At 72.2% G+C, this 56705-nt stretch carries 51 protein-coding genes (1 of these 51 cut by a window edge); 26 read left to right on the top strand and 25 right to left on the bottom strand.

Going from position 1 to position 56705, the window contains the following annotated elements; genetic code table 11:
• Positions 1–186 precede the first annotated feature (186 nt).
• Entirely contained in the window at positions 187–1053 is an 867-nt protein-coding gene (locus ACIQM4_RS01615) for a phosphotransferase enzyme family protein (RefSeq protein WP_401584471.1), read from the top strand.
• A 75-nt stretch (positions 1054–1128) separates the two neighbouring features.
• Here ACIQM4_RS01615 and ACIQM4_RS01610 read toward each other — a convergent pair whose 3' ends face one another.
• Together ACIQM4_RS01610 and ACIQM4_RS01605 are read right to left on the bottom strand one after the other, a co-directional pair.
• Positions 1129–1869, bottom strand: a complete 741-nt coding sequence (locus tag ACIQM4_RS01610; protein ID WP_401584468.1) for a 3'-5' exonuclease — start codon at positions 1867–1869, stop codon at positions 1129–1131.
• 101 nt (positions 1870–1970) lie between these two features.
• Complete coding sequence (locus ACIQM4_RS01605; protein ID WP_401584465.1) at positions 1971–3218, bottom strand: SAV2148 family HEPN domain-containing protein; 1248 nt, start codon at positions 3216–3218, stop codon at positions 1971–1973.
• A gap of 258 nt (positions 3219–3476) precedes the next feature.
• Between ACIQM4_RS01605 and glgX the strand changes: the two genes are divergently transcribed.
• Positions 3477–5609, top strand: a complete 2133-nt coding sequence (gene glgX / locus ACIQM4_RS01600) for a glycogen debranching protein GlgX (protein WP_401584462.1) — start codon at positions 3477–3479, stop codon at positions 5607–5609.
• Here the strand turns inward: glgX and ACIQM4_RS01595 are convergent.
• A complete protein-coding gene (locus ACIQM4_RS01595; protein WP_401584460.1) occupies positions 5563–6867 on the bottom strand; it encodes an MFS transporter in 1305 nt (434 codons plus the stop codon). The two genes, glgX and ACIQM4_RS01595, sit on opposite strands and share 47 nt — an antisense overlap.
• An 81-nt stretch (positions 6868–6948) precedes the next feature.
• Between ACIQM4_RS01595 and treY the strand changes: the two genes are divergently transcribed.
• A complete protein-coding gene (gene treY / locus ACIQM4_RS01590; RefSeq protein WP_401584458.1) occupies positions 6949–9369 on the top strand; it encodes a malto-oligosyltrehalose synthase in 2421 nt (806 codons plus the stop codon).
• Between the two features lie 103 nt (positions 9370–9472).
• Here the strand turns inward: treY and ACIQM4_RS01585 are convergent, their stop codons facing one another.
• Positions 9473–9934, bottom strand: coding sequence for an SSI family serine proteinase inhibitor (locus ACIQM4_RS01585; protein WP_401586024.1), 462 nt, complete (start codon positions 9932–9934; stop codon positions 9473–9475).
• Positions 9935–10144: 210 nt separating this feature from the next.
• Entirely contained in the window at positions 10145–10693 is a 549-nt protein-coding gene (locus ACIQM4_RS01580; RefSeq protein ID WP_401584455.1) for an FHA domain-containing protein, read from the bottom strand.
• 234 nt (positions 10694–10927) lie between these two features.
• Here ACIQM4_RS01580 and treZ point away from each other — a divergent pair, with 234 nt between their 5' ends.
• On the top strand, positions 10928–12691 hold the full coding sequence (gene treZ, locus ACIQM4_RS01575; protein ID WP_401584453.1) for a malto-oligosyltrehalose trehalohydrolase: 1764 nt from the start codon (positions 10928–10930) through the stop codon (positions 12689–12691).
• A gap of 102 nt (positions 12692–12793) precedes the next feature.
• Here treZ and ACIQM4_RS01570 read toward each other — a convergent pair whose 3' ends face one another.
• Positions 12794–13825, bottom strand: a complete 1032-nt coding sequence (locus ACIQM4_RS01570) for a dipeptidase (RefSeq protein ID WP_401584450.1) — start codon at positions 13823–13825, stop codon at positions 12794–12796.
• Positions 13826–14087: 262 nt separating this feature from the next.
• Between ACIQM4_RS01570 and dnaE the strand changes: the two genes are divergently transcribed.
• Both dnaE and ACIQM4_RS01560 read left to right on the top strand, forming a co-directional pair.
• Complete coding sequence (dnaE, locus tag ACIQM4_RS01565) at positions 14088–17627, top strand: DNA polymerase III subunit alpha (protein ID WP_401584447.1); 3540 nt, start codon at positions 14088–14090, stop codon at positions 17625–17627.
• Positions 17628–17930: 303 nt separating this feature from the next.
• Positions 17931–20333: a GTPase-associated protein 1-related protein gene (locus ACIQM4_RS01560; RefSeq protein WP_401584445.1), complete on the top strand. Its 2403-nt coding sequence runs from the start codon at positions 17931–17933 to the stop codon at positions 20331–20333.
• Positions 20334–20468: 135 nt separating this feature from the next.
• On the opposite strand, the gene ACIQM4_RS01555 is transcribed toward ACIQM4_RS01560, so the two are convergent.
• The 5 genes from ACIQM4_RS01555 to ACIQM4_RS01535 all read right to left on the bottom strand — a co-directional run bounded on the left by ACIQM4_RS01555 (position 20469) and on the right by ACIQM4_RS01535 (position 24297).
• Complete coding sequence (locus tag ACIQM4_RS01555; RefSeq protein ID WP_401584442.1) at positions 20469–20972, bottom strand: lamin tail domain-containing protein; 504 nt, start codon at positions 20970–20972, stop codon at positions 20469–20471.
• Between the two features lie 148 nt (positions 20973–21120).
• The gene (locus ACIQM4_RS01550; protein WP_401584440.1) at positions 21121–22044 is read right to left on the bottom strand and encodes a biotin-dependent carboxyltransferase family protein; all 924 of its coding nucleotides are present in this window, start codon (positions 22042–22044) and stop codon (positions 21121–21123) included.
• Positions 22041–22664 carry an allophanate hydrolase subunit 1 gene (locus tag ACIQM4_RS01545; RefSeq protein WP_401586021.1) on the bottom strand — a complete coding sequence of 208 codons (624 nt, stop codon included), beginning with the start codon at positions 22662–22664 and terminating at the stop codon, positions 22041–22043. The genes ACIQM4_RS01550 and ACIQM4_RS01545 overlap by 4 nt, the downstream gene beginning before the upstream one ends.
• Before the next feature lie 104 nt (positions 22665–22768).
• Entirely contained in the window at positions 22769–23614 is an 846-nt protein-coding gene (locus ACIQM4_RS01540) for a LamB/YcsF family protein (RefSeq protein WP_401584437.1), read from the bottom strand.
• On the bottom strand, positions 23611–24297 hold the full coding sequence (locus ACIQM4_RS01535; RefSeq protein ID WP_401584434.1) for a GntR family transcriptional regulator: 687 nt from the start codon (positions 24295–24297) through the stop codon (positions 23611–23613). The genes ACIQM4_RS01540 and ACIQM4_RS01535 overlap by 4 nt, the downstream gene beginning before the upstream one ends.
• Before the next feature lie 166 nt (positions 24298–24463).
• Between ACIQM4_RS01535 and ACIQM4_RS01530 the strand changes: the two genes are divergently transcribed.
• From ACIQM4_RS01530 to ACIQM4_RS01515, 4 genes are read left to right on the top strand one after another with little or no spacing between them, the layout of a single operon-like run.
• Positions 24464–25180 (top strand): DUF969 domain-containing protein, encoded by a 717-nt coding sequence (locus ACIQM4_RS01530; RefSeq protein ID WP_401584432.1) that lies wholly within the window; start codon positions 24464–24466, stop codon positions 25178–25180.
• Positions 25177–26145 carry a DUF979 domain-containing protein gene (locus tag ACIQM4_RS01525; protein ID WP_401584429.1) on the top strand — a complete coding sequence of 323 codons (969 nt, stop codon included), beginning with the start codon at positions 25177–25179 and terminating at the stop codon, positions 26143–26145. Before ACIQM4_RS01530 ends, ACIQM4_RS01525 begins: the two co-directional genes overlap by 4 nt.
• Positions 26146–26187: 42 nt before the next feature.
• A complete protein-coding gene (pcp, locus tag ACIQM4_RS01520; RefSeq protein WP_401584426.1) occupies positions 26188–26841 on the top strand; it encodes a pyroglutamyl-peptidase I in 654 nt (217 codons plus the stop codon).
• A complete protein-coding gene (locus tag ACIQM4_RS01515; RefSeq protein WP_401584423.1) occupies positions 26838–27869 on the top strand; it encodes a DUF2891 domain-containing protein in 1032 nt (343 codons plus the stop codon). Before pcp ends, ACIQM4_RS01515 begins: the two co-directional genes overlap by 4 nt.
• A gap of 16 nt (positions 27870–27885) precedes the next feature.
• Here the strand turns inward: ACIQM4_RS01515 and ACIQM4_RS01510 are convergent, their stop codons facing one another.
• A complete protein-coding gene (locus tag ACIQM4_RS01510) occupies positions 27886–28341 on the bottom strand; it encodes an ATP-binding protein (RefSeq protein ID WP_401586018.1) in 456 nt (151 codons plus the stop codon).
• A gap of 166 nt (positions 28342–28507) precedes the next feature.
• Here ACIQM4_RS01510 and ACIQM4_RS01505 point away from each other — a divergent pair, with 166 nt between their 5' ends.
• Together ACIQM4_RS01505 and ACIQM4_RS01500 are read left to right on the top strand one after the other, a co-directional pair.
• Positions 28508–29353, top strand: coding sequence for a helix-turn-helix domain-containing protein (locus ACIQM4_RS01505; RefSeq protein ID WP_401584420.1), 846 nt, complete (start codon positions 28508–28510; stop codon positions 29351–29353).
• The gene (locus ACIQM4_RS01500; protein WP_401584417.1) at positions 29350–29586 is read left to right on the top strand and encodes a DUF397 domain-containing protein; all 237 of its coding nucleotides are present in this window, start codon (positions 29350–29352) and stop codon (positions 29584–29586) included. The genes ACIQM4_RS01505 and ACIQM4_RS01500 overlap by 4 nt, the downstream gene beginning before the upstream one ends.
• A gap of 75 nt (positions 29587–29661) precedes the next feature.
• Here the strand turns inward: ACIQM4_RS01500 and msrB are convergent, their stop codons facing one another.
• From msrB to ACIQM4_RS01480, 4 genes are all read right to left on the bottom strand, one after another.
• Positions 29662–30069, bottom strand: a complete 408-nt coding sequence (gene msrB, locus ACIQM4_RS01495) for a peptide-methionine (R)-S-oxide reductase MsrB (protein WP_401584414.1) — start codon at positions 30067–30069, stop codon at positions 29662–29664.
• A 39-nt stretch (positions 30070–30108) separates the two neighbouring features.
• The gene (gene murC, locus ACIQM4_RS01490; protein WP_401584411.1) at positions 30109–31506 is read right to left on the bottom strand and encodes a UDP-N-acetylmuramate--L-alanine ligase; all 1398 of its coding nucleotides are present in this window, start codon (positions 31504–31506) and stop codon (positions 30109–30111) included.
• A 40-nt stretch (positions 31507–31546) separates the two neighbouring features.
• Positions 31547–32017, bottom strand: coding sequence for an indole-3-glycerol phosphate synthase (locus ACIQM4_RS01485; RefSeq protein WP_401584409.1), 471 nt, complete (start codon positions 32015–32017; stop codon positions 31547–31549).
• Between the two features lie 171 nt (positions 32018–32188).
• Positions 32189–32989 (bottom strand): pyrimidine reductase family protein, encoded by an 801-nt coding sequence (locus ACIQM4_RS01480; RefSeq protein WP_401584407.1) that lies wholly within the window; start codon positions 32987–32989, stop codon positions 32189–32191.
• 40 nt (positions 32990–33029) lie between these two features.
• On the opposite strand from ACIQM4_RS01480, the gene zapE reads away from it, so the two are divergent.
• From zapE to ACIQM4_RS01465, 3 genes are all read left to right on the top strand, one after another.
• Positions 33030–34151 (top strand): cell division protein ZapE, encoded by a 1122-nt coding sequence (gene zapE, locus ACIQM4_RS01475; RefSeq protein ID WP_401584404.1) that lies wholly within the window; start codon positions 33030–33032, stop codon positions 34149–34151.
• A 45-nt stretch (positions 34152–34196) separates the two neighbouring features.
• Entirely contained in the window at positions 34197–34622 is a 426-nt protein-coding gene (locus ACIQM4_RS01470; protein ID WP_401584401.1) for an OsmC family protein, read from the top strand.
• A gap of 194 nt (positions 34623–34816) precedes the next feature.
• Positions 34817–36259 (top strand): alkaline phosphatase PhoX, encoded by a 1443-nt coding sequence (locus tag ACIQM4_RS01465; RefSeq protein ID WP_401584399.1) that lies wholly within the window; start codon positions 34817–34819, stop codon positions 36257–36259.
• Between the two features lie 265 nt (positions 36260–36524).
• Here the strand turns inward: ACIQM4_RS01465 and ACIQM4_RS01460 are convergent, their stop codons facing one another.
• The gene (locus ACIQM4_RS01460; RefSeq protein ID WP_401584396.1) at positions 36525–37034 is read right to left on the bottom strand and encodes a GNAT family N-acetyltransferase; all 510 of its coding nucleotides are present in this window, start codon (positions 37032–37034) and stop codon (positions 36525–36527) included.
• Between the two features lie 69 nt (positions 37035–37103).
• Between ACIQM4_RS01460 and ACIQM4_RS01455 the strand changes: the two genes are divergently transcribed.
• Positions 37104–37979, top strand: a complete 876-nt coding sequence (locus ACIQM4_RS01455; protein WP_401586015.1) for a polysaccharide deacetylase family protein — start codon at positions 37104–37106, stop codon at positions 37977–37979.
• On the opposite strand, the gene ACIQM4_RS01450 is transcribed toward ACIQM4_RS01455, so the two are convergent.
• Genes ACIQM4_RS01450 through ACIQM4_RS01435 form a run of 4 tightly spaced genes read right to left on the bottom strand, consistent with a single transcriptional unit; the run spans position 37976 to position 40470 of the window.
• Positions 37976–38176, bottom strand: coding sequence for a hypothetical protein (locus ACIQM4_RS01450; protein ID WP_401584393.1), 201 nt, complete (start codon positions 38174–38176; stop codon positions 37976–37978). The genes ACIQM4_RS01455 and ACIQM4_RS01450 overlap by 4 nt on opposite strands.
• A gap of 13 nt (positions 38177–38189) precedes the next feature.
• The gene (locus tag ACIQM4_RS01445; protein ID WP_401584391.1) at positions 38190–38858 is read right to left on the bottom strand and encodes an ABC transporter; all 669 of its coding nucleotides are present in this window, start codon (positions 38856–38858) and stop codon (positions 38190–38192) included.
• On the bottom strand, positions 38855–39733 hold the full coding sequence (locus ACIQM4_RS01440; RefSeq protein ID WP_401584388.1) for an ATP-binding cassette domain-containing protein: 879 nt from the start codon (positions 39731–39733) through the stop codon (positions 38855–38857). Before ACIQM4_RS01440 ends, ACIQM4_RS01445 begins: the two co-directional genes overlap by 4 nt.
• A gap of 59 nt (positions 39734–39792) precedes the next feature.
• Positions 39793–40470, bottom strand: coding sequence for an AIM24 family protein (locus ACIQM4_RS01435; RefSeq protein WP_401584385.1), 678 nt, complete (start codon positions 40468–40470; stop codon positions 39793–39795).
• Between the two features lie 72 nt (positions 40471–40542).
• Between ACIQM4_RS01435 and ACIQM4_RS01430 the strand changes: the two genes are divergently transcribed.
• From ACIQM4_RS01430 to ACIQM4_RS01410, 5 genes are all read left to right on the top strand, one after another.
• Positions 40543–41274, top strand: a complete 732-nt coding sequence (locus tag ACIQM4_RS01430) for a peptidyl-tRNA hydrolase (protein WP_401584382.1) — start codon at positions 40543–40545, stop codon at positions 41272–41274.
• Between the two features lie 288 nt (positions 41275–41562).
• Positions 41563–42327 carry a DUF4142 domain-containing protein gene (locus tag ACIQM4_RS01425; protein WP_401586012.1) on the top strand — a complete coding sequence of 255 codons (765 nt, stop codon included), beginning with the start codon at positions 41563–41565 and terminating at the stop codon, positions 42325–42327.
• Between the two features lie 128 nt (positions 42328–42455).
• Entirely contained in the window at positions 42456–43892 is a 1437-nt protein-coding gene (locus tag ACIQM4_RS01420) for a DUF692 family multinuclear iron-containing protein (protein ID WP_401584380.1), read from the top strand.
• 74 nt (positions 43893–43966) lie between these two features.
• A complete protein-coding gene (locus ACIQM4_RS01415; protein WP_401584377.1) occupies positions 43967–44809 on the top strand; it encodes a TIGR04222 domain-containing membrane protein in 843 nt (280 codons plus the stop codon).
• Between the two features lie 110 nt (positions 44810–44919).
• Positions 44920–46539, top strand: a complete 1620-nt coding sequence (locus ACIQM4_RS01410) for an alpha/beta hydrolase (protein ID WP_401584374.1) — start codon at positions 44920–44922, stop codon at positions 46537–46539.
• 103 nt (positions 46540–46642) lie between these two features.
• Here ACIQM4_RS01410 and hemQ read toward each other — a convergent pair whose 3' ends face one another.
• Positions 46643–47389 carry a hydrogen peroxide-dependent heme synthase gene (gene hemQ / locus ACIQM4_RS01405; protein ID WP_401584372.1) on the bottom strand — a complete coding sequence of 249 codons (747 nt, stop codon included), beginning with the start codon at positions 47387–47389 and terminating at the stop codon, positions 46643–46645.
• 4 nt (positions 47390–47393) lie between these two features.
• Complete coding sequence (gene hemG, locus ACIQM4_RS01400) at positions 47394–48839, bottom strand: protoporphyrinogen oxidase (RefSeq protein ID WP_401584370.1); 1446 nt, start codon at positions 48837–48839, stop codon at positions 47394–47396.
• Positions 48840–49080: 241 nt separating this feature from the next.
• Here hemG and ACIQM4_RS01395 point away from each other — a divergent pair, with 241 nt between their 5' ends.
• Both ACIQM4_RS01395 and ACIQM4_RS01390 read left to right on the top strand, forming a co-directional pair.
• Positions 49081–50127, top strand: a complete 1047-nt coding sequence (locus ACIQM4_RS01395; RefSeq protein ID WP_401584367.1) for a DUF4349 domain-containing protein — start codon at positions 49081–49083, stop codon at positions 50125–50127.
• A 208-nt stretch (positions 50128–50335) separates the two neighbouring features.
• Positions 50336–51721: an FAD-dependent oxidoreductase gene (locus ACIQM4_RS01390; RefSeq protein WP_401584364.1), complete on the top strand. Its 1386-nt coding sequence runs from the start codon at positions 50336–50338 to the stop codon at positions 51719–51721.
• A 186-nt stretch (positions 51722–51907) separates the two neighbouring features.
• Here the strand turns inward: ACIQM4_RS01390 and hemE are convergent, their stop codons facing one another.
• A complete protein-coding gene (hemE, locus tag ACIQM4_RS01385) occupies positions 51908–52975 on the bottom strand; it encodes a uroporphyrinogen decarboxylase (protein WP_401584362.1) in 1068 nt (355 codons plus the stop codon).
• Between the two features lie 91 nt (positions 52976–53066).
• Here hemE and ACIQM4_RS01380 point away from each other — a divergent pair, with 91 nt between their 5' ends.
• The 3 genes from ACIQM4_RS01380 to ACIQM4_RS01370 all read left to right on the top strand — a co-directional run bounded on the left by ACIQM4_RS01380 (position 53067) and on the right by ACIQM4_RS01370 (position 56161).
• Positions 53067–53762, top strand: a complete 696-nt coding sequence (locus tag ACIQM4_RS01380) for a DUF3000 domain-containing protein (protein WP_401584359.1) — start codon at positions 53067–53069, stop codon at positions 53760–53762.
• Between the two features lie 242 nt (positions 53763–54004).
• Positions 54005–54670, top strand: a complete 666-nt coding sequence (locus ACIQM4_RS01375; protein WP_401584356.1) for a LuxR C-terminal-related transcriptional regulator — start codon at positions 54005–54007, stop codon at positions 54668–54670.
• A gap of 207 nt (positions 54671–54877) precedes the next feature.
• A complete protein-coding gene (locus ACIQM4_RS01370) occupies positions 54878–56161 on the top strand; it encodes an HRDC domain-containing protein (RefSeq protein ID WP_401584353.1) in 1284 nt (427 codons plus the stop codon).
• A 28-nt stretch (positions 56162–56189) separates the two neighbouring features.
• On the opposite strand, the gene ACIQM4_RS01365 is transcribed toward ACIQM4_RS01370, so the two are convergent.
• Positions 56190–56705, bottom strand: partial view of an ABC transporter permease gene (locus tag ACIQM4_RS01365; RefSeq protein ID WP_401584350.1) — the 3' portion only. Its footprint extends 360 nt past the window's final position; 516 of the gene's 876 nt are visible here — the last part of the coding sequence; the start codon falls outside the window, past its right edge — the gene reads right to left on this strand; its stop codon occupies positions 56190–56192.

The following is a 56705-nucleotide window of genomic DNA, read 5'->3' as shown; positions in this document are numbered from 1 at the left end:
GGACGGCTTGTGTTGGTCTGGCCGTCCCGGCGGCCCCCGTAATCGTGCTGACGGCCCGTGGGTTCGTCAAGCCAACCTGCACGGATGCGAGACTTTGTCGGATTCACCGCGAATTCGTCGCGGCCGGATCCACCTCGGATCCGCCGCGGGGAGCACACCCACCGGCCACACGGGAGAAGCACGACGATGGACGAGACGCGCGCACGCGAGGTGCTGGAGGCCACCGGTCTCGCCGCCGGGGCGGAACTGGTGTCCCTGGGCGAGAACGCGGTCTTCGCGGTGGCGAACCGGGACGGCTCGTTCGTGGCCAAGGTCGGCCGCGGCTCCCCCGACCTCGCCGCTCGGGCCGCGCGCGAACTGGCCGTCGGAAGGTGGCTGGCGACCGCCGGTGTGCCGGCCGTGCGTCCCGCCACCGACGAGCCGTGGCTGATCGACGGGCACCCCGTGACGCTCTGGCACCGGCTGCCCGATGCCGTACGCCCGGCGCGGCCCAGCGACGTCGCACAGCTGCTGAACCTGGTGCACGCCCTGCCCGCGCCGCCGTTCACGCTGCCACCGCGGGACCTGCTGTCCGGGGTCGAGCGGTGGCTGCGGCTGGCGGGCGACGCGATCGACGCCGAGGACGCGGTCTATCTGCGGGGCCGCCGCGACGGGTTCGCCACCGCTGCCGCCGCGCTCAACCCGCATCTGACTCCGGGGCCCATTCACGGGGACGCGTTGCCCCGCAATGTGATGGTCGGTCCTGACGGACCCGTCCTGGTCGACCTGGAGACCTTCTCCACGGACTTCCGGGAGCACGACCTCGTGGTGATGGCCCTGTCCCGGGACCGGTACGGCCTGCCGGACGACGCCTACGACGCGTTCGTCGCCACCTACGGCTGGGACGTCCGCGAGTGGGACGGCTGTACGGTGCTGCGCGGCGCCCGGGAGACCGCGAGCTGCGCCTGGGTGGCCCAGCACGCGCCGACGAACCCGAAGGCCCTGGCGGAGTTCCGACGTCGGGTGGCCTCGCTGCGGGACAACGACCCCGAGGTGCGCTGGTACCCGTTCTGAGCGCCTGTCAGCGACAGCGGCCCCTGGGCCGCCCCGGGCAGACGAACTCGGCCCGCCGCGGGCAGACCGCCTGCCTCAGCCCGTGGTAGGCACCGGGGCCGGGGCCCGCAGGGGCCACGCCGGGTCGACGATCGCGTCCGCCGTGCCCTTTTCGCGCAGGAGCTCCTGGAATCCGCCTGCCCAGTCCGCGTACCACCGCACCTGTTCCTGGTGCAGCTCGGGCAGGCCCAGGCCCGCGACGGTGGGGTGCCGTTCGGCTATCGCGATCGCCACCCGGACGGCCGCCAGCGCGTCCGCCGAGGCCTCGTGCGCCCCGTCGAGCACCACCGAGTACTCCGCGCAGGCCGCTTCGAGGGTGCGCTTGCCGCGCCGGTAGCGGTCCACCGCGCGGTCGATGGTGAGCGGGTCGACGACCGGACCGATGCCCGGCTCCCCGGTGAGCGCCGCGAGCCGGTCACCGAGCGCGGGCAGTCCGTGCCTGGCCAGTTCGGCGGAGAGCAGGGTCAGGTCGAACGCCGCGTTGTAGGCGACCACCGGGACCCCGCGCGCCCAGTGTCCGACGAGGACCTGGGCCACCTCGTCCGCCACCTCACGGACCGGCCGCCCCTCGGCCGCGGCACGCTCCGTGGTGATGCCGTGTATCGCCGAGGCCTGCTCCGGAATCCTGATCCCCGGGTCGGCCAGCCAGAGCCGCTGCCCGACCACCGCCCCGCCCCGCACCTCGACGACCGCTGCCGTCACGATGCGCGAGTCCAACGGCTCCGTACCCGTGGTCTCCAGGTCGAAGCCGATCAGCGATTCCCCGTGCCATCCCATCCCTGGGCCTCCTTGAGTCTTTCTCCCCCGACGGAGAACCACCCTCGCACGCAGCACTGACAATCAGGACCCGAGGGCCGTCCGGGCCGTCGGGAGGCCGTTCAGGAGACCGGCCTGGAGTCCGTCCACACCGCTTCGAACTCCTCCCGGTAGGTCTCGAAGAGTCCGTGCTCGGTGTCCTCGCCGTGCCGCACCACCCCGCTGCGACCACCACGCCCGCCGCCGCGCAGCACCAGCACCGGTGCCTCCATGCCGCGCGCCCTGCGCAGGTACGACTGGACGACGGCGAGCCCGCCGGGGCCGTCGCCGTCGACGAGGTAAGCGGTGAAGCGCGGCGTCTCGTCGAAGACCTGGATCTGGAAGGCGCCGGGGTCGCGCAGGCTGGCCCGCACCCGGCGCATGTGCAGGATGTTCATCTCCACGGACCGGCTCAACTCGCCCTTGCGCAGCCCAAGTTCCCGTTCGCGCCGTCTGACGGAGCTGCTCGCGGGGTTGAGGAAGAGCAGCCGCACCCGGCAGCCGGCCTCCGCCAGCCGGACCAGCCGGCGGCCGGAGAAGTTCTGCACGAGGAGGTTCAGGCCTATCCCTATCGCGTCGACGCGCCTGGCGCCGCCGAAGAGGTCCTCGGCCGGCAGCTGCCGCTGGAGGCGCACCCGGTCGGGGTGGACGGAGACCACGTCCGCGTACCGGTCGCCGACGAGGTCCTCCACGGCGTCCACCGGCAGCCGGTCCGCCGACGGCGCGCCCGAGTCCGCGCCGAGGATCTCCAGCAGGCGGGCCGAGGCCCGCTCCGCCTGGGCCAGGACGGTGACGGACAGGGCGCGGTTGCGGGAGACGACGTTGCGGGTGACCTCCAGCTCGTCCAGCGCCAGTTCCACGTCGCGCCGGTCGTCGTAGTACGGCTCGAAGCAGGGCCAGTGCTGCACCATCAGCTCGCGCAGCTGCGGCAGCGTCAGGAAGCTCAGCACGTTGTCGTCGGCGGGGTCCAGGAGGTACCCCTTGCGGCGGCTCACCTCGCGCACGGCGACGGCCCGCTGCACCCATTCCTGTCCGGCCGGGCCCGCGGCGGCCACCACCCATTCCTCGCCGTGCACGGGTTCGTACACCGGGCGCAGCACCGCGGCGACGACGGCGCGCATCCGCTGCTCGACGAGGTTGAGCCAGATGTAGGCGCGCCCGGCGCGCTGGGCGCGGGTGCGCACCTCGCTCCAGGCGTCCGTGCCCCAGTCGAGCTCCGCGCCGATCTCCATCGGACGCGCGAGGGAGACCGCGCCGGGCGGGCCGTCGTCCCCCGGGCCGCCCTCGTGCCCCGTCTCCCCCGGGGGTAGCTCCAGCCCTCCCGAGCTCACCCGTGCACCGCCTTCTGAACGCTCGTCCGCCCACCGCCAACGATCAAGGAAGGGTACTCCGCCCGGGGCAACCGGTGCAGCCGTTCCCCGAGACGGCCGGAACAGCTGGGTCGTTGGCCCGCATTGGGGGAAGATTCGGGGGAACATGCGACTACCTCATAGCTGTACCGTGCGGCCGAACCGCACGTCGCTAGGTCCCCGACAGCTCCGTCCCCCTTGCTCCGTACCACCCGGATCAGAAGTGGAAGAGTCGATTCGATGCAGGTCTGGCCGGGAGAGACATATCCCCTGGGCGCCACTTATGACGGCGCCGGCACCAATTTCGCGGTCTTCTCGGAGGCCGCCGAGCGGGTCGAACTGTGCCTGCTGCACGACGACGGTTCGGAGACCGCCGTCGAACTGCGGGAGAGCGACGCCTTCGTGCGGCACGCCTATCTGCCCGGCATCATGCCTGGTCAGCGATATGGCTACCGCGTCCACGGACCGTACGACCCCGCCCAGGGGCTGCGGTCCAACTCGGCGAAGCTGCTGCTCGACCCCTACGCCAAGGCGGTGAGCGGTGAGATCGAGTGGGGCGAGTCGGTGTACGGCTACCACTTCGGCAAGCCGGACTCGCGCAACGACCAGGACTCGGCGCCGCACACGATGTCGTCGGTGGTGGTCAACCCGTACTTCGACTGGGGTGACGACCGCCCGCCCCGAACGGCCTATCACCACACCATTCTTTACGAGGCGCACGTCAAGGGCCTCACGATGCTGCACCCGGACCTGCCGGACGAGCTGCGCGGTTCGTACGCGGCGCTCGCCCACCCCGCGATCATCGACCATCTGGTGGAACTTGGCGTCACCGCGCTGGAGCTGATGCCGGTGCACCAGTTCGTGAACGACCACCGGCTGGTCGACGCGGGGCTGAGCAACTACTGGGGCTACAACACCATCGGTTTCTTCGCCCCGCACAACAGCTACGCGTCCTGGGGCGACCGGGGCGAACAGGTCCTTGAGTTCAAGACCGCGGTGAAGGCGCTGCACGAGGCGGGCATCGAGGTCATCCTCGACGTCGTCTACAACCACACGGCGGAGGGCAACCACCTGGGGCCCACCCTGTCGTTCCGGGGCCTGGACAACCCGTCGTACTACCGGCTGGCCGACGACCCGAAGTACTACATGGACACCACGGGCACCGGGAACTCGCTGCTGATGCGGTCGCCGCACGTCCTCCAGCTGATCATGGACTCACTGCGGTACTGGGTGACCGAGATGCGGGTGGACGGGTTCCGCTTCGACCTCGCGGCCACCCTGGCCCGGCAGTTCCACGAGGTGGACCGGCTCTCGTCCTTCTTCGACCTGGTGCAGCAGGACCCGGTGGTCAGCCAGGTGAAGCTGATCGCCGAGCCCTGGGACGTCGGCGAGGGCGGTTACCAGGTGGGCAACTTCCCGCCGCTGTGGACGGAGTGGAACGGGAAGTACCGCGACACCGTGCGCGACATGTGGCGCGGCGAGCCGCAGACGATCGCGGAGTTCGCGGGGCGCCTCACCGGCTCCTCCGACCTCTACCAGGACGACGGACGGCGCCCGCTCGCCTCCATCAACTTCACCACCTGCCACGACGGCTTCACGCTGCACGACATGGTCGCGTACAACGACAAGCACAACAGCGCGAACGGCGAGGGCAACCGGGACGGCGAGAGCCACAACCGGTCGTGGAACTGCGGCGTCGAGGGCCCCACCGACGACCCCGGGGTGCTGGCCCTGCGCCAGCGCCAGATGCGTAACTTCGTGGCGACGCTGATGCTCTCGCAGGGCGTGCCGATGCTCAGCCACGGGGACGAGTTCGCCCGCAGCCAGGGCGGCAACAATAACGCCTACTGCCAGGACAACGAGCTGGCCTGGGTGCCCTGGCCGGGGCCCGACGCCGAGGGCAACAAGCCGGAGGACGGCACGCTGCTGCGGTTCACGCGCGCGATGGTGGCGCTGCGGCGCGAGCATCCGGTGTTCCGGCGGCGGCGCTTCTTCCACGGGCGGCCGGTGCGCGGCACCCAGGACGAGCTCTCCGACATCGCGTGGTTCACGCCGGAGGGCGAGCCGATGACCCACGAGGACTGGGAGGCGGCGCACGCCAAGGCGCTGACCGTGTTCCTCAACGGCGAGGCGATCTCGGAGCCGGGCACCCGCGGGGAGCGGATCTCCGACGACTCGTTCCTGCTGATGTTCAACGCGAGTGCGGAGACCCTGGAGTTCATGGTCCCGGAGGACCACGGCGAGCAGTGGGAGGTGGTCGTGGACACCGGTCGTGACGACGGGGTGCCGCCGGGCACGGGTGACAAGTTCGACGCGGGCGAGCACCTCACGCTGATCGGCCGGAGCCTGACGGTTCTTCAGCGTCCCGCGTGACCCTGGCCGCACCCACCTGGGCGGTGCGCACCCGCGAGCTGCGGGGGCGTACCGCCCAGGACAGGGCGGCGCACAGCACGGCCGCGCCGGTCGCGACGGCGAAGGCGGCGGGCGGGCCGCTGCTCTCGGCGAGCCGCCCGGAGAGCGCGAGGGCGAGTGCCTGGCCGCCGACGACGCCGCTCATCAGGAAGGCCATCGACTCGGCCAGCCGGCCGGCCGGGACGAGGCGTTCGGTGAGCCCGAAGATCGTGATCATGTGCGGGGCGAGGGCGACGCCGAGGACGATCACCACGAGGTACAGCGCCCACAGCTGCGAGACGAACAGCAGCGGTACCGACAGCACCACCAGGGCCGCGGTGGCGAGGCGCCAGCGGGTACCGAGCCCGACCCGCGCGGGGACGGCGGCCATGGCGAAGCCGGCGACGGCGCTCATCACCCCCATGGCGGCATAGACGAGTCCGGCCTGCTCGGGACGTCCGAGGTCGTCGGTGAGCGCGGTGATGCCCGCCTGGCAGGCGCCGAACATGGCTCCCTGGAGCGCCATCGCGACGCGCAGGGCGTACACCGAACCGGTCAGCCTCGTACGTTCGGCGGACGCGGTGCGGACGGCCGGGCGTAGCAGGGAGGCCGTCGGATGAAGGGCGAACCAGGTACCGCACACGGCGAGCAGGGCGGCAGCCGCGAGCAGGGCCGCGGCCGGGTGCGCGACGGCGACGGCGAGACCCACGAGGGCGGGGCCGAGGACGAAGGTGACCTCGTCCAGGGTGCCCTCGAAGGACAGCACCGTCCCGACAAGGCGTTCACCGGCGCCCTTACGGCGGGCCAGCGCCAGGGTCCTGGTGCGTGACATCGGCCCGATCTGCGGTACGGAGGCACCGGCGACGACCGCGACCAGGGCGAGCGGCAGGGTCTCGACGCGGGCGAGGGCGGCAAGCACGAGAGCGGTCACCGCGACGGCGTTGACGAGCGTGGCGCCGAGCACCACGAGCCGCTGTCCCCGTCTGTCGGCCGCCCGGCCCAGCAGCGGGCCGCCGACGGTCTGTCCGGCCGCCAGCGCGCCGCCCACGAGCCCCGCCGTGCCGAGGCTGCCGCTGGTCTCGGCGACCAGCAGCAGGGTGCCGAGCTGGCACATCGCGAGCGGCAGTCTGCCCAGGAAGGAGACGACAGGCAGCACGGGCCCGGTCAGCGCGATCGCCTCGCGGTAGCTCTCCCGGTACGCCGCCAGGGCGCCTGTGCCTCGTGCGTTCTCTCCGGCCATCAGGTGAAATTAACGCTCCGCGCGGGAGTCGGTGCATGGGTGGATGACACAGAAGCCCCGAATCCGGGTACGTACGTTCGCATGACGCCGACCTCCACCTACCGCCTCCAGCTGCAGCCCGACTTCCCCTTCTCGGCCGCCCGGGAAGCGGTGCCGTACCTGGCCGCTCTCGGGGTCTCCCATCTGCACCTGTCGCCCGTGCTGGAAGCCGTGCCCGGCTCGACGCACGGCTACGACGTCGTGGACCACGCACGCGTGCGTGCGGAGCTGGGCGGCGAGGACGGCCTGCGGGCGCTGTCCCGCGCGGCCCGTGCGCACGGGCTCGGCCTGGTCCTGGACATCGTCCCCAACCACATGGCCGTCCCCGCGCCCGAGCACCTCAACGCCCCCCTGTGGGAGGTCCTGCGGGAGGGGCCCGCCTCGCCGTACGCCGGCTGGTTCGACCTGGACTGGGAGGCGGGCGGTGGCAAGGTGCTGCTGCCGGTGCTCGGCGGGCGGATCGGCGAGGAGCTGGCGCACCTGAGCGTCGAGGACGGGGTGCTGCGCTACTTCGACCACGCCTTCCCGCTGCGCGAGGGCACCGAGAAGCTGCCGCTGCCGGAGCTGCTGGACGCCCAGTGGTACCGGCTCGCCTGGTGGCGGCTGGCCCGCACCGAGCTCAACTACCGCAGGTTCTTCACCATCTCGGACCTGATCGGGGTGCGGGTGGAGGACCCCGAGGTGTTCGCCTCCTCGCACGCGAAGATCCTTGAGCTGGTACGGGACGGGGTCGTCGAGGGGCTGCGGATCGACCACCCGGACGGACTCGCCGCGCCGGGCGACTACCTGCGCCGGCTGGCCGCGGCGACGACCGCGGCGGTGGACGGTTCGGGCCGCACGGTGTGGACGGTCGTGGAGAAGATCCTCACCGGTGACGAGCGGCTGCCCGCCGACTGGCCGGTCGCCGGGACCACCGGCTACGACGCGCTGCACAGGATCGACGGGCTGTTCCACGACCCCACGGGCGCGGACGAGCTCACCGAGCTGTACCGGGCGTTCGCCGATCCGCCGGGCGACCGGGGCGGCTACTGGGCGGCGACCACGCGCAGGGCCGCGTACCGCATCCTCACCCACGAACTGGCCGCCGAGACCGGCTTCCTGGTGCGCGCCGCCGAGCGGATCTGCGCCGCCGACCCGGCCCTGCGCGACCACGCGCCCTGGGCGCTGCGCACCGCGCTGCGCGAACTGCTCGTCCGGATGCCCGTCTACCGGCCCTACGTCGCCGCGGGCGGTCCCACCCCGGAGGAGGCTGAGGCGACGCTGCCGCCGGAGGCCGTACGGGAGGCGAAGGGTGCGTTCTCCGTGGCCGAGGAGGCGGCGGCGGTGGACGTCGTGCGGGAGCTGGCGCTCGGCCGCCTGGGGGACGGGCCCGACCACGCGGCGTTCTGCTCGCGGTTCGCGCAGACCTCCTCCGCGCTGCGGGCCAAGTCGGTGGAGGACACGGCGTTCTACCGGTACGCCCCGCTGCTGTCGGCGGCGGAGGTGGGCGGGGACCCCGGGCGGCCGGCCGTCTCGCCGGACGAGTTCCACGCGTTCTGCGCACGGCTGGCCCGCGACTGGCCGGCCACCGGGACGGTGCTGTCCACGCACGACACCAAGCGCAGTGCGGACGCACGCGCGCGGCTCGCGGTGCTGACCGAGTGCCCGCAGCGGTGGGCCGGGCTGCTGCGGCGGTGGGCCCAGGCGGCGCCCGCACCGGACCCGCACGCGGCGTGGACGGCCTGGCAGACCGCACTCGCCGTGCCCGGCGCGGGGGCGGAGCGGCTGGCGCCCGCGCTCCTCAAGGCCGCCAGGGAGGCCGGCCTGCACACGAGCTGGACGGAGCAGGACGCGGCCTACGAACAGTCCCTGGAGGACTTCGTCCGCTCGGGCCCCGCAGGTCCGGCACGCTACGAGGTCTCGCTCTTCGCCCGTGAGCTGGCGCCGCACGTACGGGCGAACGTCCTGGGCGCCGCGCTGGTGCAGCTGACGATGCCGGGGGTGCCGGAGCTCTACCAGGGCACCGAAGTCGAGTACCTGGCACTCGTCGACCCGGACAACCGGCGCCCCGTCGCGTACGAGCAGGCCGCGCTCGTACGGATGCACGGCGGCGCAGCCGGCGGCGGCACCCTGTCGGACGAGAAGCTGGCCCTGACGACGACGGCCCTGCGGTTGCGCCGCGACCGCCCCGGACTCTTCGGCGAGAGTGCGCCCTACACCCCCCTGACGGCGCGTGGCCCCCAGGCGCGGCACTGCCTGGCGTTCAGCAGGGCGGGTGAGAGCGTCACGGCGGTCACCCGGCTGTCGATGCGGCTGGCCGAGGCGGGCGGCTGGCAGGGGACGGTGCTGGAGCTGCCCGACGGCCGGTGGACGGACGAGCTGGCGGCGGGCCGGGAGTTCGAGGGCACGGTGGAACTGTCGGAACTGTTCGCCGAACGCCCGGTGGCACTCCTGGTGCGGGCGGCGCAGGGCCCGGCGTCCTGAGAGGGGGCCTCCGCGGGAGGAGCGCGGCGGCCGGGGGCGGCATCCTCCCCGGCGCCGCCCCTGGCGCGGCCCGCGTCGCCCCTCGGCGCGGCCCGCGCCGCGGTTACCGTTCGGTGGTCCCGGCGGGCTTGAAGACCGCGCCCGTGGAGGCGTCCAGCACACACGGGTTGGGGAAGTTCTTGGCGAACGCGATCCGCCGGCCGTCCCACACGCCGTACACCACGGCGGTGACCGGCTGGTAGACGAAGGCGCAGTTGACGTCGGCGCGCTTCATCCTCGTGAGGTCGCCGTCGACCGCCGCGAGCCGCGCGCAGGCCTCCGCGCTCTCCGGGTCGTCGGTGTCGGGCGGCTGCGGGCAGCGCAGGACGGTACCCTCCAGGTCGTCCACGGCCTCCTCGTCCTCGCCCTCGATGACCATGGTGTAGAGCCAGTTGCCCGAGCGGGGTTCCCGGTCCGCGTCCGCCGCGGTGGCGCCGCCCGCCCCGGCGCCGGTTCCGGCGAGGAGCGCCGCCGCCACGGCCGCCGCGGCGAGTGCCGTGCGTCCTGCTGTCCGTACCGCCGTCATGGCTGCCACCGTTCCGTTCCTTGCCCCGGGACGTGCGAGCGGCCGCCCGCACCGCTCGGTGCATCGGCAGAACGGGCACCCGCGTTGACCGTGACTGGGCCGAACGGCCGTACGCGGCGCACCAACGCCGGGCCGAACGGCCGTACGCCGAGCACTGCGCCCGGGCCGAACGGCCGTACGCGCTGCACCCGTTCGGCTGAACCCGCGCTGTCAGCCCGCCGACAGCCGGAAGGTCATCCGGCCGAAGCTGACCTGGTCCCCGTCGTTGACCACGGCCGGTCCGGTCACCCGGCGCCCGTTCACACAGGTGCCGTTGGTGGAGCCCAGGTCCCGCAGGATCCAGAGCCCGCCCTGCAGGACCAGTTCCGCGTGCCTGCGCGAGACGGTCTCGTGGCTGAGCCGCAGCCCGTTGTCGGTGCCGCGGCCGATCCGCAGCGGAGCCGGGCCCGGGGCGGGGAACAGCAGCTTGGGCAGCCGCTCCGCCGTCCACGCCCTGCGCAGCCGCACGGTGAACGCGGAGGCACGGCCGACCGCGGAGAACATCCGCCGGGACCAGCGGCCGTCGGTGTCCAGGTCCGCGGTGAGAGCCGCCAGCTCCGCCGACTGCCGGGCCGCGAGGGCGAGTTCCATCCGGTGCAGGAAGGTGTCGTGGGACAGCCGGCCCTGGGCCGCGCCCTCCCGCAGCACCGCCAGCGCACGGTCCCGTTCGGCGTCGGAGAGCCGAGCCGGGTACGTGTGGGGCTCGTAGGGGGGCGTCACAGGAGGATTGTCGGGCCGACACGGCGGGGGTGTCCAGCAACTCCGGTGTTCCCGCCCGGCCGGCCGGCGGCCCGGTGCGGCCCGCCGCACGGGGGGGCGGGCGGCCAAGGCCTTCGCGCGCGCCGGTTGTGTCAACTTCGAACGGGCACTCAATATGACTCGGGGCTGACAGGATGACGTGGGGCTGACAGGTAAGCGGAGCTCACCGAGCTCGCCGACGAGGAGGGGCCGCCAGTGCTGTTCGACGTGTGGGCACCAGAAGCCGAGGAACGGGTCACGCTGCACCTGCCGGACGCGGCGGTTCCCACGTACCCAATGGAGCGGGACCCGGACCGGGCCGGCTGGTGGGTGGTGCGGGCCGAGGCCGCGCACGGCAGCCCGTACGGTTTCGCGCTCGACGGCGGCCCGGTCCGCCCCGATCCGCGGTCCCGCCGCCAGCCGGACGGCCCCGACGGCTCCAGCGCCGTCGTGGACCACGAGGCGTACGTCTGGGGCGAGGAGTGGGCGGGGCGTCCGCTCGCCGGGGCGGTGCTGTACGAACTGCACATCGGCACGTACACCCGTGAGGGCACCTTCGACGCCGCCTCGAAGCGGCTCGGCCACCTGGTGGACCTGGGCATCACCCATGTCGAGCTGATGCCGGTCTGCCCGTTCCCGGGCACGCACGGCTGGGGGTATGAGGGGGTGTCGCTGTGGGCGGTGCACGAGCCGTACGGCGGGCCCGACGGGCTGAAACGCTTCGTCGACGCGGCGCACGCCGCCGGACTCGGCGTGGTCCTCGACGTCGTGCACAACCACCTCGGCCCCTCGGGCAACTACCTCCCCCTGTTCGGCCCCTACTTCACCGACTCGCACCACACCCCGTGGGGCTCCGCCGTCAACCTGGACGCGCCGGGCTCGGACGAGGTGCGGGACTACCTGCGCGAGAGCGCCCTGGCCTGGCTGCGGGACTACCGGCTCGACGGACTGCGCCTCGACGCCGTGCACGCACTCGCGGACACCCGCGCCCTGCACTTCCTGGAGGAGCTGTCGGCCGCGGTCGACGCGCTGGCGGCCGAGCTGGACAGGCCGCTCTTCCTGATCGCCGAGTCGGACCTCGGCGACCCCCGCACCGTCACCGCGCGCGAGGCGGGCGGCCTTGGTCTGCACGCCCAGTGGAACGACGACTTCCACCACGCCCTGCACACCGCTCTCACCGGCGAGTCCCAGGGCTACTACGCGGACTTCGCCCGCGCTCCGCTGGAGGCGCTGACCAAGACCCTCACCCGGGCCTTCTTCCACGACGGCACGTACTCCTCCTTCAGGGGCCGCAGGCACGGCAGGCCCGTCGACCGTACGTCGACGCCCGCGCACCGGTTCCTCGGTTACGCGCAGACACACGACCAGGTGGGCAACCGCGCGCTCGGGGACCGGCTCTCCTCGTCGCTCTCCCCCGGGCTGCTCGCCTGTGCGGCGGCGCTCGTCCTGACGGGCCCGTTCACGCCGATGCTGTTCATGGGCGAGGAGTGGGGGGCGCGCACCCCCTGGCAGTTCTTCACCGACCACACCGATCCGGAACTTGCGGAAGCGGTACGAAACGGACGCCGGCGGGAGTTCGGGGCGCACGGGTGGGCCGAGGAGGACATTCCGGACCCGCAGGACCCGCGCACCAGGGAGCGCTCCTGCCTCGACTGGTCGGAGCCGGACCAGGAGCCGCACGCCCGGCTGCTGGCCTGGCACCGGGAGCTGATCGCGCTGCGCCGTTCCTGCCCGGACCTGCTGGACCCGGACCTGTCCGCGGTGCGCGCCGCCCACGCGACGGGTGGTGCGGGGCGCTGGATCGCCTACCGCAGGGGCGACATCAGGGTGGCGGTGAACCTCTCCGACACCGCGGCGACGATCGGTCTGGGCCGCAACGGGCGCAGCCGGGTGCTGGCGGCGTGGGAGCCGGTTCAGGCGCCGGGGCAGGACGGGGTGCTGACGCTGCCCGCGGAGTCGTGCGTGGTGCTGGGCAGCTGACGCCCGGCCCGGCGTCGCGCGGCGGGGCGTCAGCTGCGCTGCGCCGTCCGGCAGGGAGCCCGCCCAAGCCGGTGCGGGCAGGGAGCCCGCCCCCGCCGGTGCCTACCCCGCCCGCCCCAGCTCCTTGCGGAACAGCTCCAGCACGTTGCCGCCGAGGATCTTGCGCACGGTGTCCTCGGGCACGCCCCGTCCCAGCAGTGCCTCGGTCACCAGGGGCAGCCCGCGCGGCCCCGACAGGCCGGGCAGGGACAGCCGGAAGCCGTCGGGGACCTCTTCCTCGCAGCAGCGCGGCATCGTGTCGTGGTCGACCTCCTCGATGAAGTCGGCGCCGATGCCCACGTGGCCGGGGCCGACCACGTCGAGCACGTGCAGGAAGTGGTCGGCCAGCCGGTTCACGGTCTGCTCCGCCGGGTCGGCCGCGACGAACTCCGGGAAGAAGTTCACACAGACCGTGCCGCCGGTGGCGGCCACCCCGCGCAGCTGGTCGTCGGTGAGGTTGCGGTGGTGGTCGCGCAGCGCGCGGGCCGAGGAGTGGGTGGCCATCACGGGCCGGGTCGCCAGCTCCAGGACGTGGGCGACGCCGGAGGCGCTCAGGTGCGAGACGTCGTAGATCATGCCGAGGCTCTCCATGATCCCGAGCGCCGCCACGCCCGCCTCGGTGAGCCTGCTGCCGGTGGCGTCCTCACCGCTGCCGTCCGCGAGCGGTGTCCGGCTCCAGTGGGCGAGCGAGGCGACCCGTACGCCCAGCCGGAAGAGCGTGGGGAACAGCTCCACGGAGGCGTCCACACCCGGCGCGCTCTCCAGCGCCAGCACGAGCGCGATCTTGCCGGCGGCGTGCGCGGCGTCGATGTCGTCGCCGTCGAGGCACAGCCGTACGGAGTCCTGGTTGCCCTCGGCCAGCACGTGCGCGCACTCGATCATGCGGAGGGTCTGGCGCAGGGCGCCCTCGGGCCGGTACGCGTCGCCGATGAAGACCGGCAGGACCTGGAGATCGACCCCGCCCTCCTGAAGCTGCGGCAGCCAGCGTTCGCGGAAGAAGGCCGCCCAGCGCCGGGGCGGCCGGGCGGTGACGGCCATCAGGAGGTCGTTGTGGGCGTCCGCCACGACGGCGCGGTGGTGCAGTTCGAGGGACATGGGGCGTCAGCCTAAGCGCGTGCGCCGGATTGATCCACAGGGATTTCTCACACCGCGCTGACCTCGCCTTTGTCCTCGATTAGCGCCTCTGACCTGCGAAAACACTCCCAGTGGCAGTCCTGCGAGCAGCCTTGATCAGGTGCTTCGGGGAGGTAGGGTCGGGGTTCTCCGACACCTCGTACGCCTCGGTGGGACAGCTCTGTGCCGCAGGCCCCTTCGGCGTGCCGCACGCCCAGCCGCTCCAAGGAAGAAGGCTCGCCCCGTGGCCGACCAGCCGTTCACGCACCTGCACGTTCACACCCAGTACTCGCTCCTGGACGGCGCGGCCCGGCTCAAGGACATGTTCAAGGCGTGCGGCGAGATGGACATGACGCACATCGCCATGACGGACCACGGCAATCTGCACGGGGCGTACGACTTCTTCCACCAGGCCAAGAAGGCGGAGATCACACCGATCATCGGCATCGAGGCGTATCTCGCGCCGGAGTCGCGCCGGCACAACAAGCCGGTGAAGTGGGGCGCCCCGCACCAGAAGGGCGACGACGTCGCGGGCGCCGGCGCGTACACGCACATGACGATGTGGGCGCGGAACAACACCGGGCTGCACAACCTCTTCCGCGCCCAGTCCCGGGCCAGCCTGGAGGGCTTCTTCCGCAAGCCGCGCATGGACCGCGAGCTGCTCCAGGAGTACGGCGAGGGCCTGATGGCCACCACCGGCTGCCCGTCCGGCGAGATCTCGACCAAGATCCGTCTCGGGCAGCTGGACGAGGCGGTCAAGGCGGCCGGCGAGTTCCAGGACATCTTCGGCAAGGAGAACTTCTTCGTCGAGCTGATGGACCACGACATCGACATCGACCGCCGGGCCCGCGCGGGCCTCCTGGAGGTGGCGAAGAAGATCCAGGCGCCCTTCGTCGTCACCAACGACTCGCACTACACGTACGCCAACGAGGCGGCGGCCCACGACACCCTGCTCTGCATCCAGACCGGCTCGAACATCTCCGACACGGACCGCTTCCGCTTCGACGGGTCCGGCTACCACCTCAAGACCGCCGCCGAGATGTACGCCATCGACTCCTCCGACGCCTGGCTTGAGGGCTGCCGCAACACCCAGCTCCTCATCGCCGACCGGGTCGACACCTCCGGCATGTTCGAGCCGAAGAACCTGATGCCGAAGTTCGACGTGCCCGACGGGTACGACGAGGTGTCGTGGTTCCGCGAAGAGGTGCGCATCGGCATGAACCGGCGCTTCAACGGCCAGGTCCCGCAGGACCGCCAGGAGCTCGCCGACTACGAGATGGGCATCATCATCGAGATGGGCTTCCCGGGGTACTTCCTCGTGGTCGCCGACTTCATCATGTGGGCCAAGAACAACGGCATCGCGGTCGGGCCGGGACGTGGCTCCGCGGCCGGTTCGATCGTCGCGTACGCCATGGGCATCACCGACCTCGACCCCGTCCCGCACGGTCTGATCTTCGAGCGGTTCCTCAACCCCGAGCGCGTCTCGATGCCCGACGTCGACATCGACTTCGACGAGCGCAGGCGCGGCGAGGTGATCCGGTACGTCACCGAGAAGTACGGCGCCGACAAGGTCGCCATGATCGGCACGTACGGCACCATCAAGGCCAAGAACGCGATCAAGGACTCCGCCCGCGTCCTCGGTTACCCGTACGCGATGGGCGACCGCATCACCAAGGCGATGCCCGCCGACGTCATGGGCAAGGGCATCGACCTCAACGGCATCACGGACCCCAAGCACCCCCGCTACAGCGAGGCGGGCGAGGTGCGCGGGATGTACGAGAACGAGCCCGACGTCAAGAAGGTCATCGACACGGCGCGCGGCATCGAGGGCCTGGTCCGCCAGATGGGCGTGCACGCGGCCGGCGTCATCATGTCCAGCGAGCCGGTCATCGACCACGCCCCGGTCTTCTCGCCTAAGAACGACGGCGTGGTCGTCACCCAGTGGGACTACCCGAGCTGTGAGTCGCTCGGCCTCCTCAAGATGGACTTCCTGGGCCTGCGCAACCTGACGATCATGCAGGACGCCCAGAAGGCCATCAAGGCGAACAAGGGCATCGACCTGGAGCTCCTCTCGCTGCCGCTCGACGACGGCCCGACGTACGAACTCCTGGCGCGCGGCGACACGTTGGGCGTGTTCCAGTTCGACGGCGGCCCGATGCGTTCGCTGCTGCGCCTGATGAAGCCCGACAACTTCGAAGACATCTCCGCCGTGTCGGCGCTCTACCGCCCCGGCCCGATGGGCATGAACTCCCACACCAACTACGCGCTGCGCAAGAACAAGCAGCAGGAAATCACCCCGATCCACCCGGAGCTGGAGGAGCCGCTCGCCGAAGTCCTGGGCATCACCTACGGCCTGGTGGTCTATCAGGAGCAGGTGCAGAAGGCGGCCCAGGTCCTCGCCGGCTACTCGCTCGGCCAGGCGGACCTCCTGCGTCGTGCCATGGGCAAGAAGAAGAAGGAAGTACTCGACAAGGAGTTCGTCCCCTTCCAGAGGGGCTGCCGCGAGCGCGGCTACTCGGACGAGGCGATCCAGGCGGTGTGGGACGTCCTGGTCCCCTTCGCGGGCTACGCGTTCAACAAGGCGCACTCGGCGGCGTACGGCCTGGTCTCGTACTGGACGGCCTACCTGAAGGCCAACTACCCCGCCGAGTACATGGCCGGGCTCCTCACGTCCGTCAAGGACGACAAGGACAAGATGGCCCTCTACCTCAACGAGTGCCGCCGCATGGGCATCAAGGTGCTGCCGCCGGACGTGAACGAGTCCGCGGGCAACTTCACCGCGCAGGGCGACGACGTCATCGTCTTCGGGCTCACCGCGGTGCGCAACGTCGGCCAGAACGTCGTCGACTCGATCGTCAAGTGCCGCAAGGCGAAGGGGAAGTACTCCTCCTTCCCCGACTACCTGGACAAGGTCGAGTCGGTCGTCTGCAACAAGCGCACCACGGAATCCCTCATCAAGGCGGGCGCGTTCGACGCGATGGGCCACACCCGCAAGGGTCTGTCCGCGGTCTTCGAGAACATGGTCGACGCGGTCGTCCAGGTGAAGCGCAAGGAGGCCGAGGGCCAGTTCGACCTCTTCGGCGACCTCGGCGCGGAGGGCCCTGACGACTCCCCCGGCTTCGGTTTGGACGCCCCCATCGGCGACATCGAGTGGGACAAGTCGTTCCTCCTCGCCCAGGAACGCGAGATGCTCGGCCTGTACGTCTCCGACCACCCGCTCTTCGGACTGGAGCACGTCCTCTCCGACAAGGCGGACGCGGCGATCGCCTCGCTCACCAGCGGTGACTACTCGGACGGCGCGATCACCACCATCGGCGGCCTGATCACCGGCCTCCAGCGCAAGATGACCAAGCAGGGCAACGCGTGGGCCATCGCCACGGTCGAGGACCTCGCGGGCTCCATCGAGTGCATGTTCTTCCCCGCCACGTACCAGCTGATCTCGACCCAGCTCACCGAGGACACGGTCGTCTTCGTCAAGGGCCGCCTCGACAAGCGCGAGGACATTCCGCGCCTGGTCGCGATGGAGCTCCAGGTCCCCGACATCTCCGACGCGGGCACGAACGCGCCCGTTGTCCTCACCATCCCCACCGTCAAGGTCACCCCGCCGATGGTCGGCAAGCTGGGCGAGATCCTCTCCCACCACCGCGGCGACACGGAGGTGCGCATCAAGCTCCAGGGCCCGCGCAAGACGACGGTGCTGCGCCTGGACAGGCACCGGGTGAAGGCAGACCCGGCACTCTACGGCGACCTGAAGGTACTGCTGGGACCGTCCTGCTTGCAGTAGACGGCGCAGCGGGGCTCCGACGCCGCTCCCGCAGCGGACGGGCGGGCGCGGCGGGCTCCGTCACCGCTCCCGCAGCGGACGGGCGGGCGCGGCGGCGCCCGCCGCACCGTGCTCCGCCCACCCGCTCCTTCGGGCATGAAAATCCCGCAAAGCGCAGCAGGCAGCGCCGGGATCTGCTGGTATAGGCACGTCGCAGGGAGAAGTGATCTTGGAGGTACGCCGGCACGGCAAGGTATGCCGGCACGGCGCCGGGCACCACGTCCCTGTCGTCCCACCCACCGCACCAAGGGAGCGAGCGACCGCATGAGCCTGGCCCAGCTTCACTACACCTCGGCCGCCGGGTTCACGGCGGTCAGCCCCGAGGTTCCGCGCGCGCTGCTCGACGAGGCGGAGGAGGTACTGGCCGCCTTCCCCGCCTCCGCCTTCTCGCTCACCGAACTCTCCGACGGCAGCCGGCTGCTCAGCCGTACGACGACCGACCCGGAGACCGGCGCCGCGCACACCCACGCCGTCCACCTGCCCCCGGGAGAGCGTCTGCCGGGCGGCGCGCTGCCCGTCACCGCCTGGGACTCGCCGCGCTGGGCGCCGGTCGCCCCAGAGCCCGGCGCTTCCCCGGCGCCGCTGGAACTGCTGACCCCGGCCGCAGGCTTCTTCGACCGGGACGGCCTCGCGGACTTCGCGGCCTCCCGCGGGCCGCGCCTGGCCCGAGTGCTGGCGGACGTACGGCGCCTGCGCGAGGACCCGGGCGCGGAGCCGGTGGTGCTGATCGAGGAGGATCCCGCCGACATCGCGCGCTGGGTCGCGGTCCTGGGCGCCGCACTGCCGCGCGAACACGCGCACGGCCTGACCTTCACCACCTACGCGGAACGCCCGGAGCACGCACTCCAGCAGATCGTCGGAACCTCCCCGGACGTCGTGTTCCCCGCGGCGGGGTTCCGGGTGCACGGGGAGGGGCGTGGCGGGACTGCGGTACGGGCCGGCGGGGGCGATGACGGTGGCGGTGGCGGTGGCGGCCGGGCGCGTACCTCGTCGGGGCCGCCGGGGCCTGGCGACGTGGTGGAGCCGCCTCCGTGGGCCTGGCCGGGGGACGCGGCCGGGGCCGTGTCGCAAGATAGCGCCGGGGCCGGAACCGCGTCGCAGCCCGCCGCGGACGTCGCCGCGCCGGAGGACCTGGACCGCACCGGGCAGCACTCCGGCGCCCTCGGTGGCGAGTCGCGGAAGGACACCTGGGCCGCGGTGGCCGCGCAGGTCTGGCTGGCCGGCCGGCCCGAACTCTTCAAGCGGGCCGCCGCCCAGCCCTCCCTCTACGACGGCGAGTTCGAAGCGGGTCCGCTGGCCGCCACCGCGCTCAGCGCCGGGGTCCCGCTCGACTCGGTGGGGCGTACGGCAGCGGCCGTATGGGCCACGGAGTACGCCGACGGACTGTCCGCGAGCGACTGGCCCGCTCTGCTCGGCGCGCTCTGCGCACCCGTTCCCGGGGCCCGCCCCGACGGTGAACTGGCCGCCCTGGAACAGCTCGCCGAGCGCGTCGACGGCAAGGTACCTGCCGAGACGACCGCCCCGCTGGCCGCGCTCGTCGCCTCGGAGGACGACGATCCGGCCGCGGTCCCCGAGCTGGCCCGCCGACTGGCCCACGAACTCCTCGCCGACCCCGAGCGGGCACGCGGCGCAGCCGTCCATGAGGCGCTGACCAGGCATTCGGCCCTGCACGCCCAACTCCTCGTACACCTCGACGCGTTGGCGCCCGACAATCCCTTCACGCTGGTACGGCTGCTGCACACCGCCGACCTGTTGCGCGGCACCCCGGAGGGGCTGCCGCACCTGCGGATGTGCGCCGCGTACCCGCAACCGGGCGCCGAACCGGGGGCGGCGCGCGCGGACGACCGCGAGGCCACCCTGCACACCGTGCTGCGCGCCGCCGGGGTCTCCCCCATGGTCGAGCCGCTGGTGCTGCGTACCGGTTTCCGGCTGGTCTGGCCCGGCGAGCTGCTGCCCACCCCCCAGGAGGCCCGCTGGATCCTGGGTGAGACGGGTTCGGACGCGCACCGCACGGCGGGCACCTACCCGGAGCTGATCCGTGCGGCACTCGAAGGGCCGGCCGACGACCCGGACGTCACTCCGCTCGCCGCCGACCTGATCCGCTGCTTCCCGCACGAGATCGACGCCCGGCAGCTCGGCGCGCTGCGGCTCCTGGAGTTCGCGGAGTCCCTGGCACAGGGGCGCGCGGGGGCGGGACCGGTGGCCACCGCCCTGACGCTGCGCGCGGCGGCGCAACCGGTCGAACCCCCGGTACTCCGGCGGGTGTTCGGCCTGCTCGCCCGAGACCTGCTCTCGGAACAGCGCCCGGTGGGCGAGCTCTCCGCCCTCGCCCGCTCCGGCGACGTCGACCTGTTGGGCGCGTACGCGGCGACGGCCCGGTCGGCCGCCATCCAGGACCGGCTGCGCACCGTGCCTTCCTATGCCGCCGACTGCTTCACCGCGTGGGGCGCACACCCCGGCGCGAGCCCCTTGTGGGACGAAACCCGCAGCGCCCTGCTGGAGGAAGTGCTGCGCCCGGCTCTCCAGCACCTCACCAGCCGTGAGGTGTCCGCCCTGACGGACCAGTTGAGCCGTACGGGAGGGAGTCACGCTGCCGACTTCCGCGCCTGGCACCGCTCGTCGGGCGGCACCCTGGGAAGACTCGCGAGGCGCTTCGGGCGACGCTGACCGATGGGTCGCCCGAAGCGCTCCTGGCACCGCCGGCCGATCGCGCGGGCCGGGTGGTGCGGCGGAGCGGGCGACGGCGCCCCGCACCGGATGCCTCCCGGTGCGGGGCGCCGCAGCTCACCAACCGCAGTCCCGTCAGTGGCAGTTCACGCTCTCGGCCTTGGTGCGCTGCCCCTTGCCCTGCCAGGCGCAGGAGTCGACCTGCTTGCCCTTCGCGTTGAGCAGGGCCGCGTTCTCCTTGCCGCTGTTGTTCCAGACGTAGGCGGCACGACCCCGGTACCGGTGGTCCCAGTACACATTGGCGGCCGTGTTCCCCCCGCTGCCTGTCCGGACCGTCACCGTCCTGCCCGCCTTGAGCGTGAGCGAGCGGAAGGTGTAGGTCCAACCTGCCTTGTCGCGCACCTTGTAGCCCTTGAGCTGCACCGCGTACCCGGTGGCGTTGTGGATCTGGACCCACTCGGAGTTCCGGCTCGCGTTCGATCCGCTGTCCGCGCCCGCCCCGTTGTACTGGATCCAGCCGAAGTGGACACCGCCCTGGTGCTTCGGCGCAGCCTGCGCCGGCGCCACCGCACAGGCGAGCAGCCCTACGACTCCGACCGCGGCCGGTACGGCCGTCCGTATGCCGTTCCCTCGAAACATGTAGCCCCCCTTTTGCACGAGACCCACATGGTGTGAACCTCGGAAGAGAAGCCCATCACAACTTTTCTGCACTCGGTGACTGTTCAACAAAGTTCGAATCCAGCGCACCCTTGGGGCTTGCCACCGCGAACCGATCACCGCGAACCGATCACCGCGAACCGATCACCGCGAACCGGATCGGGGTTCCCGGCACCGCCTGGGCCGCCGCCGGAAGGTGCTCCTCGGGGACCACGCCGATCACCGGGTAGCCGCCGGTCACCGGGTGGTCGGCGAGGAAGACCACCGGGCGGCCGTCGGGAGGCACCTGGACGGCACCCAACACCATTCCCTCACTGGGCAGTTCGCCGTCCCGGGCGCGCGGGAGAGCAGGTCCCTCGGTACGCAGGCCGATGCGGTTGGCGGCCGGGGAGACTCGGTAGCCGGGGGCGGCGAGCACCACCAGTGCCTCCGCCGTGAACCAGTCGTGCCGGGGGCCGAGCAGCAGGGGCAGCACCAGCTCGGCGGGTGGGGCGTGCCAGGGCACGGTGTCCACCGCCGGCACCGCGGCGACCGGGGGCCCGAGCGGAAGCAGCAGACCTTCGGCCAGCGGCTCCGGGCCGAGCCCGGAGAGGAGGTCGGTCGAGCGGCTGCCGAGGACCGGCTCGACACAGACTCCGCCCGCGAAGGCGAGATACGTACGGAGGCCGGAGGTCGGCCGGCCGACGTCGAGCAGCGCACCGGCCGGGACCCGCACCTGGGCGCCCCAGGCGGCGGGCACCCCGTCGACCCGCACCGGGCAGGGGGCGCCGGTGACGGCGACGGTCACCGGGACGCGGGTACGGAGTGCGACGCCGTCCGCGGTGGTCTCCAGGGTGGCGGCGGCCGGGGGGTTGCCCACCAGGCGGTTGGCCAGCCTGTGGGCATGCGCGTCCAGCGCGCCGGACCGGGGGACACCCAGATGGGCGTGGCCGGGGCGGCCCTCGTCCTGGACGGTGGTGAGGGCGCCGGGCCGTACGACCTCCAGAGCTGCCGGGGTGGCCTTGAGGGCGCCGGGGCGTACGACCTCCTGCGCTGCCGGGGTGGCCTCGGTCATCGGGTACGGGTCTCCTCGGTGAAACGCACCCTGGTACCGGGGGCGAGCAGTGCGGCGGGTTCACGGCGGGGGTCCCACAGGGTGGCGTCGGTGGAGCCGACGAGCTGCCAGCCACCGGGGGACGAGCGCGGGTAGACGCCCGCGTACTCGCCGGCCAGGGCCACCGACCCGGCGGGCACGGCGGTACGCGGGCTGGACCTGCGCGGCAGGTGAAGGGCGGTGGGCAGCCCGGTGAGGTACCCGAAACCTGGCGCGAACCCGCAGAAGGCGACGCGGAGTTCGAGCCCGCCGAGCACTTCCGGGACACGCTCGGCGGGCATTTCCCACAGGGCGGCCACGTCGGCGAGGTCGGGCCCGTCGTAGCGCACCGGAATCTCGACGAGCGGGCCTTCGTCGGCGACGAGCGGCGGGATGTGCCAGGTCCGGAGGGTCGCGGCGAAGGCCTGCGGTGCGTCGAGGCCGTCGATGAGGACGGTCCTGGCGGCCGGTACGAGGGCGCGCACGGAAGGCATCTGACCTGCGGCCCGGCGCCGGCGGAGCTCGGCGTGGAGCGCCTGGGCGCGCGCGAGGTCGGGCATCTCGACGAGAAGGGCGTGCGCCCCCATGGGGAGGACACGCATGAGGCCGTCCGCCTCGGCACGACTCTCCCCGACGCTGCCGCTGTTCGCGTCGGCCACGTCACCCCCACTGCCGCCCGCGCAGCGGTCCGCGCCACCCACGCCCCTCATACGAACGGCTCCAACTCGACGCCAGCGCCCACCAGTTCAGCACGTACACGAGCGGCGAGCTCCGATGCTCCTGGGGTGTCGCCGTGCAGGCACAGTGAGCGGGCGCGGACCTGGATGCGTTCGCCGGTCAGGGCGGTGGTCTCGCCCTCGGTGGCCATCGTCACCGCCCGGGTGACCACCGCGTCCGCGTCGTGGATCACCGCTCCCGGCTCCCGGCGGGAGACCAGCGTTCCCCGGGCGGTGTAGGCACGGTCAGCGAACGCCTCCGGTACGGAGGGGAGTTCGGCGAGCTCGGCGGCTGCCAGGAGTTCCGAGCCGGGAAGCCCCAGGACGGGAAGGCCGCCGCCCGCCAGCCGTACCCCGGCGACGACCGCCGTCGCCTGCTCCGCGTCGTGGACGGTCCGGTTGTAGAGCGCGCCGTGCGGCTTCACATAGGCGACGCGAGAGCCCGCCGCACGGGCGAAGACCTCCAACGCGCCGATCTGGTACGCGACTTCCGCCGCGAGCTCGTCCGGCGGCACATCCATCGCGCGCCGTCCGAAGCCGGCCAGGTCACGGTAGGAGACCTGGGCACCGATCCGTACCCCCCGCTCGGCGGCCAGCTCGCACACCCGGCGCATCGTCACCGGGTCCCCCGCGTGGAAGCCGCAGGCGACATTGGCACTGGTGACGACCGACAGCAGTGCCTCGTCGTCGGTGAGCGTCCAGCGGCCGAAGCCCTCCCCCAGGTCGGCGTTGAGGTCGATCACTTTGGGCGGGGCACCGGCCGGCACGCTCTCCGTCGCACCCGGCACCTCGGACCCCTCGGACTCCTCGGGCCGGCGCCCGTCTGCCGTCGTCATTCTCCTGCCTCCGTCTGCCCGTCCAGCGTGTCGAGGATCAGTTGCCGCGAGTCGACGAGATAGCTCCGCAACTCGCTTTCGGCCAGTTCCAGTTCACCGTCCGCCAGCGGTCCCGCGATGGCGCGGTTGCGGCCCACGAAGGGTTCGTGGAGGTGCGCGGCGGAGGGCATCGCCTGGAACACCAGGCGCAGTTCCGCGAGGATCGCACTCATGTAGGCGTCGGTGCGCGGGCTGCCCGCCAGGGCGGCGAGCGCACGGTGGAAGCGGATGCCCGCGTCGGCGACGTGCGGCCAGTCGCCCGCGACCGCGGCGCTCTCCCCGTCCTCCACCGCGCGGAGCACATCCGCCACCAGCCGCGGCGACGCCGCGCCGCCCGCCCGTACCCCCGCGGTCTCCAGCGCGAACCGCACCGCGTAGATGTCGGCGATGTCCGCCACGCCCGGGACCCGGACGAAGACTCCTCGGTTGAACTCGTGCACCACCAGCCGCTCGTGCACCAGCAGCCGGAACGCCTCGCGCACCGTGTTGCGCGACACGCCGTACGCGTGGGCCAGCGCCGCCTCGGGCAGCTGCGCCCCCGGCTTCAGACCGCCCTCCGCGATGCGGTCCCGCAGGGACGAGGCAACCCGCTGAGCGGTACCGGCGCCCTCGCCGAGCCCCACGCTTCGTCCTGGATCACTCACCGTTGCCCACTTCCCTTGCCCAGTCGTCCCCGTTGCCTTCCCCAGCCACCAGAAAATCCGTATGCCGGAAACCATTGTGGGATTGTTGAGCAATACCTTACTGTCACCGGACTCCGCTAGTCCGCTCTTGCGGAATGAGACCGACCGACTGGAAGGCGGGCGACGCATGATCGTCCTTCTCGGCGTCGCCGTGGTGATCGCAGGCTTCGCCACCCGACGCAACCCCCTGCTGGTGGTCGGCGTCGCCGGCATAGCCACCGGCCTGCTCGGAGGGTTGTCGCCGCGCGAGGTGCTCGCCTCGTTCGGCGAGGGCTTCGCCTCCAGCCGGTCCGTGACGATCTTCGTGATCACCCTGCCGGTGATCGGCCTGCTGGAGCGCTACGGCCTCCAGGAGCAGGCCCGCCGGCTGATCTCCCGCTTCACCAAGCTCACCACCGGCCGCTTCCTCACCCTGTACCTCGGTCTGCGCCAGCTCACCTCGGCCCTCGGCCTCACCAGCCTCGGCGGCCCCGCCCAGACCGTGCGCCCGCTCGTGGCGCCGATGGCGGAGGCCGCGGCGGAGAAGAAGTACGGACCGCTCCCCGAGAAGTGGCGCGAGAAGGTGCGTTCGCACTCCTCCGGCGCCGACACCGTCGGTCTGTTCTTCGGCGAGGACTGCTTCCTGGCCATCGGCTCGATCCTGCTGATCACCGGCTTCGTCAACACCACGTACAACCAGCACCTCGAACCCCTGCACCTGGCCCTGTGGGCGATCCCGACCGCCGTCTGCGCCTTCCTCATCCACGGCGCACGCCTGCTGCGCCTCGACCGCCAGATGGCCCGCGAGCTGACGGCAGGTCCGGCCGGTGACGCCTCCGCAGCTGACAAGGAGACGGCCAAGTGATCAAGGCAGAGTGGTTCTACTGGCTCATCGGCGCCATCTTCCTGCTGATGGCGGCCCAGATGTTCCTGGACCGTACGAATCCCAAGCGGCTCGGCACCGCCGCCTTCTGGGGCCTGCTCGGCATCGGCTTCGTCTACAGCACCTGGGTGGTCGACAAGTCGGCTCCCGCCGAGCCCCTCGGCGTACTCGTCCTGATCATGATCGTCCTGGCGGGCTGCGGCTTCACCGGGCGCGGCAAGGTGGACACCACCACCCCCGAGCAGCGCGCCGCCTCCGCCGTCCGCTTCGGCAGCAGGCTGTTCATCCCGGCGCTGACGATTCCCGTCGTGGCGATGCTGTGCGCGACCCTGCTGAAGAAGATCCACATCGGCGGCGAGCCGATCTTCCAGGAGGGCAGCGAGACCATCCTGGGTCTCGGCATCGGCGCACTGGTCGCGCTCGCCGTCGGGATGGTCCTGCTCCGCGAGAAGAGCATCACCGTTCCCGTGCACGCGGGACGCAACATGGTCGAGGCCATGGGCTGGGCCATGCTGCTGCCCCAACTCCTCGCCGTACTCGGCTCGATCTTCCAGAAGACGGGCGTCGGCGAGCAGGTCGGAAAGATCACCGAGGCCGTGCTGCCGAGCGGCATGATCTACGTCTCGGTCCTCGTCTACTGCCTGGGCATGGCCCTCTTCACGATCATCATGGGCAACGCGTTCGCCGCGTTCCCCGTGATGACGGCGGCGATCGGCTGGCCGGTGCTGATCCAGTCGGGTGGCGGTGATCCGGCCGTCGTGCTCGCGGTCGGCATGCTGTCGGGCTTCTGCGGCACGCTCTGCACCCCGATGGCGGCCAACTTCAACCTGGTGCCCGCGGCGCTGTTGGAGCTCAAGGACCAGTACGGGCCGATCAAGGCGCAGATCCCGACGGCGAGCGCGCTGCTGGTCTGCAACATCGCGGTCATCTCCCTCTTCGCCTTCTGACCCCGTGACCCGGGCCGGAACCAGCCGCACAAGGAACCCCCCATGTCTCAGCTCCCCCGCGTCCTGCTCACCGGCTTCGAGCCGTTCGGCGGCGAGGACGTGAACCCGTCCTGGCAGGCGGTGTCCCTGGTACGGGACGCACCGCCCGAGAACATCACCCTGCACACCGTCCGGCTCAGCTGCGTCTTCGGCCGCGCCAACGACGAACTCCGGGCCGCCGTCGCCGACTTCGCCCCCGACCTGGTCCTGTGCGTCGGCCAGGCGGGCGGCCGTCCCGACCTCACCGTCGAGCGCGTGGCCGTCAACGTCGACGACGCCCGCATCCCCGACAACGCGGGCAACCAGCCCGTCGACGAACCGGTCGTAGCAGGCGGTCCCGCCGCGTACTTCGCCCCGCTCCCGGTCAAGGCGTGCGTGGCCGCGGTACGGGAGGCGGGCCTGCCCGCGTCGGTCTCGCAGACCGCGGGAACCTTCGTCTGCAACCACGTCTTCTACGGCCTGGCCCACCTCGCCGCCACCGAGTTCCCGGCCCTGCGCGGCGGCTTCGTCCACGTGCCGTACGCCCCGGAGCAGGTCAGCGCCCGCGCGCTCCCCTCCCTCCCCGTCCCCGCCATGGCGGACGGCCTGCGCGCGATCATCACGGCCGCGCTGACCACGGAGACGGACCTGCGCGTCGCGGAAGGAGCAACACATTGAGCACTCACCCGGCACCGAGGACCGCCCCGCCCGACCGGCGCCCGCTCGCCACCCACGCCCGTACCTTCTCCCAGGTCGCGGCGGCCAACGTCACCCGCCCCTACCCCTACGCCCCGATGCACCTGATCGCCGGCCCGGACGACGTCCTCGCCCCGCGCGAACAGCACCCCGCGTTCTACGGGGCGTACGACTGGCACTCGTCCGTCCACATGCACTGGCTGCTCGTACGGTTGCTGCGCCGGTACGCGGACGAGATCGACGCCGAGGCCGTCACCGCCGTACTGGACCGACACCTGACGACGGCTCACCTCCGCGCCGAGGCACACTACTTGGCGGCCCACCCCACCTTCGAGCGGCCCTACGGCTGGGCCTGGCTGCTCCTGCTCGAAGCGGAGTGCCGCGCACTGGGCGGTGCGGCCGGTACCCGGTGGGCGGATGCGCTCGCGCCGGCCGTCCGGACCGTCGCCGCTCTCGTACGGGCCTGGCTGCCCAAGGCCACCTACCCGGTACGGCACGGCACGCACGCCAACAGCGCCTTCGCCCTAGGCCTGGTCCTGGACAGCGGCCACCCCGAGCTGACGGCTCCCGTGAGCGAGACCCTCCTCCGCTGGTTCGCGGACGACCACGACGCCCCCGCCCACTGGGAACCCTCCGGCCAGGACTTCCTCTCGCCCGCGCTGACCGAGGCGGACGCGGTACGCAGGGTGCTGGCGCCGGAGGCGTTCGCCGTCTGGCTCGACCGCTTCCTCCCGGCCCTCGGCACCGGCTCCCCGATCCTCGTCCCGCCCACCGTCGCGGACCCGGCCGACCCGCAGATCGGCCACCTCATCGGGCTCTCCCTGAGCCGCGCGTACGCCCTGCGCAACCTGGCCGCCGCCCTCCCCTCGACGGACCCCCGCACCGCCCTCCTCCGTACCTCCGCCAAGGCCCACCTGGCTGCGGCCCTTCCGCACACCGGCTCCGGGGACTTCACCACGGACCACTGGCTGGCCACCTTCGCGGCGCTGGCACTGGAGTCCCCGGCCTGACCCCGCACCCTCCCCCTCACCGCAGGTCGATCTCCGCGCGTACGGTCTTCCCGCCGGGCTCCCGGTCGTGCACGGACCACCGGTCGGCCAGCGCCTCCACCAGGAGGAGCCCGCGCCCGGCGTCCGCGTCGGGACCGGGCTCGCACAAGGCTCCCGGCTGCGGAGGGCGCCGCTCGCCGCGCGCGTCCGACACCTCGATGCGCAGGAGCGCGTCCGTGGAGTGGTCGAGCTGTACGAGCCGCAACTCGAAGCACCGCCCCTGCACCCGGCCGTGGGTCACGGCGTTCGCGGCCAGCTCGGCCACGATGTGCGCGACGGCGTCGGAGGCCTCGCTGCCGTACGGAATGCCCCAGGCGTGGCACTGGTGCAGGGCGAGCTGCCGGGCGAGGCGGGCACCGCGCCCGGTCGGGCTGAGCAGCTGCGCGAACGTACGTACGGTGACCGCGACTTGCTGGGTCGAGAGTGGCGTCATGTGCGTCATGGGCCCAATGTGGCGCTGAGCAGGCGCTGTTCACCAGATCAGCAACCCGTACGCTGCGGCAGCGTACGGGTACGCACCGTAGACGCGACTAGTAACAGGCCGTAACCATGGCTCTGTTGATGGCGCGGGGAGACGTGCGGCGCGAGAGGTGAGCGGGATGACGTACGACACGGACGGTGCGGAGAACGGCGGCGAACCGGAGAGCACGGACAGCCTCAAGGCGTTCGGCGAGGTCGTCAAGGCGTTCAGGAAACGGGCGGGCCTCACACAGGAACAGTTCGCGCCACTGGTCAGGTACTCGCTACCGACCGTCGCCTCGGTCGAACAGGGCCGCCGCTTCCCGCCGGGGCCGTTCGTGGAGCGGTCGGAGGACGTACTGGACGCGTTCGGGGCGATCAAGGGTGCGGCAAAGCATCTGGCGCGGAAGCCGGGGCTGGCGAAGTGGTTCCGGCAGTGGGCGGAGTTCGAGAGGAGGGCGATCACCCTCTACACGTACGAATGCCGGGTCGTCCCGGGCCTGTTGCAGACGGAGAAGTACAGCAAGGCGCTGCACTCGGAACACCTTCCGCCGCTGAGCGACGAGCAGATCGAGTCACAGCAGGACGCCCGCACGGAGCGGCAACAACTGCTCCAGGAGCGGCCGAACACGACGTTCGGGTTCATCCTGGAGGAGCACTTGTTCCGTCGGGGCCTGGGCGGCTCGGAAGCGACGGAAGAGCTCCTTGCTCACCTCGTCAAGTTGGTTCAGCGGCGGAACATCACCATCCAGATCATGCCGCTGGCGCAAGGCGAACACGCAGGCCTGCACGGGTCTTTACACCTTCTGGAGACACCTGACAACAGGTGGCTCGGATATGTCGAAGGTCAAGAGAGCGGCCTCATTTTCACCGACCTGAAAGTGGTCAGCACCCTCAAGTTACGGTATGCCAGGATGACCTCTCAGGCTCTGACTGCCAAGGACTCTCTGAGCTTGATGCAGCGGATGATGCGAGGAGAAACATGAGCACAACCGAGCTGGCATGGTTCAAGAGCAGCTACAGCAGCAGCTCAGGCGACAGCTGCGTAGAAGTAGCCCTCTCCTGGCACAAGTCCAGCTACAGCAGCAGCTCCGGCGACGACTGCGTAGAAGTAGCCACCTCCCCCACCACCGTCCACGTCCGTGACTCCAAGCTCGCCGACAGCCCCGAGCTGGCCCTCTCCCCCGCCGCCTGGACCGCCTTCCTCGCGCAGGCCTGAACGGCGGGATCCCGCCCGGCGTCGTCCGAAGGACGGCCGAGCGGGATCAGGACGCGCCGGGGCAACGCTCCCGGGTTACTCGCCGTCCGGCGTCAGCCGCAGCGAGATCGAGTTGATGCAGTACCGCTGGTCCGTCGGGGTCGCGTACCCCTCGCCCTCGAAGACGTGGCCCAGGTGGGAGCCGCAGCGGGCGCAGCGGACCTCGGTGCGGACCATGCCGTGGGAGGTGTCGGAGATCAGCTCGACCGCGTCGGTGTCCTTCGGGTCGTAGAAGGACGGCCAGCCGCAGTGCGACTCGAACTTGGTGTCCGAGCGGAACAGCTCGGCGTCACAGGCGCGGCAGGAGTAGACACCGGCCGTCTTGGTGTCGGTGTACTCGCCGACGCCTGCGGGTTCGGTGCCGGCCTGGCGGAGCACCGCGTACTCCGCCGGGCTCAGTTCCGCGCGCCACTGCTCGTCGGGCTTCTCGATGTCGTACGCCATGGTGCGTCCGTCCCCTTCTCGTCTTGCTTCGTGCTTCGGCTACTTCTGAGCGAGCCGGGCCAGGATCTCGGGGCCCAGGTCCGTCACGTCGCCCGCGCCCATGGTGAGAACGAGATCGCCGGGGCGGGACATTCCCGCGACCACCTCGGGGATCGTGGTCTTGTCGGAGACCGCCGTCACCTCGGCGCCCGCCTCTTTCGCGGCGTCCACGATCAGGGCGCTGGTGACGCCCTCGATCGGGTCCTCGCGGGCGGGGTAGATGTCGAGGACGACGGAGGCGTCCGCGAGGGCGAGCGCCTCGCCCATCTCCTTGCCGAGCTCCTGGGTGCGGGAGAAGAGGTGCGGCTGGAAGACGACCAGCAGTCGCGAGTCGGCGGCGGCTCCGCGCATCGCCTCCAGGTCGGCGGTCATCTCGGTGGGGTGGTGCGCGTAGGAGTCGATCACCTGCACGCCGGCCTCCTCCCCCTTGAGCTGGAGGCGGCGCTTGACGCCGGTGTACTTGCCGAGCGCGGAGGCCAGGTTGTGCGCGGGCAGACCGAGGGCGACGCCTGCCGCGAGGGCGGCGACGGCGTTGTGCGCGTAGTGCGCGCCGGGGACCGAGACCGTGAAGGTGAGGAACTTGCCGTCCATCAGGACGGTGACCTCGCTGGTCAGACCGCGCGGGGTGACCTTGTGGACCCGTACGTCGGCCTGCGCGGAGTCGCCGTACGTGACGATGTTGAGCATGGAGAGGTCGCGGAGGCGGGCGACAAGCTCGACGGCGCCCGACTGGTCCGCGTTGACGACCAGGGTGCCGCCGGGGACGATCTTGCCGGCGAACGTCTCGAAGGACTCGTAGATCTCGTCCATCGAGGCGTAGTTGGCGTGGTGGTCGAGCTCGACGTTGAGGACGATGGCGACCTGGGGGTCGTACTTGTGGAAGCTGCGGTCGCTCTCGTCCGCCTCGGCGACGAAGATGTCGCCCTCGCCGTGCGTGGCGTTGGTGCCGGGGCCCGCCAGGTCGCCGCCGATGGCGTAGGACGGGTCGAGACCCAGTTCCTTGAGCGCCACGGCCAGCATCGAGGTGGTCGTGGTCTTGCCGTGGGTGCCGGCGACCGCGATCGAGCGCATGCCGTCCATGACGGAGGCCAGTGCGTCGGAGCGGTGCACCACCGGGATGCCGAGCTCGGCGGCGCGGACCAGTTCCGGGTTGTCCTCGCGGATCGCGGACGACACCACGACGGAGGTGGCGTCGTCCGCCAGGTTGCCCGCCGCGTGCCCGATGTGCACCGTGGCGCCCAGTGCGCGCAGTGCCTCGGCGGTGGCGGACTCCTTGGCGTCGCTGCCCGCGACCTTCGCGCCCCGCTGGGCGAGGATCTTGGCGATGCCCGACATTCCGGCGCCGCCGATGCCGATGAAGTGCGGTCGGTCCAGAGCGGTCGGGATGCCGGGTGCCATGCGGTTCTCCAGTGGTTCTTGGCGGAAGAGAAGCCCCAGCCTATTCGCTGTGCGAGAAGAGCTTGAGCACCGGTACGCCGACCTTGTGGCGTGCCCGGGACGCCCAGTCGCGGTGGAAGAACTCCTCCACGTAGTGCGGCGCCGTCAGGACGATGACCTCGTCCGCGCCCGTCTCGTCGACCACCGACTTCAGCAGGTCCAGGGGGTGCTCCTCGACCACCCGGCCGACCGCCTCGCTGCCGGACTGGCGCAGCGCCGTCAGGGAGACCGCCAGGGCCTGGTCGGCGACGGGCCTGGCGTCGGCGCCCTCGGGCTCCTCGCCCTCGCGGACGGCTTCGTCCAGTTCGCCCAGCGCCACGTCGTCGATGGCTCTCAGCAGTACGTCGGCCTGGTCGCCGCGTGGCTGCATCAGAACCACGAACGAGACGGCCTCGTCGCCGTGCAGGGTCGTGACGAACTCGACGTCGGCCGCAGTGAGGGGCTTCTCGATCATCAATACGCTCGTGAACATGTCGGGCGCCCTTTCTCCTTCTCTGGCCCGTACGCCTGTGCGCACCTGCCGCCGCGAAACCTTGCGGAAACCATCCTTCCCCGTGCACGCACGGGGACCGCGAGGTAAGTGTGCCCGCCGATGGCTAACCGGAACGACAAATTCCGTCGTTTGTCGACCCTAGACCAATGATCACTTTTCGACTGGATTCCGACGGTACCGGGTGTACAGGAACCCGTCCTCCTCCAGGATCGACGCCAGTGCGAAGCGGTCCGGAACCTCGGGTCCCGGTCCGTCGGCGATCCGCTGGGCGCGGCCCGCCGTGAGCATCGGGGACACCGTCAGACAGAGCTCGTCCAGCACGCCGGCCGCGACGAACTGGGCCAGCAGCCGGGGCCCGCCCTCGGTGAGCTGCCTGGTCAGGCCGCGCTCGGCGAGGGCCTGGACCGCCTTGGCCGGTTCCACCCGCCCGCCGTCCCCCGCGACCAGCACCTCGGCCCCGGCCTCGCGGGCCGCGCGGACACGCTCCAGGGGCGCGGTCGCCCCGGTCAGGACCAGCGTCGGTACGAGCGGGGAGACGAAAAGCGGAAGCGAGAAGTCCAGGTCGAGGCTCGCGCTGACGACGGCGATCGCCGCGGCGGGTCCCTGACCGGCCGCCTTGCGGCGTTCCGCGAAGGCGTCCCGGGCGCGGGCGGGCCGGTAGCCCTCCAGGCGTACCGTTTCCGCACCCACCACGACCACGTCCGCCAGGGCCCGCAGGGTGCCGAAGATCCGCATGTCGGTCTCCGAGGAGATCGGCCGGGACCGGCCGTCGTGCTGGGCAGCGCCGTCCAGCGAGCTGACCATGTTGGCGCGCAGCCACACCTTCTGGTCCTGCGGATACGCGTAGGCGTCCGCCAGCGCGTCCAGGCTCCACCCGCCGTCGGCGGTGAGCGCTGTCCGGTCGGTCACTTCGTCGGTCACTTCGTCGGTCACGGGGAACAGGCGTCGCATGGCATGCAGTCTGGCACGGTGCCCGCGGAGCTTAGAGTGGATGGTTGTGTCGTCCTCTCAGCCGTCTCCGCAGCAGTCGCCGTCCGTGTCCGAGCCGGGGCCAGACCCCATATCCGACGCGGCACCCCTCTCCCTGTGCGCCCGCGAGCCCCGCGTCCCCGCCGACCGGCTCGTGGCCGAGATGGTGCCGCCGCCGCGCTTCGACTCCGTACGGTTCGACACCTACGTCCCCGACCCGAAGCAGCCGAGCCAGACCGAGGCGGTCACCGTGCTGAGCGCCTTCGCCGCGGGTCTCGGGTCCGCGCCGGAGAGCGGGAAGCGGCGCTGGTTCGCGAAGAAGCCCGCGGCGCGGCCGGCCGGACCGCGCGGGGTGTACCTCGACGGCGGGTACGGCGTGGGCAAGACCCACCTGCTGGCCTCCCTCTGGCACGCGACGCCCGCCGAGCCGTCGCTGAAGGCCTTCGGCACCTTCGTGGAGCTGACGAACCTGGTCGGCGCGCTCGGCTTCCAGCAGACCGTGGCGACCCTCAGCGGGCACCGGCTGCTGTGCATCGACGAGTTCGAGCTGGACGACCCGGGCGACACGGTCCTGGTGTCCTCGCTGCTCAGCAGGCTGGTCGAGGCGGGCGTGGCACTGGCGGCGACCTCCAACACGCTGCCGGGCAAGCTCGGCGAGGGCCGGTTCGCCGCCGCCGACTTCCTGCGCGAGATCCAGGGGCTCTCGGCGCACTTCAGGCCGCTGCGCATCGACGGCGAGGACTACCGGCACCGTGGCCTGCCCGAGGCCCCGCCGCCGTACACCGACGAGCAGGTCACCCGGGCCGCGCACGCGACCGGGGGCGCGAGCCTGGACGCCTTTCCCGCGCTGCTCGACCATCTCGCGAAGGTGCATCCGAGCCGGTACGGCGCGCTGACCGACGGCCTCGCGGCGGTCTGCCTGACCGGGGTCACCCCGGTGCCCGACCAGTCGACGGCGCTGCGGCTCGTGGTGCTGGCGGACCGGCTGTACGACCGCGAGGTGCCGGTGCTCGCCTCCGGGCTGCCGTTCGACCGGCTGTTCAGTGACGAAATGCTGAACGGCGGCTACCGGAAGAAGTACTTCCGGGCGATCTCCCGGCTCACGGCGCTGGCACGGGACGCCAAGGGGCTCGTCGCACAGTAGGTTCGGGGACGTTGATTCTTTTGTCCGTTCTCGAAGGGATTCACCATGGCCACCATCCGTAACGCGCACACCGTCTGGACCGGCAACCTCACGGACGGCGAGGGCACCGTCTCGCTCGACTCCTCGCACGCCGGCGAGTACGCCGTGTCCTGGCCGTCGCGCGCCGAGGAGGCGAACGGCAAGACGAGCCCCGAGGAGCTCATCGCCGCCGCGCACTCCTCCTGCTTCTCGATGGCCCTCTCGCACGGTCTGTCCGGCGCGGGTCACACCCCGACCCGGATCACCACGGCCGCCGCGGTGACCTTCCAGCCGGGCACCGGCATCACCGGCATCCACCTCACCGTGGAGGGCGAGGTGCCGGGTCTCGACGAGGCCGGTTTCACCAAGGCGGCCGAGGACGCGAAGGCCAACTGCCCGGTAAGCCAGGCGCTTTCGGGCACGAAGATCACGCTGAGCGCCACGCTCGTCTGATCCGACGTGGTCCGGGGGTGCTCCGGCGTGGCACGCCGCGCCGGAGCACCCCCGGCGGCCGGCGAAGGCGGCGTCGGTGCTGGGCCGTCAGGTGTACCGGTGAGGTCGATTGTGGCTCGTACGGTTCACGTGTCACCAGTTGCGTGGTACACACGTGCGGGTCACATTCCTGTCCGCCAGCAGGGAGTTGCCTCATGTCTGATTCGCCCGTCAGCTCGTCCTCGCCCGTCACGCGGGCTTCCGCCGACGCCCCGCCCGGCGGTGCCTCGCGGCGCCAAGTCCTCGCCCGTGCAGGTTCGGTGGGCGCCGGTATCGCCTTCACCGGCGCCCTCTCCGAAGTCTTCGCGGGTACAGCACTTGCCGGGCCGCGCGGCGGTGGGCACGGCCGTGCGGGGTACGGCCCGCTGGTGACCGACCCCAAGGGCCTGCTCGACCTCCCCAAGGGCTTCCGCTACAAGGTCCTCTCCCGCGAGGGCGACCCGCTGCGCTCCGGCGAGGGGCCGGTGCCGAGCAACCACGACGGCATGACGGCCCTCAGAGGCCGGCGCGGCCGGGTCCATCTGGTGCGCAACCACGAGAACCGGGTCACGGCCACGGTCCCCGTCCCCACCGTCAAGGGCCTCACCTACGACCCGGCGGGCAAGGGCGGCTGCACGGTCCTCACCCTCGACGGCCGCAACAACGTCCTCGACGAGCGCGTCGGCATCGCCGGGACCGCCGTCAACTGCGCGGGCGGACCCACCCCTTGGGGGACCTGGCTGACCTGCGAGGAGACCGAGGACAAGGCCGGCACCAACGGCTACACCAAGGACCACGGCTTCATCTTCGAGGTCGACCCGTCCGACCCGCACCGCTCGGGCGCGGTCCCGCTGACCGCGATGGGCCGCTTCCAGCACGAGGCGATCGCCGTCGACCCCAGGAGCGGCATCGTCTACGAGACCGAGGACGCCTTCGAGCGCCCCTTCGGCCTCTTCTACCGGTTCCTGCCGAAGAAACCGTGCGGCGGGGTCGGTTCGCTGCGGGCCGGGGGCACGCTGGAGGCCATGCGGGTCCCGGGCGTACCGGACCTGTCCGCCGTGCACGAGACGGGCAGGAGCTTCGGCGGGGTGGAGTGGGTGCCGGTCCCCGATCCGCTCGCGGCCGGGACCCCGATCCGCTTCCAGGACTTCGGCCCCAAGGGCATCACGCACGCCCAGAAGCTGGAGGGCTGTTACTGGGGTGACGGTGTCGTCTACTTCGTCTCCAGCTTCGCCCGTACGAAGGAGGGCTCGGCCCGCGACCACTTCGGGCAGATCTGGAAGTACGAGCCGAAGCGGCGGCGGCTGACGCTGGTCGTGGTCTTCGGCCCCTCGACGGACGTCCAGCTGCCCGGGGAGTCCCCCGACAACATCTGTCTGGCGCCGAGCGGCGGGCTGATGGTCTGCGAGGACGGCGAGGGCGCGCAGCACGTCTTCGGTCTGAGCAGGAAGGGTCAGGTGTACGCGATGGCCCGCGGCCGGCAGAACATCGGCACGCCGCAGAAGCCGGAGTGGGGCGAGTTCGCGGGGGTCACGTTCTCCCCCGACCAGTCGACGATGTACGTCAACTGCTACACCCCCGGCACCACCTTCGCCGTAACCGGCCCCTGGGAAAACTAGACCCCCCCCCCCGAGGCCGCCCCCTCCCACCCCACCCCTCCGAGCCCCCTTGGGCAGCGGGCCGCCCCCTCCCACCCCACCCCCGCCCCCTTGGGCACCGGGGCCGCCCCCCGGGGGCGGAACGGGTGGGCAAGGGGGCGGCCCCCACGCGGAGCGCACCCCTACCGCGCCCGCCCGCCCCCGCGCCCTCCCGCACCCCCGCCCACGCCTACGTCCCCGCCCCCGCCCCCGCCCCCGCCCCGCACCCACTGCATCCGCGACGCAGTCACAACCGCATGACCATCTCCGGCCGATCCCAAAGCACCACCGGCGGGTTCGCCGCAACAACCCCCACCCGCTCCGCCCCCACGCTCCGGTAGAAACCCTCCGCCGGCGGGTGCGAGACGATCCGCACCTCCGCCAGCCCCTCCTCCCGCGCACGCCCGCAAAGATGGGCGATCAGCACGCGGCCGATGCCCAGACCCTGGGCCGCGTCCGCGACGAACATCAGATCCAGCTCCGGCGGCTCCAGGACCAGTGCGTAGAAGCCGAGGACGACGCCCTGCTCCGACTCGGCCACGTACACCTCGTGGTGCTCGACGTAGTCGGGACCGACCCGGTATCCCGCCACCATCGACTCGTACGGTCCCTCGTAGGCCCGTGAGGTGCGGACGAGCCGGGTGAGGCGCTTGGCATCGCGGGCGGTGGCCCGCCGGACGCGGACGCCGCCTCGGTCCGGTCCGGAGTTCGGCGTAAGAAGTGCAGTCACCCAGAGAGTATTACTGATCGTATGCATGCCGTGCCGCTGACGTACCGAACGGAAATGATCGGCTACTTTCCGTGAGTGACCATTTTTGTACGAAGAATGCTCGCGGTGGCGATTGTCGGTGCGGTTCTGACCGGTTGTGGGAGCGAGGGGGCCGGCCGGGCCGGTGATCCCGGGAGTACCCCGGACGCACGCCGGTCGTCCTCCGCCTCCGGGTCCCCGTCCCCCGCTCCCCCGTCCCCGACCGCACCACCGACCGTCGCGGCAGGCCCCGGCGGACTCACGCCCGTCTTCGAGCGGGCCCGCGGGCTCGGCCGGGACAAGGTCGTCGCGCTCACCTTCGACGCGGACATGACCGCCGACCAGGGCCCGCGCGCGGGCCGCGGCGAGCACTTCGACAACCCGGCGCTGATCTCCTCGCTGCGCCGCTGGAAGGTGCCGTCGACGGTGTTCATGACGGGGCGGTGGGCCGAGGAGTACCCGGACCAGGCACGCTCGATCGGCACCGACCCGCTCTTCGAGATCGCGAACCACTCGTATAGCCACCACGCCTTCAAGTCGCCCTGCTACGGACTGCCGACCGTCGAGCCGGGCGCGATGAAGGCGGACGTGGACCGGGCGTTCGCCGCGTTCCGCAAGGCGGGCGCGCGCAACGTGGTGCCGTACTTCCGCTTCCCCGGCGGCTGCTACGACGACCGGGCGCTGCGCAGCCTCGGGCCCGCGAAGGTGACGGCGGTGCAGTGGGACGTGGTCAGCGGCGACGCCTTCGCGACGGACGCGGACGCGGTGACGGAGCAGGTGCTGGCCGGCGTGAAGCCCGGGTCGCTGGTGGTGATGCACTGCACGCGCAGCGCGGCCCCGGTGACCGAGAAGGCGCTGCGACGGATCGTGCCCGAGCTCCGGAAGAAGGGATACCGCTTCGTGAAGGTGTCCTCGCTGATCGGCGCGGGAGCCCGCCAGCAGAAGAACACCTAGCCGGAACAGGCCGTGCGCTGTCCCTCCTGCCACTCGCAGACGGGACAGTGCACGACGCCCCGGACCGTCTCCGGATAATCGGTGGGCTTCCCGCACAGCACACAGTCCGCCATCGGGACCCGACCCGGCCCGCCCGGCCGTTCGTCCTTCTGCTCGACCTTCTGCTCGACCTTCTGTTCGTCCTTCTGTTCGCGCATGGGGCGAGATTACTCAGCTGCGCCGAGCGGACAGGCGGCAGGCCACCGCGCCCACCCCCGCCGCGAGCAGCGCCGCCGCCGTGAACGGCAGCAGCGGGACCGCGGCCGTCCCGGTGTGCGAGCCGCTGACCAGGCCTGTCACCGCCGTCCGCGCGGGCGAGCCGACCATGACCAACGCCAACAGTGCGCCGAGCGCGGTGAGTGCGATGCCCCAGCCGGTGCCCCGCAGCAGTGGCCAGTTGCACAGCGCCCCGACGGCCGTGCCGAGCAGCGCACAGGTGAAGGCCGCCAGGAGACCGGCCGTAGCGGCGGGCAGCGGGGAGACGCGGACACCGCCGCCGGTGTCCGCCCAGTTGCTGACCAGCACCACGAACCCGGTGCCCAGCGAGCCGAGTGCCGCCGTGCAGCCGGCGGCGGTGAGCAGCGTGGCCAGGTGCACGCGGGCCGGGGTGGTGGCCGCGGCGGCGCAGTGCCGGGCTGCCGGAGGTTCGTTCGTGACGCAGACCCGGACGAGCCAGGCGGCGACGGGCAGCAGGACGGCCGCACCGTAACCGAGTGAGTCGAGGACGGGCTGGCCGCCCTGGACGCCGATGGCGAGGAAGGCGGCGTAGAGGAGGACGGGGGCGAGCCATCGCTGCGACCTTGCGAGGAGGGCGAGTTGGTACCCCAGCAGTGCGTTCACGCCTGTTCCCGTTCCCATTCCCGTTCCTGTTCCCGTTCCTGTTCCCGTTCCCTGGCCGGCCGGTCGGGCTCGGCCTGTGCCGTGTCCGGTGCGGACACCTCCCGTACGTGCCACGGCGGCCGGGCACCCAGAAGTGCCCGCAGGGCCCCGTCCGAGTGCGCCGCCGCCACGGTCAGCTCCGTACTCCCGTCGGCCCGCTGCCCGGCCGAGAGCACCCCGGGCAGGCCCGACGGCAGAGCCGCCCCGCGCGGACCGGTCGCGAGGATCCGCACCCGCGGCCCCGACGCCGAACCCTCCTCACCCGCACAGGGGTTGACGAGCTCCAGGCCGGTCCCCGCCACCCGGTAGGCCACGTCGACGGCCCCCGCCAGCCGTCGCGGGTCGTGGTCGACGAACACGGCCGTCGCGCCTGCGGCGACCCGCTCCGCCACCGCCCGGTCCAGCTCGCCCCTGGCCGTCTCGTCGAGGCCGGTCCACGCCTCGTCGAGCACCAGCAACTCCGGTGCGGCGAGGAGCGCCTGAGCGACGGCGACCTTCTGTGCGGTGCCCTTGGAGAGTTCGGACAGCGGTGTACGGGAGTGCCCGGCCGCCCCGAACCGCTCCAGCCACTCCCCCGCCCGCGCCCTCGCCTCGGCGCGGCCGAGACCGTGAACGCGGCCGAGGTGGACCAGATAGCCGAGCGCGGTCAGCGGCAGCGCGCCGGGGAAGCGCTCGGGGACGTAACCCACCCTGCCGGGGCGGCCCCCGATCCGGCCCTCGGTGGGCGCGTCGATCCCGGCGAGCATCCTCAACAGGGTCGACTTTCCGGTGCCGTTGGCGCCCTGGAAGCGCGCCAGGACGCCGGGGGCGAGCTCCAGGTCGATCCCACGGAGCACCCATGCGCCGCCCGGCCCGTAACGGCGCCCCGCGTTGACCAGGGTCAGGTTCGCGCGGTTCAGTTCGCCGTCGCCTTCGGCTGGGTGAGTTCGCTCGGCCGTACGATGACGAACCCCTCGCCCTGCAGCATGAGTTGCACCGCCTCGCCCGATCCGCCGCGGATCATCGAGCCGACGGACTGCGAGCGGTGCAGCGAGGTGTTGAGCTGGGCGCTCCAGCCGACCACGGCGTCCGTGTCCACGTACACCGGGAGTTGGCCGGTGACCGGGATGACCAGCGGGGTGCCGTCGCAGACGACGGCGAGCTTGCCGTACCCGGTGAAGAGGCTGTTGAAGAGGCCGCCACCGGTCATGCCCGCGCCCTTCACCATCTTGATCTCGTAGGAGAGCGTCGAGTCGAAGCACAGCACGTTGCGGCCATTCACGGTGAGGGCGTCGCCCTGCTCGATGTCGACGATGAAACAGTTCTGCGCCTCGTGCGCGAACCACGCCTCGCCCTGTCCGCGCACCGCCATCAGCGGGAGGCCCTCGCCGGTGACGGCCCGCTTGAGCATGCCGCCGATGCCCTGGCCCTTGCGTTCGAACTGGAGGTTGCCGCGGTAGGCGATCATCGCGCCCTGCCGGGCCTGCATCTCGCCGTTGACGACGTACTTCACCGACTTGGCGTTCTGCAGGGTCATGCCGGCGACGGAGGCCGGCTGGGCCATGTTCTCTGACGCAAAAAGATCACTCTTCATGGCCCCCATCCTCCCGCGTCCGGATTTGGTCCCACAAGGAGCCCGCCATCACACCCTGGCAAACTTGGCCGCATGAGCAGCAACGACACCCCGGATCGCGACCGCGCCGCGGATCCGCGCGACGACGCGCCCCAGTACGTACTCCCCCTCGTCGTGCACATCGAGAAGACCGACCCCCCGGCGCGCACGGACGCGCTGGAGACGGCGGCGCGCGCGGTGCTGGTGATGCTGTCCGACGCGCGGGCGACGGGGACCGGCGAGGACGCCGGTGAGTGGGCGCAGGCGGTACGGGACTGGCAGGACGCCCGGATCCGCAAGGTGGTGCGGCGGGCGCGTGGCGCCGAGTGGCGCAAGGCGTCGGAACTGCCGGGGATCACCGTGACCGGGAAGGCGGCCGAGGTGCGCGTCTTCCCGCCGGTGCCGCTGGACGGCTGGCCGAAGGAGCTGGCCAAGCTCCAGGTGTCCGGGACCGATCTGGACGACCCGCGGGAGCCGGACGCCCCGGACCCGGGCGTGCCCGTGCTGTGGATGAGCCCCGATCTGGACATGTCGGCGGGCAAGGCCATGGCGCAGGCGGGCCACGGCGCGCAGCTCGCCTGGTGGGAGCTGGGCGGGGAGGACCGCGCCGCCTGGCGCGACGCGGGCTTCCCGCTGGCCGTCCGTACGGCGCCTGCGGCCCGGTGGCGCGAACTGTCCGGCTCGGGACTGCCGGTGGTCCGCGACGCGGGCTTCACGGAGATCGCCCCCGGCTCGTGCACGGTGGTCGCCGACCACCCGGCGCTGCGCCCGGCCCGGCACGGCTGACCCGTAACCGGACAACCGGACGCGGCCACCCGCGAGGGCGGCGGGAACTCGCGGCGGCACAGACGGGAGCCCCCGCGGCGGGCACACACCGGATCCCCCGCGGTGGGCCACCGCGGTCGGCACTCGTTCACCTGAACGTGTCGCGTGTCTCACACGTATCCACGAATGCCGCCAAGTGACTGAAGGATCAAGGCACTTGGCGGTTGATTCGACGGCGTACCCGAGTACCGCAGCACACCACGCACCGCGTTCGGAGACCCGCACATGCCCACCGCCCTCTTCGCCCTGCTGCGCCGCGTCAACGGCACCGCGCTCGTCGTCGCCGCCCTGCTCGCCACCCTCGCCGCGCTCGCGTTCCCCGTCTGGTCGTACGCCGACCGCTCGGGCACCGGCCAGGCCAATCTGGCGGCGTCGACGGTGAGCACCAGATGGGGTCCGCTGACCGCCGTCGACCGCGACCTGCTGGTGAAGGTGCGCCTGGCCGGGCTGTGGGAGCTGCCCGCCGGACAGCAGGCGATCGAGCGGGCGCCCAGCCAGTCGGTCAAGGCAGCCGGGGACCACCTCGTCGTCGGTCACACCGACCTGGACGCGCGGGCCCGCTCCGTGGCCTCCCAGCTCGGCGTGGAACTGCCCAACCAGCCGACCCCGGAACAACAGGGCTGGCTGCGCGAACTGACGGCCTCGACCGGGCCGACGTACGAACGCCTCTTCGCGAACCTGCTCCGGCGCGCCCACGGCAAGGTCTTCGCCGTGATCGCCCAGGTCCGCAACAGCACCCGCAACGCGCTGATCCGGCAGCTCGCGGACGCCTCCAACCAGACCGTCCTCGATCACATCACCATGCTGGAGGCGACCGGCCTGGTCGACTTCGATGCCATCGCCAACGAGGCGGCGGGCGACGCGACCGCCAGCCCCACCGGACCGCCCCCACCCGTGCCCGGCAGCCGGATCCCGGCGCCCGCCCCTGCCGTACCGACGGGCACCCAGAGCTTCACCTCCCTGCCCTCGGGCCCCCCGGCGGGCGAGATCGGTGACCCGGCGGCACGGCAGTGACTCCTGGGGCCCGAGTCGGCCCGGAACCTCAAATCAACCTCTGAACGTCCTCCCCCTTGGATTCGGCGCGGTGACACGGGGCCATGACCCCTGCACAGGGCACGGCGGGGACCGCATGAGGGGGACACATGGACAGGCGGACACATCTGGGGGTCGGCATCGGCTGGCGCCCGGAGATCGCCGACACGGTCGAGGCGCTGCCCGGCATCGACTGGGTGGAGGTGGTGGCGGAGAACATCTGCCCCGGCCACCTCCCCGACTCCCTGCGCCGGCTGCGTGCGCGGGGTACGAAGGTGATCCCGCACGGTGTCGCGCTCGGCATCGGCGGCGCGGACCGTCCGGACCCGGCGAGGCTCGCGGACCTGGCGGCGCGTGCGGAGGCGCTGGGGGCACCGCTGGTGACGGAGCACATCGCGTTCGTACGGGCAGGAGGCGCGCAGACCGCCTCGCAACTGCTGGAGGCGGGCCACCTGCTGCCCGTGCCGCGCACCTGGGACGCGCTGCGCGTGCTGTGCGAGAACGTCCGAATCGCACAGGACCAGCTGCCGGTGCCGCTCGCACTGGAGAACATCGCGGCGCTGATCGCCTGGCCGGGCGAGGAGTTGACGGAGGGCCAGTTCCTGGCGGAGCTGGTGGAGCGGACCGGGGTGGGCCTGCTCATCGACGTCGCCAACCTGCACACGAACCACGTCAACCGGGGCGAGGACCCGCAAAGCGCGCTGGACGAGCTGCCACTGGACGCGATCGCGTACGTCCATGTGGCGGGCGGCACGGAACGGGACGGCGTCTGGCACGACACGCACGCCCATCCGGTGACCGAACCCGTCCTGAACGTCCTGGCCGCCCTGCGCTCCCGGGCCACCCCGCCGGGCGTCCTGCTGGAACGGGACGAGAACTTCCCGGCGGCGCACGAACTCGCCGCGGAACTGGAACTGATCAGGGGGACCGTCAGTCCCGTGCGAGCCGCCCCCGAGGGGTCGGAGGAAGCCACCGGGCCCGTGGGGGCGAAGGCAGCCACCGGGCCCGTGGGGGGGCAGGCAGCCGGCGGGCCCGTGGAGAGGCAGGCAGCGACCGGGTCCGAGGCCGCCTCCACCGCCACCGACCCCGCCCGCCAGCGGCTCGCCCTCTCCCAGGCCGCCCTGCTCGAAGCCCTCGTCGCCGCGGGGCCTGTCCCCGAGGGGTTCGACGGCCCCCGCCTGCGCGTCCAGGCCCGCGCCCTGACCGCCAAGCGTGCCGACATCGTCGCCAAGGTCGCCCCCGAACTGCCGCAGATCCTCGGCGCCGGCCACGGCAGCGGCCTGAGCTCAGGCAGTACGGGCAGCACGAGCAGCGCAGGCAGCACCGGCTTCCGGCCGGCCTTCTTCTCGTACGCGGCCGGCCGCCCGCTCCGGTCCGGCTACCGACGCGACGCACTCGACTTCGCGGAGCACGCCCTCGCGCACGCGACCCTCACCCCGGCCGCCCGCCGCGCCCTCACCCACTGGTGGCAGGACCGCACCGACGCCCGCCCGCCGACCCGCGCCACCCGCCTCGTACGGGCCGCCGCCGCCCTCGTCGGAAGGTGACGGAACCACCACACCCTGCCCACATCATGGACACGCCATAGCGCAAGGCCCCGCGCCTCGCATAGAAATCCGGCATGTTCTGGGTCGCCCTCCTGCTCGTCTCCTGGCTCGCCGCGCTCGCCGCCTGCGCCCGCCTGTGCATCGCCGCCACGGTGGTCGCCGCCGCCGACAGCCCGGTGCCCGACGTCCCGCCCCAGGAGGGCGCGTTGACGCTTCCCGAGACGGCGTTCCTCAGCGGCGGGCCGGAGCGGGTCGCCGATCTGACCCTGGTGACCATGCACGCCGGCCGCCGCCTGATGCTCGCGCACACCGGCTGGACGACCGTCGTCGCCCCGCGCGGGACGAACGCCCTGGAGTGTGCGGCGATCGGTGCGGCGGGTCCCGGCGGGCAGGCACGTACGACCGCGGTACGGGCGGGGGTGGCGGCGGCAGACCCGGTGCGGGAGCTCTCCGATCGGCTGGTCGCCTCGGGCCTCGCCGTCCCCGAGCACGCCCGGCACGCGGTGGCCGCCGGGGTGGGGGCGGTGCGCCGGTCCTTCGTCCTGGTCCTGGCGCTGGCCGTGGTGTCGGTGCTCGTCCTGCCGCAGGAACCGGCGGAGCGGGGCGAGGCCGCACTGTGGTTCTCGCTGCCGCTGGTCCTCACCCTGGGCTGTCTGGCCATCGCCCGCCTGGAGGTCCACCCGTACGTCCGCTGGGCCTCCGCCGCCGGACTGGCCCGTCTGCGGGAGCTGCCGCGCCCCACCGACGGCCACGGCCCGGACGGCCACGACGGCCTCGGGAATGGCGCTCTCCCCGGCGGACAGGCACTTCTCGTGTCCGTCGCCCTCGGCGGGATAGGGGCGATACCCGATCCGCAACTGCGCACCGCGCTCGCCGGGCCCGTGGAGCGTCCGCGTCCCGCGCATCGGGGTCAATGACCCCGACACCGCACACAGGTGCTTTACATCGTCAACTACCTTGCCAAGTATCCCTTTTGTCCATCACGGCAGTCGGCGCACGACGCTTCGGCACAGAACAAGGGATCGCGATGAGAGCACTAGCGCTGTACGGAGCCGCCACCACCCTCGGTTCCCTGGTCCTGACCGCCCTCGCCGCGGCCCCCGCCGGGAGCGTCAACACACCGCTGACCCCCGCCCTCCACGGCTCCCCCGAGGCGCACGGCACGCAGCTGGCCGCGGAGCGCGCGCGGAAGTCCGGAGTGAGGTTCGGCCCGTGCCCGGCGTCCGAGTCGCTGCCCGCCCCGATCCGGTGCGGCACGGTCAAGGTCCCGCTCGACTACGCGGCGCCCGACGGCAAGCAGATCGACCTCACCGTCAGCCGTCTGACGACCACCCAGCGCGCGGGACGCCAGGGCGCGCTGGTGTACAACCCCGGCGGCCCCGGCGCCTCCAGCATGTACTTCCCGCTGGTCGCCGGGCTGGCGGAGTGGAAGAAGATCGCGGCGGCCTACGACCTGGTGGGCTACTCACCGCGCGGGGTGGGCCGCTCCGCCCCGCTCTCCTGCATGGACCCCGAGGACTTCGCCCAGGCGCCCACCCAGTCGCCGGTGCACCCCTCCGACTCGTACAAGAAGGAGCGGATCGCCCGCGCGAAGACCTACGCGCAGGGCTGCGCCCGCAACGCGGGACCCGCCCTGCGGCACTACACCTCCCTCAACAACGTCCGCGACCTGGAGGTCCTGCGCGCCGCCCTCGCGGAGCCGAAGCTCAACTTCGTGGGCGCCTCCTACGGCACCTACTTCGGCGGGGTGTACGCCACGCTCTTCCCCTCGCACGTACGCCGGATGGTCTTCGACTCGGTGGTCAACCCGGACCCGTCCCGCATCTGGTACCGCAACAACCTCGACCAGTCGGCCGCCTTCGAGAGCCGCTGGGCCGACTTCCGCACCTGGGTCGCCAAGCACGACAAGACGTACGGCCTCGGCGACACCGCGGACGCCGTCGCGCACAGCTACGCCAAGGTGCGCGCCGAACTCTCGGTCAGGCCCGCAGGCGGCAAGGTCGGGCCCGGCCAGCTCCAGGCCGCCTATCTGCAGACCGGCTACTACGACGAGGTGTGGGCGACGCGCGCGAGCGCCCTGTCCGCGTACGTGAAGGGCAATCCCGCCCCGCTGATCGAGCAGGCCGCCCCCCGGCCCGAGAACGCCAGGGCCAACGAGAACGGCAACGCCGTCTACACCGCCGTCGAGTGCAACGACGCCACCTGGCCGACCGACTTCAGGACCTGGGACCGCGACAACTCGCAGCTCGCCGAGCGCGCGCCGTTCGAGACCTGGGACAACGCGTGGATGAATCTGCCCTGCGCGTACTGGCCGGCGCCCCGGCAGCAGCCGGTGGACGTGCGCGCCGAGCGCGGCGCACTGCCGCCCACACTGATCCTGGCCGCCGAGCGTGACGCGGCGACGCCGTACCAGGGGGCCCTGGAGCTGCAGGAGCGGCTGCCGGGCGCGGCGCTGGTCACCGAGCGGGACGCCGGTACGCACGGCATCGGCGGCGGTCCCAACGCCTGTGTCAACAAGCACCTGGAGACGTACCTGCTGACCGGAAAGACACCGGTGCGGCGCGCATCGTGCGCGCCGCACCAGGAGCCGAACCCGGTGTCGCTGGACGGGCGCGCCCTCCCCAAGAGGATTCCGGCGGCCGTCTGATCTTCCGGGCTGGGGTGGCGTTCCTGGCGAATACGCGCCAGGAACGTCACCAAGTCAAGGTTGGCGTACGGGAATCGTACGCACGGGGTACAGGACCACGGAGTTACGCGAGCCCCGCCACCAGGTCGGCGACGTCCTTGCGGCGCCCGGTGTAGAAGGGCACCTCCTCGCGGACGTGCATACGGGCCTCGGAGCCCCGCAGGTGGCGCATCAGGTCGACGATCCGGTGCAGCTCGTCGGCCTCGAAGGCCAGGATCCACTCGTAGTCGCCGAGCGAGAACGAGGCGACCGTGTTGGCGCGCACGTCGGGGAAGCCGCGGGCCATCTTGCCGTGGTCGGCGAGCATACGGCGGCGGTCCTCGTCGGGCAGCAGGTACCAGTCGTAGGAACGCACGAAGGGGTAGACCGAGACGTAGTCGCGCGGGGTCTCGTCCGCGATGAAGGCCGGGACGTGCGACTTGTTGAACTCGGCGGGGCGGTGCAGCGCCATGTTCGACCACACCGGTTCGAGCGCACGCCCGAGCTTGGTGCGGCGGAAGAGGTTGTACGCGCTCTGGAGCTCGTCGGCCGTCTCGGCGTGCCACCAGATCATGAGGTCGGCGTCGGCGCGCAGGCCCGAGACGTCGTAGGTGCCGCGGACGGTGACGTCCTCGGCGGCGAGCTTGTCGAAGAGCGCCTGGACCTCGTCGGCGTAGCCGTCGCGGTCCTCCGGCAGCACGTCGCGCAGCTTGAAGACGGACCACAGGGTGTAGCGGACGACCTCGTTGAGGTCCTTGGCCTTCTTGCCGGCGTTCGGGGCCTTGCCGTGGGCGGCGGCGGCCCCGTTCGCGGCGTTCTCCTGAGCAGTCATGTGGCTATTGTCCCGCGCCGCCTGCCGTGCCTTCCACCAGGGTGGGCGTGGCCAAGATCTCTTCCGCGATCTCCGTGGCCGCCCGCTGCCCGCTGCCGACGCAGGCGGGGATGCCGACACCGTCGTACGCGGCGCCGCAGACCCGCAGTCCCGGCAGCTTCGCGACGGCGGCGCGGATGCGGGCGACCCGGGAGAGATGGCCGACGGGGTACTGGGGCAGCCCGCCGATCCAACGGGTGACCAGGGTCTCGACGGGCCTCGCGGCCAGCCCGGTGGCGGCCGACAGGTCGCGCAGCGAGACGTCGACGAGTTCGTGGTCGTCGCGGTGCAGATGCTCCTCCTCGCCGTACCTGCCCACCGACGTACGCAGTACGAACAGGTCGGGGGCGTGCTCGCTCACCCATCCCCACTTGCGGGACGAGAAGGTGGAGGCCTTGATGGTGTGCCCGTCGACGGGCGGCACCAGGAAGCCGGACCCCTCCGGCAGCACGGCGTCGACCTCCTTGCGGGAGAAGGCCATGGTGACGAGCGCCATCGACGCGTACTCGACGGCGCGCAGTTCGGCCGCGGCGGCCGGGGACTCGTCGGCGAGCAGCGCGGCGGCGGACCAGGCGGGGGCGGCGAGGACGACGCCGTCCGCCTGAAGGGTCTCCTTGTCGGTACGGACGAGCCAGTGCGAGGGGGTGCGGGTCAGCTCCACCACGGGCGTCTCGGTGCGGATCCGGCCGCCCTCGGCGCGCACCGCGTCGGCGACGGCGCCGGGCAGGGTGCCGATGCCGCCGTCGATGCCCATGAAGACCGGCCCGGTGGCCGGGTTGGCCCCGGCGCGCCGCTGGAGTTCCCGCACACCCTCCAGCAGGGAGTCGTACGAGGTGGCCGCGTCGTACAGGGTGGGCACGGCGGCGCGCATCGACGTCCGGTAGACGTCGCCGGCGTAGACCCCGCCGAGCAGCGGTTCGACGAGCCGGTCGACGACCTCGCGGCCGAGCCTGGCGGCGACGTACTCACCGATCGCGATGTCGTCGCCCACCTCGGTACGGGGCAGGGAGCGGTCCTCCTCGATGCGGGCCAGGCCCTCGGCCGAGAGCACCGCGCCCAGTGCGGCCGGGTCGCCCGGCACGCCCATCACATGGCCCTTGGGCATCGGGGTCAGCGTGCCGCGGTTCCACAGCGAGGCGGTGGCGGTCGACGGCGGCTGGAGGCGGTCGCCGAGCCCGACCGCACGGACGAGGTCGACGGCCTCGGGCCTTCTGGCCAGCATCGATTCGGCGCCGAGGTCGACGGGGGCGCCCGCGATCTCGCCCGCCGCCAGCTTGCCGCCGAGCCGGTCGGTGGCCTCCAGCACCGTCACCCGGGCGCCGTCGGCGACCAGCCGGTGCGCGGCGGCGAGTCCGGAGACACCGCCGCCGACGACGACCACATGAGCCTGTTTCCCGTCCGTACCGTTCATGCCTCCACTCTCTCAAACCCCGTGGTGGGGACCGCTCGTGGTCGTGCCGTGACCGCGTCGTGACCGCCGAGTCCCGTCCGTGACCGGTTCGGGGCCGCTTCGGGACCGGCAGAGGGCAACCCGTACGCACGCCTCGTACGTCGAACCTGCAACACCCATCACCGTCTTCGGGGGGACCGCAATGCGTGCAGAGTTGCGTACGACAGCTCGTGGTGCAGGACGTCACAGGCGCCTGTCCTGGGTGGGCGCCGCGGTGGTCGCGGCGACACTCGCGGCCGGGGGCTGCTCGGCCGGCGGCGACGCGGGCGGTGCCAGCAAGGCGGACGGGCCCGTCCAGGCGCCGCAGAACCGGCAGCCGGCGGAGCGTGGGACTGGCGCGGGCGGCGGGGCCGCGGACCAGTCGAAGCCGGGCCCGGGGGCGGCCGGGCCCAAGGCCCCGCCTGCGGTGCAGGCCCATGTCATCCGTACCGCCGAACTCCACATCCAGGTGCCCAGTGCGACGGCGGCGCTCGCCAGGGCCCGTACGACGGCCGAGTCGGCGGGCGGTCTGGTCGGCAGCGAGTCCACCGAACGCGACGCCTCGGGACACGTCTACTCGCGCGTCTCGCTGCGCGTCCCGCAGGACAAGTACTCCGAGACGCTGACCACGCTGGAGAACAGCGGCGGCAAGCTGCTGGCCCGCAAGGCGGAGGCGAAGGACGTCACCGACCAGGTGGTCGACGTCACCAGCCGGATCAAGTCGCAGCGGGTGAGTGTGGCGAGGGTCCAGGACTTCATGGACCGGGCGGTGAAGCTGAGCGACGTGGTCTCGCTGGAGGCGGAACTCTCCACCCGCCAGGCCGAGTTGGAGTCCCTGCTCGCCCAGCAGTCCGCCCTGCGGGACAGTACGGGCATGGCGACGATCACTCTGGTCATCTCGGAGCCCGCGCCGAAGAAGAAACCGGTGGTGGTGGCGCAGGAGGACGAGCCGGGCTTCCTGGACGCCCTGGACGGCGGCTGGCAGGCGTTCCTGACGACGGTGCGGTGGATCGCGATGGTGGTGGGGGCGGTGGCGCCGTTCGCGGTGGCGCTGGTGCTGGTGTATCTGGTGTGGCGGCGGGTGGTGATGCCGGTGCGGGCGCGGCTGGCGCCGGGTGGAGGGGGGCCGGGGGGTGGCTCGGGGTTCCCGTCCCCGGACGGGAACCGGGCGGCGGGCGGCTCGGATCTTCCGCCCTCGGACGGCGAGCGGGCGGGCGACGGCTCGGGCCTCCCGTCCCCGAGGGAGGGGCGGTCGCGGAGCGAGGGGTAACGGGTGGGGCGGGGCGGTCGCGGGGCCGCCCCCTTGCCCACCCGTCCCGCCCCCGGGGGGCGGCCCCGCTGCCCAAGGAGGCTGGGGGTGGACCAGGGGGGCGGACCCGCTGCCCAAGGAGGCTGGGGGGCGGGGTGGGGGGGGTTGGGGAAATGGGTGGTGGGGAGGCCCTGGGGCGTGGGGTTGGGGGAGGCCATAGCGTGTGCGCATGACCAGTACCCCGCAGACCCTCATCGTGATCGGCGGCGACGCGGCAGGCATGTCCGCCGCCTCGCAGGCCCGCAGACTCAAGGGCCCCGACGAGCTCAAGATCATCGCGTTCGAGCGCGGCCACTTCACCTCGTACTCCGCCTGCGGGATCCCGTACTGGGTGGGCGGTGACGTCAAGTCGCCCGACGACCTCGTGGCCCGTACGCCCGACGAGCACCGCGCCCGCGAGATCGACCTGCGGATGCAGACGGAGGTCACCGAGATCGACGTCGAGGGCCGCCGGGTGAAGTCCCGCAACCTCAAGACCGGCAACGACGTCTGGACCGGCTACGACAAGCTCGTCATCGCCACCGGCGCCCGCCCGGTCCGCCCGCCGATCCCCGGTATCGACGCCCCGGGCGTGCACGGCGTGCAGAACCTGGACGACGGCCAGGCGCTGATCGACACCCTGGCGAAGACCGAGGGCCGGCGCGCGGTCGTCGTCGGCGCCGGGTACATCGGCGTGGAGATGGCCGAGGCGATGATCAAGCGCGGGTACGAGGTCACCGTCCTCAACCGCGGCGAGCAGCCGATGGCCACCCTCGACCCGGACATGGGCGCCCTCGTCAACGAGGCGATGAACGGGATGGGCATCACCAACGTCTCCAGCGCCGAGGTCACCGAGATCCTCACCGACTCCGACGGCCGGGCCTGCGGAGTCGCCACGAAGGAGTCCACCTACCCGGCGGACGTGGTGGTCCTGGGCATCGGTGTCGCCCCCGAGACCACCCTCGCGAAGGCGGCCGGCCTGCCGCTCGGTGACTCCGGCGGCCTGGTCACCGACATGTCCATGCGGGTTCGCGGGCACGAGGACATCTGGGCCGGCGGTGACTGCGTCGAGGTTCTCGACCTGGTGTCAGGGCGGCTGCGGCACATCGCCCTGGGCACGCACGCCAACAAGCACGGCCAGATCATCGGCCACAACGTCGGCGGCGACTACGCCACCTTCCCCGGCGTCGTGGGCACGGCCGTGAGCAAGGTCTGCGACCTGGAGATCGCCAGGACCGGCCTGCGCGAGAAGGACGCCCGCGCGGAGGGCTTCCAGTTCGTGACGGCGCGCATCGAGTCGACGAGCCGCGCGGGCTACTACCCGGGCGCCTCCACGATGACGGTCAAGATGACCGCCGAGCGCCGCACCGGCCGCCTTCTCGGTGTCCAGATCGTCGGCCGCGAGGGCGCCGCCAAGCGCGTCGACATCGCGGCGGTCGCCCTCACCGCGAACATGACGGTCGACCAGATGACCGCCCTGGACCTGGGCTACGCCCCGCCGTTCTCGCCGGTCTGGGACCCGGTCCTGGTCGCGGCCCGCAAGGCGGTCACGGCGGTACGCAAGGCAGGTTCCTAGCCCCACCCGGCAACGCCCGGCCCGCGAGACCCGGGCCGGGCCCGGAGACCGCGCCGCCCGGGCCGAGCCGGGCCGGAGTCCGCGGCACGGCCGGCCTGGGCTCCGCCGCACAGGCCGGCCCGCCACCTCGGCCGTGGCCGGGGCCCGTACGCCCGCGTACCGCGCCGGCCCCGCCCGCCCTGCGGCCTACTTCGCCGTCCGCGTGTGGACGTACTCAACCAGCCGCGACAGCGCGTCCGGGTCCATCGACGGCAGTACGCCGTGCCCGAGGTTGAAGATGTGTCCCTCCAGGCCCTTCGCCGCCTCCAGCACCTCGTCCGTCTTCGCCATCAGCGCCTCGGGGGTGGCGAAGAGGACGGCGGGGTCGAGGTTGCCCTGCAGCGCCTTGCCGGGGCCGACCCTGCGGGCCGCCTCGTCCAGCGGGACCCGCCAGTCGACGCCGACGACGTCCGCGCCCGCCTCGCCCATCAGCCCGAGCAGTTCGCCCGTACCCACGCCGAAGTGGATGCGCGGGACGTCGTAGGACGCGACCGCGTCGAAGACCTTCGCCGAGGCGGGCATCACCGAGCTGACGTAGTCGGCGGGGGCCAGGGCGCCCACCCACGAGTCGAAGAGCTGGACGGCCGACGCCCCGGCCTCGATCTGCACCTTGAGGAAGTCGCCCGTGATGGAGGCGAGCCGGTCCACGAGGTCGGCCCACAGCTGCGGGTCGCCGTACATCATGGCCTTGGTGTTCTCGTGGTTGCGGGACGGACCGCCCTCCACGAGGTAGCTCGCGAGGGTGAAGGGCGCGCCCGCGAAGCCGATCAGCGGGGTCTCGCCGAGCTCCTCCACCAGCATCCCGATCGCCTCCGTGACGTACCAGACGTCCTCGGGGGTCAGGTCGCGCAACCGGTCCAGGTCGGCCCTGGTGCGGATCGGGTCGGCGACGACCGGCCCGACGCCCGGCTTGATGTCCAGGTCGATGCCGATGGCCTTGAGCGGGACGACGATGTCGCTGAAGTAGATCGCCGCGTCGACCTTGTGGCGGCGCACCGGCTGGAGGGTGATCTCCTTGACCAACTCGGGCCGCATGCACGACTCCAGCATCGGAATGCCTTCGCGCACCTTGAGGTACTCCGGCAGCGAGCGCCCCGCCTGCCGCATGAACCACACCGGCGTGTGCGGCACCGCCTCGCGCCTGCACGCCTTCAGGAAGGCGGAGTCGTACGTCTTGCTCTGCGGACGGCCCGTGGGGCTTTCGTTGGCACTCACGCCCAGAATCTTCGCACGCGCGCGGAAGCACTCGTCCCGGGCCGGGTGTCTCTCCCGCTCCAGGGGCCCCCTTCCGCCTACCCTTCCCCGCATGGCTCCGGCTCAGGGACGATTTTCAGATGACGCGCACGGTCACTCGCACGGCAGGGACACCAGGGACGGTACGGAGGAGAACACTGCCCCGCTCCCCTTCCGGCAGGCGGTGGACGCGCTGGCGGCCGCCCGGCTGCGCCCCGAGGTGGAGGTCGACCCGACCAAGCCCCCCAAGCGGCTCGCTCCGTACGCCTACGCGCTGGAGGCGGCGGCGGTCGACGGCGACGAGGACCTGGCCGACGGCCGCCTCGTGCTGCTGCACGACCCGGCGGGTCACGACGCCTGGCAGGGCACCTTCCGGCTGGTGACGCTCGTACGGGCGGAGCTGGAGCCCGAGATGGCCGCCGACCCGCTCCTGCCGGAGGTCTGCTGGTCGTGGCTGACCGGCGCGATGGAGGCACGGGGGCTCTCGTACGGAGAGGCGAGCGGCACCGTGACCCGGGCGGGTTCGCACTACTTCGGCGGGCTCGCCGACCGGCGGCCCGCCACCCAGATCGAGATCCGCGCCTCCTGGACCCCGCGCGAGGGTCTCGGCGGCGTGCCGGACACGGCGTCCTACCTGGCGGCCTGGTGCGACCTGCTGTGCCAGGTCGCCGGGCTGCCGCCGGCCACGGCGGGCGGCCTCGAAACGGGGGTCCAGGGGCTGTCCGGCGTGGTCTCGCTGCCGCAGCGGCGCGGCCCGCAGTCACTCTGACGGGTCGTCGACGGGGGGCGCAGGTTGTCGGGGCCTCCCTGACGGATCATCGAACCGGTGCTCTGATCAGGGAATTCATCGATCGTCTATCCGAATTGCCCGAATTGTTACTCATCAATTCGTGATCTTTCCCTAAAGCCGGGCGGGATTGCTGCCGAAGAGGACATTGACCCTTCCAGCACGGTTCGCCCCGGCTTGACCCCCCTCGGCCGGAGCCTTCCCGCTACTCCCCCGGAGGCCTGGTGTCCGTTCTCCTTGAGCAGCCCGCAAGCATTGGCGCCTACCGGCCGAACAAGCCGACCGCCATGGTCGTCGTGGCCGATCCGCGCGTCCGCTCCACCGTCACCCGCCACCTGTGGGCACTTGGGGTACGTGACGTCATCGAAGCGTCCTCCATCGCCGAGGCCCGCCCCAGGGTCGGCAGCCCGCGCGACATCTGCGTGGCCGACGTCCACCTCCCCGACGGTTCCGGACTGACCCTGCTGTCCGAGACCCGCGCGGCGGGCTGGCCCAACGGTCTCGCCCTGTCCGCCGCCGACGACATCGGCGCCGTACGCAACGCCCTCGCGGGCGGTGTGAAGGGCTATGTCGTCACCGGCACCCGCAACAACATCGGCCAGCACCCCGGCCGCCCCGGCATGGCCCCCATCGGTGCCGCCGCCGCCCGCATGCAGCGCCGCCCCCCGGGTTCCCCGAGCCACCCGGGCGGCTACCGCGAGCTCTCCGGCCGTGAGGTCGAAGTCCTCAGACTCGTCGCCGAGGGGCAGTCCAACAAGGCCATCGGAGTCTCGATGGGCCTGTCCGCCCTGACCGTCAAGAGCCACCTGGCACGCATCGCCCGCAAGCTGGGCACGGGCGACCGGGCCGGCATGGTCGCGGTGGCCCTGCGCACCGGCATCATCCACTGAGCGGCGGGCACGGGTCCCGGCCCGGGTGAGCCTCCAGGCACCCGGCGGGCCGGCCCCGCGCACGCCTCGCAGACACCCGGGGGCCCGGCGGCGGAACGATTCGCCGCAGGGCCCCCGGGTGGTGTCCGGGCGGCGCTCGTGGCACCCCGGGCGCGCGCCCCGGTGCTCGGTCGTCGTGCCGCTGTCATACACAGATACCCTTGACGGGTGACCGACGCCCAAGAGACCGCAGCAGAAGCAGACCTGCGAACCACCGGGGGCGGCCCCCCGGACGACGTCGAACCGGCGCCGATCCCGCTGTTGGAGCCACGCGAGGGCATTCCCCCCGTCGTGGCGACGCAGGAGGCCCTCGACGAAGTGATCGCGGCGTTCGCCGCCGGAACCGGCCCCGTGGCCGTCGACGCCGAGCGCGCGTCCGGCTACCGGTACGGACAGAAGGCATATCTCGTACAGCTGCGCCGCGAGGGCGCGGGCAGTGCTCTGATCGACCCGGTCGGCTGCCCCGACCTGTCCGGCCTCGGCGAAGTGATCGCGGACGCGGAGTGGGTGCTGCACGCGGCCACCCAGGACCTCCCCTGCCTGCGCGAAATAGGCATGATCCCGACCCGGATCTTCGACACGGAGCTGGCCGGACGCCTTGCGGGCATCCCGCGCGTGGGCCTCGGCGCCATCGTCGAGAACCTCCTCGGGTACGCGCTGGAGAAGGGCCACTCCGCCGTCGACTGGTCGACCCGCCCGCTCCCGGAGCCCTGGCTGCGGTACGCGGCGCTCGACGTCGAACTGCTGGTGGACCTGCGCGACGCGCTGGAGAAGGAGCTGGACCGGCAGGGCAAGCTCGACTGGGCGCTCCAGGAGTTCCGTGCGATCGCCGAGGCGCCGCCCGCGCAGCCGCGCAAGGACCCCTGGCGGCGCACCTCCGGGATGCACAAGGTGCGCGGCCGGCGCAGGCTCGCGGTCGTACGGGAGCTGTGGAACGCCAGGGACGCCATCGCGCAGCGCCGCGACGTCTCCCCCGGCAAGGTGCTGAGCGACTCCGCGATCGTCGAGGCGTCCCTGGCGGTGCCGCTGAACGCGACCGCGCTGGCCGCCCTGCCCGGCTTCGGGCACCGGATGGGACGGCGTCAGCTGGAGCAGTGGCAGACCGCGATCGACCGGGCGAAGGCGCTGCCCGACATCGAGCTGCCGCAGCCCGGGCAGGCGGTCGCGGGCCCTCCGCCGCCCCGCTCCTGGGCCGACAAGGACCCGGTGGCGGCGGCCAGGCTGTCCGCCGCACGCGCGGCGGTCTCGGCGAAGGCCGAGGAGATCACCATGCCGCAGGAGAACCTGATCACCCCGGACACGGTGCGCCGGCTGTGCTGGGAGCCGCCGAAGCCCGCGACCGCGGAGACCGTGGCCGGGGCGCTGGCCGCCTACGGGGCGAGGCAGTGGCAGATCGAGCTGGTCACCCCGCTGCTGGTGACGGCGCTGGCGGCGCAGGCCCCGGAGGCCTGAGCCCCCGCAGGCCGCGCCGCCGACGCCGTCAGGAGTAGCGGGTCACCAGGCCCTTGCGGCGGAAGGTACGCAGCATCCGGCGCAGGGCCAGCAGGCTCAGCAGCGTCAGTACCGCGGTGCCACCTGCGGCGAGGGCGAGCTCGCCCCACGGCATCGGCGCGCCCGAGGCCAGGGTGCGGCCGACCGCGAAGACGTGGGTGGTGGGCAGCGCCTGGGCGACGGGCTGGAGGACCGTGGGCAGCGTGGTGACCGGGTAGAAGACGCCGGAGAGCGGCATCACCACCGACAGCGCGCCCCACACCAGGGCCTCCGCCCCGCTGCCGTACCGCAGCACCAGCCCGACGACCAGGAGCGCCACCGCCCAGCCGGAGGCCAGCAGCAGGGCGGCCACCGGGATCAGGCCGAGGCCGAGACGGGTGACGTCGAAGGCGTAGGCGGCGAGGGCGAGTGCGGCGACCGCGACGGTGCTCGCCGCCGTGCGCACGAGGGCGAAGAGTCCGACACCCGCGAGGTACTCCCAGTCGCGCATCGGGGTGGCCAGCAG

Origin of the sequence: Streptomyces sp. NPDC091272, assembly GCF_044757485.1 — a bacterium.
Classification (GTDB): domain Bacteria; phylum Actinomycetota; class Actinomycetes; order Streptomycetales; family Streptomycetaceae; genus Streptomyces.
This window is presented reverse-complemented; position numbering and strand designations above follow the sequence as displayed.

Coding starts and splice junctions, on each gene's coding strand:
- ACIQM4_RS01615 (WP_401584471.1), top strand. CDS start 187: ATGGACGAGACGCGCGCACGCGAGGTGCTGGAGGCCACCGGTCTCGCC.
- ACIQM4_RS01610 (WP_401584468.1), bottom strand. CDS start 1,869: ATGGGATGGCACGGGGAATCGCTGATCGGCTTCGACCTGGAGACCACG.
- glgX (WP_401584462.1), top strand. CDS start 3,477: ATGCAGGTCTGGCCGGGAGAGACATATCCCCTGGGCGCCACTTATGAC.
- ACIQM4_RS01595 (WP_401584460.1), bottom strand. CDS start 6,867: ATGGCCGGAGAGAACGCACGAGGCACAGGCGCCCTGGCGGCGTACCGG.
- treY (WP_401584458.1), top strand. CDS start 6,949: ATGACGCCGACCTCCACCTACCGCCTCCAGCTGCAGCCCGACTTCCCC.
- ACIQM4_RS01585 (WP_401586024.1), bottom strand. CDS start 9,934: ATGACGGCGGTACGGACAGCAGGACGCACGGCACTCGCCGCGGCGGCC.
- ACIQM4_RS01570 (WP_401584450.1), bottom strand. CDS start 13,825: ATGTCCCTCGAACTGCACCACCGCGCCGTCGTGGCGGACGCCCACAAC.
- ACIQM4_RS01560 (WP_401584445.1), top strand. CDS start 17,931: ATGAGCCTGGCCCAGCTTCACTACACCTCGGCCGCCGGGTTCACGGCG.
- ACIQM4_RS01555 (WP_401584442.1), bottom strand. CDS start 20,972: ATGTTTCGAGGGAACGGCATACGGACGGCCGTACCGGCCGCGGTCGGA.
- ACIQM4_RS01550 (WP_401584440.1), bottom strand. CDS start 22,044: ATGACCGAGGCCACCCCGGCAGCGCAGGAGGTCGTACGCCCCGGCGCC.
- ACIQM4_RS01545 (WP_401586021.1), bottom strand. CDS start 22,664: ATGCGTGTCCTCCCCATGGGGGCGCACGCCCTTCTCGTCGAGATGCCC.
- ACIQM4_RS01540 (WP_401584437.1), bottom strand. CDS start 23,614: ATGACGACGGCAGACGGGCGCCGGCCCGAGGAGTCCGAGGGGTCCGAG.
- ACIQM4_RS01530 (WP_401584432.1), top strand. CDS start 24,464: ATGATCGTCCTTCTCGGCGTCGCCGTGGTGATCGCAGGCTTCGCCACC.
- pcp (WP_401584426.1), top strand. CDS start 26,188: ATGTCTCAGCTCCCCCGCGTCCTGCTCACCGGCTTCGAGCCGTTCGGC.
- ACIQM4_RS01510 (WP_401586018.1), bottom strand. CDS start 28,341: ATGACGCCACTCTCGACCCAGCAAGTCGCGGTCACCGTACGTACGTTC.
- ACIQM4_RS01505 (WP_401584420.1), top strand. CDS start 28,508: ATGACGTACGACACGGACGGTGCGGAGAACGGCGGCGAACCGGAGAGC.
- ACIQM4_RS01500 (WP_401584417.1), top strand. CDS start 29,350: ATGAGCACAACCGAGCTGGCATGGTTCAAGAGCAGCTACAGCAGCAGC.
- msrB (WP_401584414.1), bottom strand. CDS start 30,069: ATGGCGTACGACATCGAGAAGCCCGACGAGCAGTGGCGCGCGGAACTG.
- murC (WP_401584411.1), bottom strand. CDS start 31,506: ATGGCACCCGGCATCCCGACCGCTCTGGACCGACCGCACTTCATCGGC.
- ACIQM4_RS01485 (WP_401584409.1), bottom strand. CDS start 32,017: ATGTTCACGAGCGTATTGATGATCGAGAAGCCCCTCACTGCGGCCGAC.
- ACIQM4_RS01480 (WP_401584407.1), bottom strand. CDS start 32,989: ATGCGACGCCTGTTCCCCGTGACCGACGAAGTGACCGACGAAGTGACC.
- zapE (WP_401584404.1), top strand. CDS start 33,030: ATGGTTGTGTCGTCCTCTCAGCCGTCTCCGCAGCAGTCGCCGTCCGTG.
- ACIQM4_RS01470 (WP_401584401.1), top strand. CDS start 34,197: ATGGCCACCATCCGTAACGCGCACACCGTCTGGACCGGCAACCTCACG.
- ACIQM4_RS01465 (WP_401584399.1), top strand. CDS start 34,817: ATGTCTGATTCGCCCGTCAGCTCGTCCTCGCCCGTCACGCGGGCTTCC.
- ACIQM4_RS01460 (WP_401584396.1), bottom strand. CDS start 37,034: ATGCATACGATCAGTAATACTCTCTGGGTGACTGCACTTCTTACGCCG.
- ACIQM4_RS01455 (WP_401586015.1), top strand. CDS start 37,104: ATGCTCGCGGTGGCGATTGTCGGTGCGGTTCTGACCGGTTGTGGGAGC.
- ACIQM4_RS01450 (WP_401584393.1), bottom strand. CDS start 38,176: ATGCGCGAACAGAAGGACGAACAGAAGGTCGAGCAGAAGGTCGAGCAG.
- ACIQM4_RS01435 (WP_401584385.1), bottom strand. CDS start 40,470: ATGAAGAGTGATCTTTTTGCGTCAGAGAACATGGCCCAGCCGGCCTCC.
- ACIQM4_RS01430 (WP_401584382.1), top strand. CDS start 40,543: ATGAGCAGCAACGACACCCCGGATCGCGACCGCGCCGCGGATCCGCGC.
- ACIQM4_RS01420 (WP_401584380.1), top strand. CDS start 42,456: ATGGACAGGCGGACACATCTGGGGGTCGGCATCGGCTGGCGCCCGGAG.
- ACIQM4_RS01415 (WP_401584377.1), top strand. CDS start 43,967: ATGTTCTGGGTCGCCCTCCTGCTCGTCTCCTGGCTCGCCGCGCTCGCC.
- ACIQM4_RS01410 (WP_401584374.1), top strand. CDS start 44,920: ATGAGAGCACTAGCGCTGTACGGAGCCGCCACCACCCTCGGTTCCCTG.
- hemQ (WP_401584372.1), bottom strand. CDS start 47,389: ATGACTGCTCAGGAGAACGCCGCGAACGGGGCCGCCGCCGCCCACGGC.
- hemG (WP_401584370.1), bottom strand. CDS start 48,839: ATGAACGGTACGGACGGGAAACAGGCTCATGTGGTCGTCGTCGGCGGC.
- ACIQM4_RS01390 (WP_401584364.1), top strand. CDS start 50,336: ATGACCAGTACCCCGCAGACCCTCATCGTGATCGGCGGCGACGCGGCA.
- ACIQM4_RS01380 (WP_401584359.1), top strand. CDS start 53,067: ATGGCTCCGGCTCAGGGACGATTTTCAGATGACGCGCACGGTCACTCG.